The sequence below is a fragment of the Pseudomonas kitaguniensis genome, from assembly GCF_049199985.1.
GTDB lineage: Bacteria > Pseudomonadota > Gammaproteobacteria > Pseudomonadales > Pseudomonadaceae > Aquipseudomonas > Aquipseudomonas kitaguniensis.
The window spans coordinates 7,631-65,301 of the sequence record NZ_JBLZPT010000005.1 but is presented as its reverse complement, the minus strand read 5'-3'; the positions used below and the strand labels follow the sequence as shown (position 1 = coordinate 65,301).

The window sequence follows — 57,671 nt, the reverse complement described above, 5'->3', positions numbered from 1 at the left end:
GAACCGGGCAAGTCCAGCGTGCGTTTGGCGGTCAGCTCGTGCCAGGTGCGCACCGCGCCGAGGCGCAGGCCGAGTTGGCCCCACTTGGCGCCGCCATATACGCCCAGATGATAGTTATCGCTGTCGGTGGAACCGGGCGCATTACGCAGGTTGAAGCGGCTGTTGCTGTAGCCGGCCAGCGCGCCCAGGCGCCAGGTATCATTGAGCGGTACGTCGGCGCCGAACAGCATGCCGCTGGTATGCGTGTCCAGGCCCGACACGTCACCGGAGCTGTCGGTTTTGCCGGTCGCGCCGATGGCTTGAGTCCACACCACGCCACGCGAAGCATCGCCAGCTAGGGTTTGCGGGGTGCTGCCGAAGGTTTGTGCCGACTGCGATTGTTGCAAGCGCTCGTTCATGGCATTGCGCACCAGCCGGCTGTCTTCGATCAACGCGGACTGCGTTGAAGCCTGCAGCTCATTCGACAGCGCATTGAACGTGGCTTGTGCCGTCGGCGCGTCATCCTGTATCACCTGGCGCCACAGCGCATTGCCTGCGCCTGCGCTGTCCAGGCCTTGCGCGACGGCTGCGGCATTGCGGGTTGTCGCCAGGCTGGCGAAGGTTTGCGCGTTGCGATTAAGCGTCAGCCCCACATCGGTCGCCGTGTAGTTCAACGTCGGCGTGAGGAAGGCGAAATGGGTTTGCACAGTGGCGAACGCCCCGCTGACGCCGCCGGCTGCCGAGAGGATCGAATAGCGGCTCGCGGCCAGCCAGTTACCGCCTTCAACCAGCGACAGCGTGCTGTTGTTGATGCTTGCACGGCCGCTGGCGACGCTGCGGTCAGCGTTGCCGTTGGCGTCCGATTCCACCTGATAGACCGAACCTGGCGCAAGGTTGACGTCGCCGTTGACGTTCAGTTGGCCGACCGAATTACCCGGCGCAACCACACCGCCCGCAGCGACGTTGATGCCGCCAACGCTGCCGTTACCGCCCAGCGTTGCGCCTTGCTGCACGCTGACGATGGAGTTGCCGAGGTTGCCGTTGACTGCCAGGCGACCGGCTTGCACGGTCGTTGCGCCCGACAGGCTGCTGTTGCCGGTCAGGTTCAAAGACCCGACGCCGCGCTTGATCAGCGCACCGTTCCCGGCCAACGAGTTGGCAAGGGTCGCGTTGGTGGATTGATCCACCACCAGCGTGGCGTTGTCGGTGATGGCCCCGCTGCCGAAGGCTTGGGCGTGACCGGTCAGGGTGCCGCCGTTGATCACGGTGCCGCCCGAGTAGGTGTTATTGCCGGTGAGCATCAGGTTGCCACTGCCGTTCTTGATCAGTCCGCCGCTGCCGCTGATGTCGTTGCGCCAGGCGTCAATCGCGTTGTAGCCGCCGAGGCTGGCGTTCATGTTGACCGTGACATTGGCATTGAATGCCGCATAACCATCGCCCGCTGCGTACAGGTTCAAGCGGCCATAACCGCCGGACTGATCGATGACCGCATAGCCTGAGGAGATTTCAGTGGTCGTCAAAATCTCGCGGCGCTGGCTGGCATCCAGGTAGGGAAAGCGGGTTTCCAACAGCACTTCTGCGTTAACCGGCACGACCGCAGCCAGGTTGGTCGGGCCAACCGGGTTGAATCCGTAGGTCATGCGCGAGGTAAATAGCGCCTTGTCCTGGGCATGCTGGGACGTGCGGTCCGTCGCCGGGTCGATGGACGCCATGCAGTTGCTGACGTCGCCACCGCATTGCGCCGTGAAATAACTCAGTGCCTGCGCACGAGCATCGGCGCGCAGTTGCGCGTTGGCAGGGTTGGACAAGTTATCGATGGCGAAATAGGTGGCGGTAATGCGCCCGCCCATCACATCGAACGGCGAATGCATGCCGGCTTCAATGCGGTTGTCGCCAATGTCCGAGGCGCGCAGCATCAACTCGCTGAAACGTTCGGGGATCGCGTAGGCCAAGGCATAGGAAGACAAGTACGCAGCGTTGGTATGGCCGCTCGGAAATCCTGAGTCGCTGGCCGGCGTGGTGCTCTTGGCCGGGCGCAAGGAAGGCTGCACCACGAATTCCAGGCTCTGCCCGTCCAGGCTTTGGCGCCACGGGCGCGGGTACAAATAGTGCGACTTGGCGGGCGTGGTAGAGGCGTCGTTGCGCACCGCGCCGACCAGGTCGACCACTTTGCCCAGCGCCGAAGACGAACTGCCGGCGCCATTGCCTTTGTCGTCGTATCTGACGGTTTTGTTGCTGTCGTCAAATTGCGTGATGGTCGTGAAGGCACCCGCACCGGCCTTGTAGGCAGCGCTCAACGAGCCAAGGCCGCTGATGGCGCTGTAACTCTGGTCGCGGCGGTCGTCAAAGTAGGCGGCGGTTTCCTGCGCCAGCGTGCGGGAGTTGGCGCGGTCGACCACGATTTGCAGGTTGCGCCTCAGCAAACTCTGCCCCAGGGCGGTCGGCGTGCCGGTATCCCACGTCGCGCCGGTCGTCCACAAGGTATCGAACCCCGAGAGCAGATCGACCCCGTTGATTCTATCATCCCCTGCCCGGCCCGCTGCCTGAACCGATACGGCAAGCAGTGAAAGTATCAATGAAGACGCCATGACATGGGCAACCGGTGTGTTACATCGCATAGCGTACGCCTTCACTCTATTTAGATAAGGCGACGACCCTAGCAAGCAGGTTTTACACTCCGATGTATCTGCGGTGACACATTTGTGGCGGCGCAAGATGCAAATACAACACACTTTGCCCATTCCAACACACGCAGGAACAAGCGCTCGTTGCCGCTGATTCAAAACAGCCCCAAGTACTCAACTGCCTCTGCTCACCCTCTGAGCCCGCATCAAATCAGGCTCAATCACTTAACGAACGGTTGCTATCCAGCCGCCTTCATTACTCAGCATTGCCGCTTGGGACCCATAAAGTGCAGGCGGTGGCGGCTTGGGCAATCAGCCAATCATGCTCACGTTTTGCGAAAGGCCGAGGCATTCCGTCAGAGACTCGAAGCGCTAACTTATAGGCACCATTGACTTCGTTCGCAGTCGGTGTGGCTTCTTTCAACTTTGTGTTGGTTTTGAGGCCTTCTACCGCGCCATATAGCGCTAGGGCTTGTTTGGCGGTATCTGGACTTTCCTCGAGGATTTTTACCACGATAAAAGCGGCATTGGAGCACCGATCCATCTTTTCCCATTGCTTCATTTGTGTTTCGTCACCGAGCACTAAAGATGAGGCGAGCAACATCAACGGGCCAATTAAAAAACGCATTGTTTTTGATCCTTCAAATGGGTTAGTGAGATGGTTTTGAAGCTTCCGTACTTTCCTGTACCCAATAAAAAACCCCGTAGATCATTGATCTACGGGGTTTTAAGAGTGGAGGCCGAGGTCGGAATCGAACCGGCGTAGGCGGATTTGCAATCCGCTGCATAACCATTTTGCTACTCGGCCTCAAACGGTCAATGCCCTTGCTGCTGACATTCACCGCATACAAACTTGAGTGGGCTCTGTGAAGCGCGCCTCTACTCTAAATCATTGAATACATTGAAGTTTTTAATGCTTCGTTGCGTTCGATGGGCGCCATTATGTACTCATTTGCTTTTGCCTGCAACCCTTTGATTTCAAAAATATTTCGTAGTGACATCAAGGGGTTGCGCGCGCTCGTTACTCCTTGATCACTTGTTGCTGGTAGTGCGGGTCGGCTTTGATCTGGGCTTCAGTGAAGGGGATTGCGTGCAGTTTTTTTTCGGAGAACGCTTGGGTTTGGTCCTTTGAGTATTGGGACGCGGGGTCGCTGGATTCAGAGAACGCCAGCACGCCGAGGGCTTGCGGGCCTTGGGCGTCGAAGGTGACGATTTGCAGGTAACTGCTGCCGCTGACGACTTCGCGTTTGCCGTCGGCGCGTGGCACGGTTTGCATGGCGTTGTAGATGCCCAGCGATTGTGGGCCGCCGTGAATCGGGATTTGCCCGGAGACTTGCACGTCGCCCCAGCGGGTCAAGCCAAGTTTGGCGACGTCTGCGGCGGACGCCAGCATGGCTTCGCGCAGGGCGTTGGCCACAGGGGCGCGGTCGATGGCGAGGCCGCGTGGCGTGGTCAGCGGTTGCGCTGGGTCGAAGGCGACGCGCCAGGCGTCGGGGGTTTGTTCGAGGTGTTGCATCAGGTTGATGAAGTGCATCAGGCCAACGCCGCTGTCGAGGTTGGCGTGTTGGTCCCAGGTTTTCAGGCTGGTGCACAGCGGCTTGAGTGCTGCGGCATCGGCGCCGAGGTGTGTGGCGCAGAACGCGAGCAGGTCGGGCATGACTTGGCTGGCGAGGTAAACCTGGTTGTCCATCACCATGTTTTGCAGGTCGGCGACGCTGATCGGTTGTTTCTCCAGCGATTGCAGGCGTTGCACGGCGAATCGCGCGCGCGGGCCGAGGCTGATGTGGTCCTGGCTGATCAACGGCGAGAACCCGGTCAACGGCGCGTTGGGGTTGGCCAGCCAGGCCGAGTCATTGGCGTGTTGTACATAGTCGCTGCGCTGCAGTTGCGGCAGTTGCTCGGCGGCGAAGATGCCGGGCTGTGCCGCGCGCGGGTCGCTGTCCCAGGCGCAGGCGCTGTGGGCGCCGTCGAGCATGATCATTTGCACGCCGGCGCGCGGGTCGCTGCATTGCGCAAGTTTGGCGGCGCTGACGTTGGGCACTACCGACAGGTTCATGTACAGGCTTTGGCCCTGGTCATCGGCGGCCACTGTGTTGACCCACGGAATGCCTTGCAGGGTGTGCACCGAGTTTTGCAGTGCCTTGAGACTGCTGGCGCGGTTCATCGCGTCCCACTGTTGCAGCACGCGGTCGTTGCCCAGGTTGGCGTCGCGCAGGCTGAACGCGTAGTGGTTGTCCCAATCGAGTTTGCCGGGCCATTGCACCACCGGGCCGAATTGCGAACTGTAGACCGTGTGGGTCACGTCCTTGAGGCTGCCGTCCGGCTGTTTGGCCTTGACGGTGACGCGAGTTTGCTCAAGCGGCAGGGATTTACCGTCGAGCAGGTAGCGCGTGGCATCCTTGGGGTCCAACGTCAGTCGGTACAGGGTGAAATGCTTGGAGGTGTCGACCGTATGCGTCCAGGCCACGTGCTGGTTAAAGCCGATGTTGATGACGGGCAAGCCCGGCAGCGCGGCGCCCATCACGTCGAGTTGGCCGGGGATGGTCAGGTGCATCTGGTAAAAACGCATGCCGCCCACCCACGGAAAATGCGGGTTGGCCAACAGCATGCCACGGCCATTGAATGAGCGATCCCGGCCCACGGCGACAGCGTTGCTGCCACGGTCCAGGCTGAAGCGCTGTTGATTGGCGGCGGCCAGTTCAAAGGCCTTGGTGTTCGATGGCACAGCGGCAGTGGCTTGCGGCGGTGCCGCGCCGACCAGGGCTTCGGCGAATTGGCCTACACCGCCCTCAACCAGCAGCCTGCGCGTCAGCTTGACCACGTCTGCCACCACCAGCGGCCGAACCCACGCCGCCTGGCACGGCGCCGGCGCGCCCTGCTCTTTCAGGTAACGGTTGTAGCCCGCCACATAACCTTCAATACGCTGCTGCATCTGCGGGGTTTGCGCGTTCCAAAACGCGGCGCTGGCCTGCTCGGTATTCAGCCAGGTAAAAAATACGTCGCTGGCCAGGTTGTTGCGTTCCTCAAGGGTTGCCAGATCAGGGCCGAAATAGCGCGCGCGTTCGCCATTCACCGTCACCACTTCATTGGCCAGCAGGCACACGTTGTCTTGCGCATACGCGTAACCGATGCCGTAGCCGAGGCTGCGCTCGTCATTGGCGCGAATGTGCGGCACGCCGAACGTGGTGCGCCGAATATCCGCCGATGCCGATGCCGGCGTCGCCACCTGCTCGCGTGCCGCTGCGGCCATACTCAACCCCAGCAACACCCCTGCCACGCACACTCTGGACAACCTGTTGGAAATAATCACGCAAGCTCCGCAGTCAAATTAAACACCCACACAAGGGGCAGCTACCCCACCGTAAGGACGCAAATGAGCGGGAAGAATTTAGCCTTGGCGGAGGTTTAGCCGGGCGATTCGACGGCGACAAACGCGCGACCGACAAAATTTCTACATCCAGCACTTCATGATTTATGTCGCTCGTTCGTCTTATTACCTAAGAGCGCCATCATTTTCCTGATCAGGCTCTGATAAGGAGTTTTTCGCATGCACAACTCGCAACTGCCCACGGACGGACGTTCACCCGCTACCGATTGCACTTTCGGCAGCGCCGCACAAGCATTCGGCAAAACGCCGGAACAGCAAGGCAACCAGCGTATTCGCCAGTTGCTCAAGCGTTTCGGTTTGCGTACCAGCCTGATCCGGCTGAAGGTTATCGACGCCCTGCTCACTGCCGCCGACAACCAGCGCACGCTTGGGGTGCGCGGCGTGCACAGCCATTTGCTTGAGCTGGGCATTCCGTTGTCATTTCTTAGCGTGCGTGAGGTGCTCAAACGCCTGTGCAGCGAGGGCGTGATCACCCTCAATGCGGATAAAAGCTACAGCCTCCATGAAGAGGCTGCCAAGGTGCTCGACGGTGGCGCCGACATTACAGGTTAGGCTTGACCTTGCGGCGCATGACGCCGTTGATCACTACCACGGTCACCGCCACGGCGATGGCGATGTACTGGAACGTCTTCTCGCTGATGACCCCGGTGTTCTGCAGATAGGACAGGCCAAACATCGTCCCCAGCACTGCAAGGGAAATCAGAATCGAATATTTCAAACGCTGCTTCTGGGTCATGACGGGTTCCTGAACCGGATAAATGTATCTGTTTTGTATCGCAGGCCATGCCAAGCACATACCCGATAACGGGGATGGATGGGGGCCGGCAGGGTCGTATGTTACAGGCGATGAAAAACTTTGGCTCGCTCCACGACCAATGACCGCGCCTGATTGAACCTGTCGGTACCTTAGAGGATTTTGAAATGTTGCGTCGAATCACCCTGCTGATTCCAGTGCTGATCATGCTGAGCATGAGCGGCTGCTTCTTTTTCCCACACGGTGGCGGTGGTGGCGGCTGGCATGACCATCGCTATGAAGGCGGCCCTGGCTATGAGCACCGCTGATTAGAATGACGTCTGGCTTTCCAGGCCGGAAAGCCAGACGCTCGCGGCTTAGCCTGCATGCACCCAACGCTGGTGCAACCAGCGCGCAAACGCATCCAGCGCAAACCCCAATAGCCCGATCAGCAACACCATCGCCATCAGTTCCGAATAGGCCAGGCGGTCACGGGTGTCGAGGATGTAATAGCCGAGCCCGGCGCTGACCCCGAGCATCTCGCACGGCACCAACACGATCCACACAATGCCGATGGCCAGGCGCACGCCGGTCAACACATGCCCGACCACACCGGGGATGATTACCCGGCGCAAGGTTTCCCAACGCGTGGCACTCAAACTTTTACTCAACTGCAACCAACGCGGGTCGAGCTGACGCACGCCGGCTGCGGTGTTGAGCATAATCGGCCACACCGCGGCAAAGGCCAGCAGGAAGTAGATCGGTTGGTCGCCCACGCCCATCAACATCACCACGATGGGCATCCAGGAGAGTGGCGAAATCATCCGCAAAAATTGAAACGCCGGCGTGGTTGCCGCCTCCAGGTTGCGCCAACTGCCGACCAACAGCCCGAGTGGCACGCCCAGCAACAATGCGAAAAACAGACCGACAAAAATACGCTTCAGGCTGACCGCAATGTGCAGGTACAGCTCGCTGCGCCAGAGCAATTCCCACAAGCTGCTGAAAGTCGCGGCCAGCGAAAAGCGCGCCGATAAACCCTCGGCGTCGCCAAACACTTTCACCCCCAGCCACCACAGCACCAGCACGCTTGCGAGGCCGCTGACGCCGAGTAACCAGCCTGGGCATGCGAAGGTTTTGCCGGTATTCAAACGCCGATCTCCTCGTGCCGCTCGTAGCCATCGGGCAAGCCGAAGGTCTTCATGCCGCCCACCGCCTCAATCGCATTACGTACGAAGCGCTCGTCCACCAGGTCTTTGGCGACGAAGGCCGGGTCCAGGTCTGCGAGGAATTTTTTGTCGCCTTCGATCAAGGTGTCTTTCAAGCGCCGCACCAGTTCCTCGGTGTAGCTGGGGAATGGGTAAGGCTGGAAGTCGATGCGGTGTTCGTCCCAATGCGCATGCTGGATTGCGCCGTCGGCCAGGTACGCCGCGCGGTCGGCGGCGGCCGGGGCGAGTACTTTGCTCAGTACCGGCTGAGTGTGCGGGGTGTAACGGTTCGGGCCGTCCTTGGACAACAGCTTCACCGCCTCTTCACGATTGTCGCGGGTCCACACTTGGGCCTTGACGATGGCATTCACGACTTTCTGCGACCATTCCGGGCGATTGGTCAGGTCGTGTTCGTGCATGAACACCACGCAGCACGCATGGTTGCGCCACACATCGCCGGTAAAGCGTTGCACGCGGCCGACCTTGAAGTTTTCCGCCAGGGCGTTAAACGGCTCGGCGACGATGAAGCCGTCAATCCGTTTGCTGGCCAGGGCTGGCGGCATGTCGGAAGGCGGCAACACGATCAGGTTGACCTCGTTGGCGGCAATCGCACCGCCGGCTGCACGCGCCACGGGCGTGAGGCCGTTGTCGCGAAACAGTTGCTGCACCACCACGTTGTGGATCGAGTACCAGAACGGGATCGCCACCGACTTGCCGCCCAGTTGCTTCACCTCGGTAATGCCCGGCGACACAGTCAGGCCAGAGCCGCCGACATGGTTCCAGGCCACCACTTTGGCCGGCACCTTGCTGCCATAACGCGCCCACACGGTCATTGGCGACAGCAGGTGAATCACGTTGACCTGGCCGGAGATAAACGCCTCGATCACCTGCGCCCAACTGCGCAACAGCACCGGGCGTTCGGCCTTGATGCCTTCGGCCTCGAACAGGCCGTTGTTATGCGCAACCAGCAGCGGCGTGGCGTCGGTGATCGGCAAGTAACCGATGCGTACCGGCGCGTCCGGCTCATTGGCGGCGCGTGCTTGCAAACTGCTCAACAGCGGCAAGGCACCGGCGGCGCTGAGTACCGCCGAGAGTTTCAAAAAGTCACGGCGCGAGTGGGTCAGGTCATCCAGGCACATGGCTGGGCTCCAGCAATTCAAGGGAGTTGGGTTGAGGGCGGCTCGCCTGCCGTAAGGTTTTAAGCATCTCGATACGCAGCGCGCCAATGGCCTCGACCTGTTCTTCGCGCGGTTGCGGCAGGTCGATCTGCCATTCGCCCAACGTGCGTGCCGGGCGGTTGCCGAGTAGCAATACCCGGTCGGACAGCAGCAGCGCTTCATCAATGTCGTGGGTGATCAACACCGCCGCCGAACCTTGCTCGCGGTTGACCTTGAGCAACAGGTGCTGCATATCCGCGCGGGTCACCTCGTCCAGCGCACCGAACGGTTCATCCAACAATAAGACTTGTGGTTGCCGCGCCAGGCAGCGGGCCAACGCGGTGCGCTGAGCCATGCCGCCAGACAATTGCGCAGGAAATTGTTGACGCGCATGTTGCAAGCCGACCGCCGCAATGGCGTGGTCGACGCGGCGGCGCCGCTCTTCTGCGCTCACATTCGGCTGACGGGCGAAGTCCAGGCCAAACGCGACGTTTTTTTCAAGGTTTAGCCAAGGCAACAGGCTGGGGTCTTGAAACGCCACCGCCACGCGCGGATGGGGACCGTGCAACGGCTCGCCCAACACCCTGACGCTGCCGCCCTGCGGTGCTTGCAAGCCGGCGAGTACGCGCAACAGGCTGGACTTGCCGACGCCGCTGGGGCCAAGGATCGACACCACTTCGCCGGCCTGCAACTGCAAGTCAAACCCTTTCAGCAACGGGCCACTGGCATAGCCCAGGCAAATGTTTTCGGCGCTTAATACCGCCTGGCTCATAGCGCGGCCTGGCGATGCAACTCGGTGCGCAATTGCACCAGGCTTGGCGTGACGATGGGCACGAAGGCCGACTCACGCCAGCGCCGCGCAAAACCGCTGCCGTGCGCGGTAAGGTAAGCCTTGCCGCCACTCGCTTGCAGTTCAAGCTGCACCGCACCGGCGGCGGTTTCTGCGAGGGCAATGCGCAGTTTGAACAACGGCACCGGCTCTGCCACAAACCGTCCGGCCAACAGGCCTTTTTTCAAGTCGTTTACCAAGTGGTCGAGGGTCGCCCGCAGCGCCTCCAGCTCATCGCGCAATACCGTGCGGCTCGCGCCCAGATGGTTGGCGACTTCGGCCAGCGAACGACGCGCCAAGCCGATCGACATGCCGCACTGCAAGCCCAAAAACGCCGGGCGTACCGCAGGCAAAAATGTGCGCGCATCCTCGTGCAGCAACCAGTCCCGGCTCAATTCCACCCCTTCCAGGCCCAGCGCCGCCGTGTTGCTCGATTGCAGGCCCATCAGCTCCAGGTCACGTGAGCGTTGCAAGCCTGAAACAGAATCGGGGATCGCCAGAATAAACGGCGCACCGCCACCGGCATGTTCAATTGCCGCGGCCGCCACAAAGCCGTTTTTGCGCAGGTTGGTCACCCAGTGCAGGCGACCGTTGAGGGTCCAGCCATCGTCAGTCGGTTCGGCGCTGATTTGCAGCGCCTCGATGCCGGACAAAAACTTCATCGCATTCGACAGCCCCGTGGCGCCGGCCAGCTTGCCACTGAGCAAGTCCGGCAACAGTTGCTCACGCAGCCGCTCATTCGGGCTCTGCAACAAATACTCAATAAAAGACCGCTGGCCCCAGCACACAAACGCCGCCGCCAGCGAATGGCTGGCTACGTGGGCGATGGCTTCCACCGCACCGGTTACATCACCGCCCAGACCACCGAGCGCCTTCGGCACACCGGTGCGCAGCACGTTGGCCTCGGCCAGGCGCGGCAGTACTTCCTGGGGGTCGCAGCTGCCCACATCCAGGGCCTGCGCTTGAACATCGAGCCAGCGGCTCAAGATTGGGTCAAGCATTCATGTTTCTCCTTTTTAAAGCACAGGGCCCACTTAAAGCAGGGGGGCCAACAGCCACGCGTGCGCGCTTCAGCTTGCCGGTTTTTCCCAACGGTATTGCGCCAGTTCCGGGTTGAGCGGCGTACGCGCAAACACATTAGCGAAGTTGCACAGGGTGGCCAGGCTCACGCCCAAAATGACTTCGAGTGCCTGGCCGTCGGAGTAACCGGCGGCGCGGAATGCCTCAAAGCCTGCGTCGCTGACATCGCCCCGCGTGGCGATCACTTCGCGGGTGAACGCGGCGAGTGTCTCATAGCGGGCGTCGGGTAATTCGCCGCGTTGGCGCAGCGCCTCGATCACCGTTTCGGGCAGCTTGGCTTTGTTGCGTGCTACGGCGGTGTGGCCGGCCACGCAAAAATCGCAGCCGTGGGTGGTGGCGGCAACCAGTTGCACCACTTCACGCTCGGCCAGGCTCAGCTCAGCCTTGGCATTGATAGCCGAGACGGTGATGTAGGTTTCCAGCGCCGCCGGTGCATTGGCCAGTACGCCGAGCAGATTGGGGATGAAGCCCGAGCCTTTCAGGGCGTTCTCCAGGAAGGGTCTGGCCGCTTCAGGTGCGGTTTCAGGGGTCAGCAACGGTACACGGGACATGGAGTGGTCTCCTGATAGGTTCGTGTACTCAGTCTGTTGGTTATAAAAAAACCGCTCAATAGGCTAAAGTAGCGATTACTTGCTCTAGAGTCTTTTCGTTAGATGAATTCGTCCAGTGCACTTGTCGATTGGTTATTAGACAGCCTCGAACTCAACACGCGCTTATTCCACATCGGCCGCTATTGCGGCGACTGGCACGCGAGTACTCATGGGCTTGCCAGCGCGAGTTTTCACTTGGTTGTGCAAGGCCAGTGCTGGCTGCATTTGGACGGCGAGCCGACGCCGCAACACTTGAACAATGGCGATGCGGTGTTTCTGCTGCGCGACTTGGTGTATCGCTTGTCTGGCGAAGCAACGGCCGCTGCGGCGCAGGCATGCCCACGGCGCCCAATGCTGCCGCTGGACAGCACTGCCGGCGACGGCGTGGGGTTGGTCTGCGGCTTTTTTCACTTCCACTCCGGCCTGTCGGCGATGATCGTCGACAGCCTGCCGGCCTGGATCATCCTGCGCGCCGGCGACCCGTCACTGACCGCCGCACGCAGCTTGTTCGAACTGATCCTGCAAGAGTGCGAGCGCGCCCCGGCGCCCTCTTCCGCACTGCTCGAACGTCTGTGTCACCTGCTGTTTCTGTATGTGCTGCGCCAGCAAGTGCTCGACAATACCGAGCTTGGCGGGCTGGCGGCACTCGCCCGGCAACCGGCGTTCGCCAACCTGCTGGAGCAACTGATCGCGCGCCCAGCCGACGCCTGGAGCCTGGAAAGTATGGCGGCCTGCACCGGGCTCTCGCGCTCGGCGTTTTTCAAGCGGTTCAACGAGCTGTGCGGCCAATCGCCGGGGCACGTGCTGCTGATGATGCGCATGCGCCATGCGTGCGAGCTGTTCAAACAAGACCAGACCGTGGCGCAGGTGGCACTGGCGGCGGGTTATCAATCGGTGGCGGCGTTTACCCGGGCGTTTCACAAAGTCATCGGGCAACAACCCGGCGCCTATCGCAAGGCTCAAGCCTGACGGTGCAGCGCCTCAGGGTTATCCGCCTGCGACAGCGGTCGGGCAACCTCCTCAAGCGATTTGCGCTCGGCAGCCGTGCCCCAGCGCCATTGCACCAGCGCTGCAAACAACATCAGCCCTGCGCCGATCAAATAGCCGACCAACAACTGGCTGCGCTCACCGCTTTCGATCAGTTCACCAAACAGCGTTGGGCCGATGATGCCGCCCAGCCCCGTGCCGAATGCATAGAACAGCGCAATCGCCAGCGCACGAATTTCCAGCGGAAAGGTTTCGGCCACGGTCAGATAGGCGGAGCTCGCAGCCGCAGAGGCGAAGAAAAAGATCACCATCCAGGCGATTGCCTGTTGAGTTACATCCAGCAGCCCGCGTTGAAACAGATAACCGCTGATCGCCAGCAGGACCGCAGAAACGGCATAGGTCAGGCTGATCATCACCCGTCGCCCCACCACGTCGAACAACTTGCCCAAGAGCAGCGGCCCACAAAAATTGCCCAGCGCCAGCGGCAACACGTACCAGCCAACGCGCTCAGCAGGCACACCGTAAAAATCCGTGAGTACCAGCGCGTAGGTGAAGAAAATTGCGTTGTAGAAAAAAGCCTGCGCCGTCAGCAGGGTCAGGCCCACCAGCGAGCGCTGGCGAAACGTAACCAGCAGCGTTTTGGCGACTTCGCCAAGCGGCGTATTATCTCGAACATGCAGCCGCAATGGCCTGCCAGCGACGGCAGACAACACGTGCCCCTGGCGCTCAAGGCCGACTTCAATCTGCTCAACGATCTTTTGCGCTTCGTCCGAACGCCCGTGAATCAGCAACCAGCGCGGGCTTTCCGGCAGCCACAAGCGCATCAGCAAAATCAGCAAACCGAGTACCGCACCGATGCCGAAGCACAGGCGCCAGCCCAATTCGGCACCCACCCATTGCGGGTCGAGCAAAACAATCGAGCCGATGGCCCCCAACGCAGCGCCTAGCCGGAATGTGCCGTTGATCGTCAGATCAACCCAACCCCGGTAACGGGCTGGCGTGAACTCTTGAATAGTCGAGTTGATCGCCGCGTACTCGCCGCCGATGCCCATTCCGGTCAGCGCGCGGAACAGCATGAAGCTCCACACGCTGAACGAGAATGCCGTCGCGGCGGTAGCGCCGACGTATAGCAGCAAGGTGATGAAGAACAGCTTGCGGCGCCCGAAGCGGTCCGCCAGCCAGCCGAAGAACAGTGCGCCCAACACCGCACCGGCTATGTAGGCAGCGCCGGCCAGGCCGATGTCGCTGCGGCTGAGGTTAAGCACCGGGCTGGCCTGGAGGGCACCCGCTACCGAGCCTGCGAGGGTGACTTCCAGGCCGTCGAGCAACCAGGTAATGCCCAGCGCCATGACCAGCAAGGTATGAAAACGCCCCCACGGCAGGCGATCCAGCCGAGCAGGCAAATCAGTGTCGAACACCGCTCCAGTATTACAAGTCGTGTTCATCTGCGGGCTCCCCACGGCTGACGCTGGTGTCTGGTTTGAGAGTCGTTGAAATCGTCCGAGTTCAGTTGCCAGGAACACGGGGCACCGCGTTACCTCGACCGCCATAAACTTTGCACCCTCGTACCTAAAGCTCCGCCTTGCCAAGCCGATACCCCGACGAAGCTCTAACAAAGCCGCGCCAATAATAAACGCTTCGTAAGGACGATACCCATGCCCCCATTGCGCTCCATCCAAACCCGCTACACCGTGTTTCTGGTGCTATTCGTCTTGGTGTTATTTGTGTTGACCGTCGTGGGCATCGGCCAGTTGGTCGCGCCCAAGCTGCGACAGACCGAAGAACAGGTCGTGCTCAACCGCATCAACGAAGTGGCCGTACAAATCCAGGGCGAACTGAACAAGGTTCAGTCCCAGCAACGCAGCATCACCCAAACCATCCCGCTGCTCGACAGCGATGCCATCGACAAGGTGCTGCCTGGCCTGGTGGATCAGTACGGCGAGCTTAAAGTCTTTGGCGGTGGCATCTGGCCGCTGCCTAACCAGCGAACACCGGGGCGTAACAAGCACAGCACTTTCTGGCACCGCGATGCGTCGGGCAAGCTCGCCGTGAACACCTTCTGGAACAGTGACGCCGCACCTAATTACTACGACCAGAGTTGGTATAAAGGTGGTCTCGCCGCACCGCGCGGCCAGTGCGCCTGGGCGGCCGCCTACAAAGATGACGCCAGCCAGGAGCCACGCACCAACTGCGCCATGGCGATCCAGCGCGACGGCGCGGCTTATGGCATCGCCACCATCGACGTGACCCTGGGTTTTTTCAATGACCTGGTGGCCAGCAAGGAAAAAGACATCGGCGGGCAGATGCTGATCGTTGAGGCTGACGGCAAAATCATCAGCAACAGCACGCGCATCAGCGGCCCGGTGGTGTTGAAGAACATCAGCGAACTGGCCGGTTCTTCAGCCTTTGCCGCGCAGGTCAGCAAGGCGCTGGGCCAACGCGACCAAACGCTGCAACGCACCGAGTTCGACAACCAGGGCGTGGCCAGCACCTTCTATATGCGCCCGATTGAGGGCACGCCATGGTTGCTCGCCACCGCCCTGCCCACGTCGTTGATCACCGCCCAGCGCGATGACGTGCTCGGCAGCCTCAGCCTGATCCAGATTCCCATGGTGTTGCTGCTGGTGCTGTTGCAGGTCTACGCGATTCGCCAACTGGTGCAGCGCATGAAGTCGCTGAAGACCAATATCGACGCGCTGTCGGCCGGCGACGCCGACCTGACGCGGCGCATCACCATTCGTGCTGAAGACGAACTGGGCGCGATTGGGCACTCGGTGAATCACTTTATCGTGTACCTGCAAAACATGATCAGCGAAGTGACGCTGGCCACCGGCGCGATGTCGTCGGGCCTTGAGCAGTTGCAACAGACCTCGGCCCACACCAACCAGATTTTGGTGCGGCACGCCTCAGAGACCGATCAGACGGTCACCGCCATCACCGAAATGAGTTCCACCGCCGACACCGTCGCGCACAACGCCGCCGAAACCGCGTCGTTTACCCAGCGCGCGAATGAGCACGCCGACCGCTCGCGGGTGGTGGTGGGTGAAGCGTCCAACAGCGTCAGCGCCTTGATCGGCGAAGTGGCCAGCGCCACCCACACCGTTGAAAACATGCGCCAGGACGCCGCGCGCATCACCGAAACCCTCGGTGTGATCGGCGCGATTGCCGGGCAAACCAACTTGTTGGCACTGAACGCCGCGATCGAAGCGGCGCGGGCGGGCGAGCAAGGCCGTGGTTTTGCGGTGGTCGCCGACGAAGTGCGCGCGCTGGCTGCGCGCACCCAAGCCAGCACCTCGCAGATCAACGAGATGCTCGCGCGCCTGACCACCGGCGTGAGTTCGTCGGTGGCGGCCATGGAAAACACCCAAGCCAGTTGCCAATCGGCGGCGGATGCCACGGCACGGGTTAATACCGGCCTGGATGAAATGGCGGGCTCGGTCAGCCATATCAACAACCTCAGCACGCAGATCGCCACAGCCGCCGAGCAGCAAAGTGCGGTGACCGAGGAGATCAACCGCAGCATGGTGCAAATCCGACATATGGTCGACGAGCTGGTGCAAAGCGGCCACACCACCCAAACCAACACGCAAAGCCTGTTGGACGCGAACGGCCGCGTGATTGCCCTGATGAGTCGTTTCAAGGTGCGCTGATAAGTGGCTGTGGCACTTCCGTGCAATGCGCGGGAGTGGGACTATTCTGAAAGTTCCGAGCCACACAGGAGGTGGGTCATGCACGCTGTCGAGCATTCAAGCCGCTTGGAGCGGATCAGCCAGGAGCGCTTTATCGAAGCGCCCTTGGAGGTTGTTTATGACTATGTGAGCCAGCCTGATCGTTGGCACGAGTGGCACCCTACGGCGCTGAGTGCCGACACCGGCACCGGCGGGTCATTGCAGGCCGGTACACGTTTTAACGGGGTTATCGACTTGCTCGGTGTGCGTGTACCCATGAGTTATCGCGTGCAGGTGGCGTGTCGGCCTAGTGAATTCAAGAGCGTGTTTACTTCGTTGGTGGTGGATGGGTCGGTGCACTACTTTTTGCAAGCGCATCGCGGTGGCACGTTGTTTAAACGTGTATTGACGTATGAGACCGAGTTGCAACTTGCAACGCTTCATCAGCGCATGCTTGAGCTGTCCAATGTGGCGCTGGACCAGCTTAAGAAGCGGCTGGAAACGGGTCTTTAGAGTCGGTACACCGAGCCAAAATTGTGGGAGCGGGCTTGCTCGCGATGCAGGCACCTCGGACTATCAGTCACACTGAGTTGACTGCATCGCGAGCAAGCCCGCTCCCACACATGAAGTTTTGGACCCTTTCAAAAGTGACTCGCCATCAGTAACAACGCCAAAACTGAGACCCACAAAAGCGCGTAGATGCCTGTGCTACGATGCGGCCGTCACCATCCCCCCCTGCCTGATCGCGAGCCCCCATGAAAACCCCGTTGCGACTAGCCCTGCTGTTTGCCTTGCTCACCCCTGCCCTTGCGCTGATCGCCATGCCGGGCATGCACCCGGCGCATTGATTGATGCTCGCCGGTTACCTGGGGCTGTTTTTCGCCGCCTTCGGCGCCGCCACGTTGTTGCCGATGCAATCGGAAGCGGTGCTGGTGGGCTTGTTGATCAGCGGGCATTACAGCCTGTGGGCGTTGCTCGCAATCGCCACCGTCGGCAACGTGCTGGGCTCGGTGGTCAATTGGTGGCTGGGGCGCTCGGTTGAGCGCTTTAAAACGCGGCGCTGGTTTCCGGTCAGCCCCCGACACCTGGAAAAGGCCAGCCGCCACTACCAACGCTGGGGGCATTGGTCGCTGTTGCTCAGTTGGGTGCCGATTATCGGCGACCCGCTGACACTGGTGGCGGGCGTCATGCGCGAGCCGTTCTGGCGCTTCCTGCTCTTGGTCAGCGTTGCAAAAGGCGCCCGATACGCGGTGCTGGCGCTGTTGACGCTGGGCCAGCTCCCCCACGCCCTGCAGGAATAATCCTTGTTTTCGCCGAGTTCGGCGCGCGCTTCATTCGCTTAATCCTCGATTAATGCCTGGCCCGAAGACTCCGATTTTTCCCTGCAGAGCCCCGCCCCATGCAAGCCACATGCACGCGCTTTCTCACCCCTTTATTACTCGCAGCGGCCATCACCGGCTGCGCTACCGCCAAAGAAACCACCTACGGCCCGCAGTTACAGGGCTTCCAATACCCGTATCCGCTTGAGCAGTTCAAATTCTCGTCACAAGGCCAAGCGTTGCAAATGGGTTATATGGATGTGAAACCCAAGGGCACGCCGAATGGACGCAGTATCGTGCTGATGCACGGCAAAAATTTTTGCGGCGCCACCTGGGCAGGCTCGATCAAGGCCCTGAGCGACGCCGGTTACCGCGTGGTGGTGCCTGACCAAATCGGCTTCTGTACCTCCAGCAAGCCCGAAAGCTACCAGTACAGCTTCCAGCAACTGGCAATCAACACCCAGCAATTGGTGGAAAAACTCGGGATTAAAAAGGCCACGCTGCTGGGGCATTCCACCGGCGGCATGCTCGCCACCCGCTACGCCTTGATGTATCCGGCGCAGACCGAACAACTGGCGATGGTCAACCCCGTTGGTTTGGAAGACTGGAAAGCCATGGGCGTTCCTTACCGCACGGTCGACCAGTGGGCGCAAGCCGATAGCCAATTGACCTACCAAAGCGTGCGCGACTATCAACAAGCCAACTACTACCTTGGACGCTGGGAACCTGCGCACGATCGTTGGGTAGACATGCTGGTAGGGCTGCACAACGGGCCAGGCCGGAAGGAAGTCGTGCGCAACTCGGCGTTGATCTGGGACATGATATTCACCCAGCCGGTGTACTACGAGTTCAAGGACTTGAAAATGTCCACCCTGCTGCTTATTGGCACCTCCGACACCATCGCGCTTAACAGCGACCTGGCGTCACCGCAAGTCAGGGCGAAAATCGGCAATTACGCAGAACTCGGCAAGCACGTGGCCAAGCTGATTCCCAACGCAACCCTGGTGGAATTCGCCAACCGGGGCCACTCGCCACAGCTCGAAGACCCTGACCAGTTCCACACGGCGTTGCTGCAAGGCTTGAAAGCCCTCTAGCCCGGTGAGTTACGGGGTGCCAGTGGCGTGACTGCGCCGCCCCGTTAATCCTCACTTAATCGTTGCGCCACAGCATCCGGTCACTGCCTCCGGAGACTGACTCATGCCCCTGATCCGTTCACTGTGCGCCGCCAGCCTGCTGCTCGGCAGTGCCCTTCCCGCCTTCGCTGCCACCGAAAGCCCGGCCTACGGCCCTGAACTGCAAGGCTTTGAATACCCCTATCCGGTTGAGCACTTCAACTTCCAGTCGCAGGGCAAATCCCTGCAAATGGGTTACATGGACGTACCGGCCAAAGCCCCTGCCAACGGCCGCAGCGTGGTGCTGATGCACGGCAAAAACTTCTGCGGCGCGACCTGGGATCAATCGATAAAAGCCTTGAGCGACGCGGGTTACAGGGTGATCGCAGCCGACCAGATCGGCTTTTGCACCTCCAGCAAGCCGGACCATTACCAGTACAGCTTCCAGCAACTGGCGATTAACACCCACCAGTTGCTGGATAAACTCGGCATTCAAAAAGCCACCCTCGTCGGCCACTCTACCGGCGGCATGCTCGCCACCCGTTACGCGCTGCTGTACCCGGCGCAAACCGAGCAACTGGCGCTGGTCAACCCGATAGGCCTGGAAGACTGGAAAGCCTTGGGCGTGCCGTACCTCAGTGTCGACCAATGGTATGAACGCGAGCTGAAAGTGAGCGCCGACGGCATCCGCAAGTACGAACTGAATACTTACTACGTCGGACGCTGGAAGCCCGAGTATGAGCGCTGGGTCGACATGCTCGCGGGCCTGAATAAAGGCCCGGGGCATACTCAGGTCGCCTGGAACTCGGCGTTGATTTACGACATGATCTTCACCCAGCCGGTGTACTACGAGTTCAAGGACTTGCAAATGCCGACCCTGCTGCTGATCGGCACCGCCGATACCACCGCCATTGGCCGTGATGTGGCGCCGCCCGAGGTCAAGGCCAAGCTGGGTAATTATGCGGTGTTGGGCAAGCAAGTGGCCAAGCTGATCCCGCACGCTACGCTGGTGGAGTTCCCGGGCATGGGGCACGCGCCACAGATGGAAGATCCGGCCCAGTTTCATAAAGCGTTGTTGCAGGGTTTAAACGCCCTTTAAGTCAACTTTTATCGAGGCACTCGTGAATGTCGTTACAGATCGCAGTCATTGATGATTGGCAGAAGGTCGCCAGTGGCGTGGTGGACTGGTCGGCGCTGGCGTCGGTTGGCCAAGTGCATTTCCTGCACGATTACCCGGCGGACACGGCGTCAATGATCGAGCGTTTGCAGGCATTCACGGTTATTTGCCTGATGCGCGAACGCACCCTCTTCGACACAGCGCTGTTGCAGGGCTTGCCCAACCTCAAGCTGTTGGTGACCGGCGGCATGCGCAATGCCGCCATCGACATGACGGCCGCCAAGGCGCTGGGCATTCAGGTGTGCGGCACCGACAGTTACAAGCAGGCGGCGCCGGAACTGACCTGGGCGTTAATCATGGCATCCACGCGCAATTTGCTCGCCGAAGCCAACTCCCTGCGTGCCGGCAACTGGCAGGTTGGGCTGGGTGGCGACCTGTACGGCAAAACTCTGGGGGTGCTCGGCTTGGGCAGTATTGGCCAGAAGGTCGCGCAGTTCGCGCAGGTATTCGGCATGCGCGTGGTGGCCTGGAGCGAAAACCTCACGCCCGAACGTGCCGCCGCGTCGGGTGTGACTTGGGTCAGCAAGCGCGAGTTGTTCGAGCAGGCGGATATTCTAAGCGTGCACTTGGTACTCAGCGATCGCAGCCGTGGTTTGGTGGATGCCCAAGCGTTGAGCTGGATGAAGCCGACTGCGCGCTTGGTCAATACTGCGCGCGGGCCGATTGTGGATGAGCAGGCGTTGGTTCAGGCACTCGAAAACGGACGCCTGGCCGGGGCTGCGCTGGACGTGTATAGCGAAGAGCCACTGCCGGCAGATCATCCGTTTCGGCGCTTGCCCAACGTGTTGGCCACCCCGCACGTGGGGTATGTCAGCGAACAGAATTACCGGCAGTTCTACCAGCAAATGATCGAAGATATTCAGGCATGGGCCAACGGTATGCCCATGCGCGTGCTTGGCTGATGCACCCATTCAGTGCATATGCACCACCTGCTGGCGGTTGCATCGCCCCGCTTTGAGTACTTTGCCGGCAAGCCCGGCTGCAGATTTTAAATTTGCATATGGTTACAAGTTTATTGTCCTACAAACCCCGGCAAAAACCCTACAGGTGCTGAGATCTGTCCTAGACTCATGAACCATGGGTCCGTTCCAAAACAAAAACCCCGCAAAAAATCTAAACTTTCCAACTCTGCCATAGGTCCAGTTTTAAGGGAGGCGAGCACGCGCGTTTAGCGAAATGCCCGTCCATCCAATCTATTTCTGCTTGCCGTGCAACTGGCATAAGCCTTGCCAGATCTGTACAGCGCTTGCGCGCCTGGCCGCAGGATGCGGTCATCGGAGCTAGTGGCAGCGGGCCATTAGCCCACCAAAACGTGGGAGAGCATTATGATCAGTGCCGCAGTAGATACTCAGGGAGAGCGTTTTAGTCAGCCGGTAGGGGGGCCTACGTCATTGGCCGACCTGCCCAACACTGTGCGGCCGATCGTGAGTCAGAATCCTAATCGCAAGAAAGTGCTGTTTGTTACCTCCGAATTCGCCGATCTGGTGAAAACCGGTGGCTTGGGCGACGTCTCCGCTGCCCTGCCCCGCGCCATGGCTCACCTGCACGATGTGCGGGTGCTGATCCCTGGCTATCCGCAGGTGATGGAAAGCGACAACCCGATTCATATCATCGGCGAGTTGGGCGGCCATGCCGCACTGCCGCCATGCAAGATCGGGCGCATGGACCTCAAGGACGGCCTGGTTATCTATGTGCTGATCTGCCCTGAGCTCTACGAGCGCGAAGGCACTCCTTATGGTGCCAACAACGGCCGCGACTGGCCGGACAATCATATTCGCTTCGCCCGCCTGGGCCTTGCCGCCGCCGACATGGCCGCCAACCTCGCCCAGATCCACTGGTGCCCGGACCTGGTGCACGCGCATGACTGGCCTGCTGGCCTGGCACCTGCTTATATGCACTGGCGTGGCTCACGCACTCCCACGCTGTTCACCATTCATAACCTCGCCTATCAGGGTGTGGTGAGTTTGGCGTCGACCCCTGAGCTGGGCATCCCGCCGCATGCCTTGCAACAAGAAGGTATGGAGTTCTACGGCAAGATGTCGTTCCTCAAGGCCGGCATGGCGTACTCCAGCCACATCACCACCGTGAGCGCGACCTATGCGCAGGAAATCACCACGCCGGAATTCGGCTGCGGCCTTGATGGCTTTTTGGCCAGCAAGACCCAGCAAGGCCTGCTCAGTGGCATTCCCAACGGTATCGATGAAAGTTGGGAAACGTCTACCGACACGCACCTGACCCATAACTTCAATATCGGTGACTGGGAAGGCAAAGCCGTTAACGCCGCGCACGTTCGCGAGCTGTTCGGCCTGCATGACTCCAGCGGCCCTTTGTTTGCTGTGGTCTCGCGCCTGGTGTATCAAAAAGGCCTGGACCTGACTGAAGCCGTGGCCAGTTTTATTGTCGAGAACGGCGGCCAGATCGCCATTATCGGCCGTGGCGAACCGGAAGAAGAACACGCCATGCGTGAACTGGCGCTGCGGTTTCCCGGCCAGGTTGGCGTACGCATTGGCTTCAATGAGACCGATGCGCGGCGCATGTTCGCCGGCAGCGACTTCCTGCTGATGCCATCGCGCTATGAGCCTTGCGGCTTGAGCCAAATGTACGCGCAACGCTTCGGTTCGTTACCGATAGCGCGCAACACCGGGGGCCTGGCCGACACCATCGAGAATGGCGTGACCGGGTTCCTGTTCAATGAATCCACGGTGCAAAGCTACGAAGAAGCGCTGAGCCGCGCCTTCAGGGTGTTCGCCAACACCGGCCTGCTCAACGCCATGCGCTGCCGCGCCATGACCCAGCCTTTCAACTGGAGCCAAGCGGTGGAACCCTACGCTGAACTGTACGAACAGCTTGTGGCTAAAGCACTGGGGAAATCGGCTAAATAATCAAGGGAGGTCTTCATAGATGCCGTTACGGACTTTGGAAACCTGGCCCCACGGCGCAATCATGCTGGACGCGCAACACACGCGTTTTGCCTTGTGGGCGCCAGACGCGTTTTATGTCAGCGTTGAATTGGAAAACGGCAAGTCGATCGCCATGCTGCCTCAGGCAGATGGCTGGTTCGAGACCGAAATACAGTGCCCGGCGGGCACTCTTTACCGCTACAACATCGACGGCGAAATGGACGTTCCCGACCCGGCCTCCAGGGCTCAGGCTGCGGACGTGCACGGTTGGAGCGTCGTCGTCGACCCCCTCGCCTACCAATGGCGACACAGCAACTGGCAAGGCCGCCCTTGGCACGAAGCGGTGATTTACGAGGTGCATGTCGGCGCGCTGGGCGGCTACGCAGGCGTTGAACAGCACCTGCCACGCCTGGCCGAATTGGGCGTTACCGCGATTGAATTGATGCCGTTGGCGCAATTCCCCGGTGAACGTAATTGGGGTTACGACGGTGTTCTGCCCTACGCGCCCCAAGCCTCCTACGGCACCCCCGAACAGCTCAAGCAATTGGTCGACAGTGCCCATGAACACGGCCTGGCGGTGATTCTTGACGTGGTCTACAACCACTTCGGCCCCGACGGCAATTACCTCGGCCAATACGCCAAAGGCTTCTTTCAAGAAGACGTGCACACGCCATGGGGCGCGGGCATTGATTTTGATCGGCGCGAAGTGCGCGACTTCTTCCTCGATAACGCGCTGATGTGGCTGCTGGAATACCGCTTCGACGGCTTGCGCCTGGACGCGGTGCACGCCATCGACAACCCCGGCTTTTTAGAGGAGCTGGCACAGCGCGTGCGCCAGCAAACAGATACCGGGCGCCATGTGTGGCTGGTGCTGGAAAACGAATTCAACCAGGCCAGCCTGCTTGAGCACTCGTTTGATGCGCAGTGGAATGACGACGGCCACAACGCCTTGCACGTGTTGTTGACTGGCGAAACCGACGCCTACTACAGCGATTTTGCCAAAGACACCACCGCCAAACTGGCGCGCTGCCTGAGCGAAGGTTTTATCTATCAGGGCCACACCACTCGCCATGGCCATACGCGCGGCGAGCCCAGCGGGCACTTGCCGCCGAGCGCGTTCGTGCTGTTTTTGCAGAACCATGACCAGATCGGCAATCGTGCCTTTGGCGAGCGCCTGCACCAACTCTGCTCGCCGCAGGCGCTGAAAGCTGCGACCGCCTTGTTACTGCTGTCGCCGATGATTCCGTTGATGTTCATGGGCGATGAAGTCAACGCCAGCGAACCGTTCCTGTTTTTCACCGACCACCATGGTGAACTGGCCGAGGCCGTGCGCGAAGGCCGACGCAGCGAGTTTGCGGACTTTGCGGCGTTCCAGGACCCGGAGCGGCGTGAGCGCATTCCTGATCCAAACGCCTTGACCACGTTTCTGCAGTCGGCGCCCACGCTGACCGAGAACGAACACGCCCAGTTTTATCGCCACCTGCTGAGCCTGCGTCACCAGCACATCGTGCCGCACTTGCCGGGCACTGTGGCGTTGGGTGCGCAGGTGCTGGCAGACGGCGCCGTCACTGCACGCTGGCGCCTGGGCAACGGCAGCGTATTGCAGATTGACCTTAACTTGAGCGCAACGCCGCTCAGTCACCCCGTGCCGCAACACCTGCTATTCGAAACGCCTGCCACGGGTGGCGCGCAACTCGCGCCGTTCAGTGCACGCGTGGCCTTATTCCCTGTTGGAGAGCACTCTTGAGCGAAGCGAACCTGGAAATACTCGCCAGTCGCGCGGGCCTGGCCGTCGATTGGATCGACGCAAACGGCCGCCCGCAACATGTAAAACCCGAGGCTCTGCGCGCCGTGCTCAAAGGCCTCGGCCACCCGGCGGATACCGATGCCGAAATCGACGCCAGCTTGCTGGAAATGGAGCAGGCGCAACAAGACAAACACCTTCCGCCACTGATGACCGTCGACAGCGGCGAAGGCCTTGACCTGGCGCGCTACTTCGAACCCGACACGCTGTGCCGGGTCAATTTGGAAGGGGGCGAAAGCCTCGAATTACGCCTCGACGGCGACGCTGTGCTGCCAGGCGTCATCGCCCTTGGCTACCATGAGGTACACATTGCCGAGCAGACCTTTACCCTCGCCGTCGCGCCCACCCATTGCTACAGCGTGGGCGAAGCGGCTGACAGCCAACCTGCGCGGGCGTGGGGGTTAAGTGCTCAACTGTACGCGCTGCGCCGCTTGGGCGATGGCGGGTTCGGCGACACCCTGGCGCTGGAACATCTGGTGCGTGCCGCCGCCGAGCGCGGTGCCGACGCCCTGGCTATCAGCCCGATGCACGCGATGTTCAGCGCCGATACCTCGCGCTACAGCCCGTATTCGCCCTCCAGCCGGCTGTTTCTAAACAGCTTGTACGCGTCACCTGCGTGCATCCTCGGTGAGCGCGAAGTGCGCAACGCGATCGAAACCCTCGGCTTGACCGAAGAGCTGCACAGCCTTGAACAACACAGCCTGATCGACTGGCCCGCCGCCGCCAACGCCAAGCAACGCCTGTTGCGCGCGCTGTATGAAGACTTCCGCCATGGCCAGCACCCGCAACAGGCCGACTTCCTGAGCTTCCGCCAGGCCGGTGGCGAAGCGCTGGAAAACCATTGCCGCTTCGAAGCGGTACAAGCCGTTCGCGCCGCCGCCGGTGAAGACCTCGATTGGCGCCTTTGGCCAGAGGCTTGGCGCCACCCGCAGAGCCCGGCACTGGCAGAGTTCGCCGAGAACAATCGTGAAGACATCGGCTACTTCGCCTTCTGCCAATGGCTGATTGCGCGTTGCCTGGAGCGCGCGCAACAAGCTGCGCGGGGCAGCGGCATGGGCGTCGGACTGATCGCCGACCTGGCCGTGGGCGCCGACGGCGGTGGCAGCCAGGCCTGGAGCCGGCAAGATGAGTTGCTCGCGAACCTGACTGTCGGCGCGCCGCCCGACATTCTCAACCGCGCGGGCCAGGGCTGGGGCATCTCGGCGTTTTCGCCTGAGGGCCTCAAGCGCAACGGCTTTCGCGCGTTTATCGAAATGCTGCGCGCCAACTTCGCCCACGCCGGCGGCTTGCGCATCGACCATGTGATGGGCCTGCAGCGCCTGTGGGTGATCCCCATGGACGCCTCGCCGCGTGAAGGCGCCTACCTGTATTACCCAGTGGACGACATGTTGCGGCTGTTGGCGCTGGAATCGCATCGCCACCAAGCCATCGTGCTCGGTGAAGACCTCGGCACCGTGCCCGATGGCCTGCGCGAAAAACTCAGCGGCCGCTCGATTCTGGGCATGCGCGTGTTGCTCTTCGAACAAGGCCACGATGGCCAGTTCACGCCGATCCTCGACTGGCCGGACAATGCCCTGGCGACCACCAGCACGCACGACTTGCCAACCCTCAATGGCTGGTGGCACAGCCGCGACATCGAGTGGAATATCCAACTCGGCCTGATCGATGCGCCCACCGTGGAGCAATGGAGCGAACACCGCTTGCGCGAGCGTCAGGCGCTGCGCCAGGCCTTGAGCGAAGACCCACAGAACTTCGTCGATGAAATCCGCAACGACACCGACCACGTGATCGATGCCAGCGTGCGCTACCTGGGCCACACCCGTGCACCGCTGGTATTGCTGCCGCTGGAAGATGCGCTGGGCGTTGAAGAACAAGCCAACCTGCCCGGCACCACCGACACCCACCCTAACTGGCGCCGCCGCCTGCCGGGCGAGGCTGCCAGCCTGCTCGACAATGCCGGCGCCGCTCGCCGCCTCGAACTGTTGGCCGTCGCGCGCAACCAAGCCTATGAGCGTGACCGATGAAAGCACTGCCCCTGCGCGCTACCCAGCGCCTGCAATTTCACAAAGGTTTCACCCTGGATGACGCGGTGCCGTTGGTGCCGTACTTTGCCCAACTGGGCATCAGCCACGTGTATGCCTCACCACTGCTCAGCGCCCGCGCAGGCTCCATGCACGGCTACGACGTGGTCGACCCGACCAGCGTCAACCCCGAACTGGGCGGCGAACCTGCGCTGCGCCGCTTGGTGGCGGCGCTGCGTGAACACAACATGGGGCTGATCCTCGATATTGTCTCCAACCATATGGCGGTCGGCGGCGCGGATAACCCGTGGTGGCTGGACCTGCTGGAATGGGGCCGCTTAAGCCTCTACAGCGAGTTCTTCGACATTCAATGGCATTCGCCCGACCCGTTGCTCAAGGGCCAACTGCTGATGCCGTTCCTCGGCAGCGATTATGGCGAAGCCTTGCAAAGCGGCACGTTAGTGCTGCACTTCGACGCTGCGCACGGGGCGTTTTACGTCGAGCATTACGAACACCGCTTCCCGATCTGCCCGCGTGATTACGCCTCTATTCTGGGCAGTGATGACTTGCTCAAACCGTTGGCTGAGCGCTTCAGCGCCCTCGCCTACCAGGACGACGCTTATCACGAAGCGGCGTGGCTCAAGCAGGCCTTGGCCGAACGCGCCACCGAAGCCGAGGTGCTGCGCGCCATTGAACAGCGCTTGGCTGAGTTTGACGCGCGCCAAGCCGACGGTTTCACGCGCCTGCACGCGCTGCTTGAGCAACAGGCCTACCGCCTGGCGAGCTGGCGCACGGCGGCGGACGACATTAACTGGCGGCGCTTTTTCGACGTGAATGAACTAGGCGGCTTGCGCGTAGAGCGCAGCGCCGTATTTGAAGCCACTCACGGCAAGATTTTCGAACTGATCAGCCAGGGCCTGATAGATGGTCTGCGTATCGACCACATCGACGGGCTCGCCGACCCACGCGGTTATTGCCGCAAGTTGCGCCGTCGCGTCGATTCACTCTCACCAGAACGGCATTTGCCGATCTTCGTTGAAAAAATCCTCGGCGAAGGCGAAACCCTGCGTGAAGACTGGCAGGTGGACGGCACCACCGGTTACGAGTTCATGAATCAGCTGTCGCTGCTGCAACACCATCCCGATGGCTTTGAGCCGCTGGCCGAACTGTGGACCCGCCACAGCGAGCGGCCTTCGGCGTTTATCGAAGAGGCGTGGCTGGCACGCCAGCAGATCCTCAACGGTTCGCTGGCCGGGGACTTCGAAAGCGTGGCCCAAGCCCTGTTGCAAGTGGCCCGCGATGACGTGATGACCCGCGACCTGACGCTGGGCGCGATACGTCGCGCCTTGCAGGAACTGATCGTGCACTTTCCGGTGTACCGCACCTACATCAGCGCCTTGGGCCGCAGCGAGCGCGACGATGTGTTTTTCCTGCAGGCCCTGGCCGGTGCCCGCAGCACCTTGAGCGAAGGCGACTGGCCAGTGCTCGACCACCTGGAAAAATGGCTGGGCGGCCAGCCGTGGCGCAATCGCCCGGTGGGCCGTGAACGCAAGATGCTCAAGCATGCGTGTGTGCGCTTCCAGCAACTGACCTCGCCGGCAGCCGCCAAGGCCGTGGAAGACACCGCGTTTTACCGCTCGGCCGTGCTGCTGTCGCGCAACGACGTAGGCTTCAGCACCGAGCAATTCAGTGCGCCTGTGGAGGCGTTTCACGCCGTCAACCAACAGCGCCTGGAGACGTTTCCTGACAACCTGCTGGCCACCGCCACCCACGACCACAAACGCGGCGAAGACACCCGCGCACGCCTGGCCGTGCTCAGCGAATGCGCGCCGTGGTACGCCGTACAGGTTGAAGACTGGCGCAGGCTGGCCGCGCCGTTGCGCAACGACGCCAGCACCCCCTCGGCAGGCGATGAGTTGATCCTTTACCAAGTGCTGCTGGGTAGCTGGCCGCTGGACCAGGGCGATGATTTTGACGGCTATCAACAGCGGCTGTGGCAGTGGCAACAAAAAGCCCTGCGCGAAGCCAAGTTGCAGAGCAGTTGGAGCGCGCCCAATGAGGCGTATGAACAAGGCGTCGAAGCCTTCCTGTCACGCGTGTTGCTCAGCGATGAGGGGCAACCGCTGCGCAGCGCCATCAACAACGCCGCGCAGGCCATCGCGCCTGCGGGCGCTGTTAACGGGCTGGCGCAATCCTTGCTTCGCCTCACGGTGCCGGGTGTGCCGGATTTGTACCAGGGCGATGAGTTCTGGGACTTCAGCTTGGTCGACCCGGACAACCGTCGCCCGGTGGATTTCAACGCGCGGCAACAGGCGTTGGATACGCCACCGGAGGTGGGTGAGCTGTTGTTCAACTGGCGTGACGGGCGAGTCAAACAAGCGCTGATTGCCCAAGTGCTGGCCTTGCGCAAGGCCCAGCCCGAGCTGTTCCAGCGTGGCAGCTACACGCCACTTGAAGTGGTCGGCCAACACGCCGAACACGTGGTCGCTTTCTGCCGCGAGCACCAGGGCACACGCGTGCTGGTGGTGGTGCCACGCTGGTCACATGAGCTGCTTGAAAACGGGGTGCACCCTCAGATCAATGCGCAGGTTTGGGGCGATACCCGGGTGAAATTACCGTTCGCCGCCACAACACAAAACTGGAAGGGACTTTTTCACACAGGCGCAGTCACACCAGAGAAGGAGCTGTTGATCAGCGCTGCGCTGGGGGATTTCCCGGTCAATGTCTTTATCAATCCTGATGATCAAAAAAGCTGAACATTTTCTGCGAGGAGCATTTTGATGAGTACTGAAGACAAACGCGTTCGCGAATTAGCGCATCAGATCTGGGAATCTGAAGGCAAGCCCCACGGTGAAGATGCACGTCACTGGGAAATGGCGCGCAAGCTGGCAGAAGCCGAAGCGCTTACGCCGAGTAAACCCAAGGCAGCCGCCAAGCCGAAAACCGCGCCCAAACCTGCGGCAAAGGCCAAGCCGCCCGCGCCTGGCGCGAGTAAACCGGTGCCCCCCGCCGCTAAAAAACCAGCAGCTCCAAAAAAGCCCAAGCCTTAACACTCGCAACCTTTTTACCGCCTCCTTCCGCGGTTGTCGGCAGGAGGCCATTCCACTACCCATTGCGTCAGCTGAAAGATCGTCGGCACGGTCCCGTTCGGCCCGAATAAATACCTCTGCAGGAGCAATTTGATGAGCAAACCAGAAAAAAGCCAAACGACGCCGGAAAACGAGCCGTCGCGGATTCGTGAAGGTTTGCCCTTCCCGCTTGGCGCCACTTGGGATGGCCTTGGCGTTAACTTTGCGCTGTTCTCAGCCAACGCGACCAAGGTTGAGCTGTGCCTGTTCGACGACACCGGCGAAGTTGAGCTGGAGCGTATCGAACTGCCCGAATACACCGATGAAACCTTCCATGGCTACCTGCCCGACGCCCACCCCGGGCTGATCTACGGCTACCGCGTGTACGGTGCGTATGACCCGGCCAACGGCCATCGCTTCAACCACAATAAATTGCTCATCGACCCCTACGCCAAGCAGTTGGTCGGCGAGCTCAAGTGGTCTGAAGCGCTGTTTGGCTACACCATCGGACACCCCGATGATGACCTCAGTTTTGACGAACGCGACAGCGCGCCCTTCGTGCCCAAGTGCAAGGTCATCGACCCGGCGCACACCTGGGGCAACGATCAGCCGGTGCGCGTGCCGTGGGATCGCACGATCATTTACGAAACCCACTTGCGCGGCATCAGCATGCGCCACCCTTCGGTGGGCGAATCGGTGCGTGGCACCTGCGCCGGCTTGATGGAAGCAGACGTGCTCAAGCACATCCGCCAGTTGGGCATTTCGTCTGTCGAACTGTTGCCGGTGCATGCGTTCGTCAATGACCAGCACTTGCTCGAAAAAGGCATGACCAACTACTGGGGCTATAACAGCATCGCGTTTTTTGCCCCCGACCCGCGCTATTTGGCGAGTGGCAAGATCGCCGAATTCAAGGAGATGGTTGCGCACCTGCACGACGCCAAGCTGGAAGTGATTTTGGACGTGGTCTACAACCACACGGCCGAAGGCAACGAGCGCGGCCCTACCCTGTCGATGCGCGGTATCGACAACGCCTCGTACTACCGCTTGATGCCCGACGACAAGCGCTTTTACATCAACGATTCCGGCACCGGCAACACCCTCGACCTGAGCCACCCGTGCGTGCTGCAAATGGTCACCGACTCGCTGCGTTACTGGGCCACGGAAATGCACGTGGACGGCTTCCGCTTCGACTTGGCAACCATCCTTGGCCGCTACCGCGAAGGCTTCGATGAGCGTCACAGTTTCCTCGTCGCCTGCCGCCAAGACCCGGTGCTGCGCCAGCTTAAATTGATCGCCGAGCCGTGGGACTGCGGCCCTGGTGGTTACCAAGTGGGTAACTTTCCGCCGGGTTGGGTGGAATGGAACGACCGTTTCCGCGACACCGTGCGCGCCTTCTGGAAAGGCGACGACGGCCAACTCGCAGACTTTGCCGCGCGCATGACGGCTTCCGGCGAAATGTTCAACCACCGTGGCCGCAGGCCTTACAGCTCGGTGAACTTCATCACCGCCCACGACGGTTTCACCCTGCACGACCTGGTGTCGTACAACGACAAGCACAACGAAGCCAACGACGAGAACAACCAGGACGGCAGCAACAACAACCTGTCGTGGAACCACGGCGTCGAAGGCCCGACCGACGACCCGGAAATCAACGCGCTGCGCCTGCGTCAGATGCGCAACTTCTTCGCCACCCTGCTGCTGGCCCAAGGCACGCCGATGCTGGTGGCCGGTGACGAGTTCGCGCGCACCCAGCACGGTAATAACAACGCGTATTGCCAGGACAGTGAGATTGGTTGGGTCAACTGGGAACTCGACGACGACGGCAAGGCGTTGCTCAAATTTGTAAAACGCCTGATCAAGCTGCGCATGGCTTACCCGATTCTGCGCCGCGGTCGGTTCCTGGTAGGGGATTACAACGAAGACATCGGCGTAAAAGACGTTACTTGGCTGGCGCCGAGTGGCGATGAGATGAGCACCGAACAATGGGAAGACAGCCACGGCCGCTGCCTGGGCATGCTGATGGATGGTCGCGCGCAGGAAACCGGTATTCGTCGAGCGGGCGGTGACGCCACCTTGTTGCTGGTGGTGAACGCACACCACGACATGGTCAATTTCCGCCTGCCGCCAGTGCCCGAGGGTGAGTTCTGGACCTGCATGCTCGACACCAACGACCCGGCCGTGCTGGGCCAGGAACGCTTCGAGTTCGAGCACGAGTACGCTGTCACCGGCCGCTCACTGCTGTTGTTTGAACTGCAGCGCGACGAGGTGTGAAATGGCCTTGCACGGATTCCTTCAAGGCACACCCGGCTATGCTGACACGCAAGCGCTGGGTCATGCCCTGAAGGCCCTTCAGGAAGAAGGCCTGGACCAGCTGCCGTTACCCGGCAGCGGTCAAACGCTGCAGCGTTTCAGGGTGTTGGCGCAAGTGGCAGCGCATGACTTGCGCCTGTGCAAGCTGTTCGAAGGGCACACCGATGCCTTGGCGATCATGGCTGAACTCGACAGCCCCCTGCCGCCCCTGGGCAGCGTGTGGGGCACGTGGGCCGCCGAACCGCCGAGCGCAAAAGTGCGTGTGCGGCGTAACGGCCACAGCATGATCATCGACGGTCGCAAGGCTTGGTGTTCCGGTGCTGCGGTGGTCAGTCACGGCTTGTTGACCGCGTGGGATGAGGAGGACCGCCAGCAGTTGGTGGCGGTCGATATGCAGCAGCCCGGCGTGAGCGTGACAGATGATGGCTGGAGCGCCGTGGGCATGGCGGCCACCGGCAGCGTCGAGGTTGTATTCAGTGGCGCCAAAGGTGTTGCCGTCGGCGGGCCGGGTGATTACCTCGCCCGCCCCGGCTTCTGGCAAGGCGGCATCGGCATTGCGGCGTGTTGGTATGGCGCCGCGCAACGCTTGGCAGAAGTGCTGCGTGAGCAGTGCGCCAAGCGCCCCGAACCCCATGCGCTCGCGCATTTGGGCGCGGTCGACAGTGTGCTGAACAGCGCGGCCTGTGTGTTGCGCGACTGCGCAGCGCAGGTTGACCGTGCGCCCCAGGCGGATGCTCGCCGATGGGCTCAGCGCGCCCGCGCGTGCGTCGAAGACAGTGTTGAACAGGTAATGCGCCATGTTGGTCGCGCAGTCGGTGCCGGGCCTTATTGCAAAGACCCGCATTTTGCTCAACTGATGGCGGACTTGCCGGTGTATGTGCGCCAAAGCCACGCCGAACGTGACCTGGCCGCCTTGGGCGAGCAGGTTGCCGAAGACGGCGCAGGGAGGTGGCAGTTATGAAACCCAATCCAATCGTCGGCCAAGGCACGCCACTGCATCAATGGCAGGCCTCGGCGCACATGGCCGAGTTACCGCACGTCAGCGTTGAACAGTTGGTGCCCGAGGGGCATCGCGCGGTGATCATCGCGCCCCACCCGGACGATGAAGTACTCGGGTGTGGCGGCCTGTTGCAAGGCTTGGCCCTGCTCGACCGGCCAATTCAGTTGATCTCGGTGACTGACGGCAGCGCCAGTCACCCAGGCTCGACACATTGGCCGGTGGAGCGCTTGAGTGTGGTCCGCCCGCAGGAATCGGCGCAAGCCCTGCACCGCCTCGGTGTGCCGCTGCACAGTTTGAAATGGTTGCGTGCAGGGTTCAGCGACAGCCAGGTAGCGGCACGCGAAGAGCAGTTGGTCGCGTTTATCCAGCGCCACCTCAAACCCAACGACGTGGTGTTTACCACGTGGCGTGAAGACGGCCACTGCGACCACGAAGCCGTCGGCCGCGCGAGCGCAAAAGCCGCAGAGTCGGTGGGCGCCACGGTCTACGAATTACCGGTATGGACCTGGCACTGGGCAACCCCCGAAGACAGCAAAGTACCCTGGCACCGGGCGCGTAAAATCCCGCTGGCACCCGAGGCGGTGGCGCGTAAACGCCATGCCATTCACGCGTTCGCCAGCCAGTTGGAGGGCGACCCGCAGATCGGCCTGCCGCCGGTACTCGCGCCCTATGTGGTGGAGCGCCTGCTGCAACCCTTTGAAGTGGTGTTTGTATGAGCGTGGCCACGCCGTATTTCGACCAGTTGTTTGCCGGTAATGATGACCCTTGGGCCTTTCGCCAACGCTGGTATGAGCAGCGTAAACGCGCGCTGACCCTGGCGGCGCTGACCCGGCCACATTACGCGTCTATATTCGAGCCCGGTTGCGCGAACGGCGAGCTGAGTGCGCAATTGGCGCCGCGCTGTGACCGCCTCGTGTGTTGTGACACGGCCAGCGCCGCCGTAGCCCTGGCGAAAACCCGCCTGGCGGGGTTTAGCCACGCTCAGGTTGAGCAAAGTCGTTTACCCGAACAATGGCCAGCGGGCTCGTTCGAGCTGATCGTGTTGAGCGAGCTGTGTTATTACCTCGACGCCAAGGACCTGCACGGTCTGATTGATCGTGCCCTCGCCGCCCTGACCGACAACGGGCAATTGCTCGCCTGCCACTGGCGCCCGACCATTGAGGGCTGCCCACAAACCGCCGAACAGGTGCATGCCTTGCTGCAACAGCGGTTGGGCATACCGCCGGTGGTGCAGCATCACGAAAGTGATTTTCTGCTCGACCTGTGGAGCCGTGACGGCACGTCGGTGGCAATTTTTGAGGGCTTGCGATGATCGGCATTTTGATCCCGGTGCATAACGAAGAAGCACTGGTGGCCGAATGCCTAAGAGCCGCAACGATTGCAATGGGTGCGTAACCTGGAGGGTTGCGGCGCGACCATCGCCTGGCGCCACTCCCCGCACGTCATCATCAGCGCCCGCCTGGACTGCCGCGCCCAAGGCGGTTTTGGCGATTACCTGAGGAGACTGACTCAGCGCCCTGAAAATCGGCGCTACAAAATGTAAGAGTGTCCAATCCTTGGCTATGCTGTACAGGCCTTGCGCGCAATCCATGGTTGGACTGCCGCTAATCACCGCAGCGGAGCCTGCAGTGACCAAATGAGGGTCGTGCCGCACACGGAGCACGGCCCCGCATCACTCTACAAGGATGTGACACCCATGAAACCTGCCGCCGAAAGCGATGGTCGACGCGCCCCCGCGCAAATCTGGAACAGCGCGCCGCAGTTGGCGCAAATCCCCACCATTGCCCCTTCCACCCTGGTGCCGCCAGGCGCACGCGTAGTGATCATTGCGCCCCACCCGGGCGATGAAGTGGTGGCGTGCGGGGGTTTGCTGCAAGTGCTCAGCACCCTGGAACACCCGCTGCTGTTGATTTCGCTGACCGATGGCAGCGCCAGCCATCCGGGTTCGCGCACGTGGCCTGCCAGCCGCCTGAGCGTGATTCGCCCGCAAGAAAGTGCCGAGGCGCTGCGCCGCTTGGGCATGCCGTTGCACAGCCTGAAGTGGATTCGGGGCGGTTTTCGCGACGATGCGCTGGCCGCCTGTGAGCAGCCGATGAGCCAATTTATTGCGCGCTACCTGCACACCGGTGACGTGGTGTTCACCACCTGGCGCAACGACGGTACAGCCGACCACGAGGCCGTCGGCCGCGCCAGCGCCAAAGCCTGCAGCCTGCTGGGCGCGCGGCTGTATGAATTACCGGTGTGGGCCTGGCACCGGCCGGTGCGCGAAGGCGCGGTGATCCCCTGGCAACGCGCGCGCAAAATCCGCCTGGACAGCTGGGGCGTCGCGCGCAAACTTCACGCCACCCACGCGTACGCCAGCCAATTGGCCGGCGACCCGCACATCGGCCTGGCACCGATGCTCGCCCAAGAGCTGCTGGAGCGCATACGCGAACCGTATGAAATCGTGTTTGCCTAGCGCGTGGCGTATTACCGCGTGTAAAAGCCTGCAGCGGCAACGCTCAAGTCGCCATCGGGCAGGCCGATAAGCTGGTGCGATCGAAGCACCTGCGGGCCATGGTGGCACGCCGCATGCTTTGTTGATGGCTCGACCACACGGAGTATGAGTGAATGCCTGTCCACACGCGTTTTTTGGCGCATTACCGCAAGGCCGATCGCATCATGCTGGCGTTGATCTGGCTGATGTTCGGGTTTTCACTGGGGCTGGCGTTCTGGCACGACACATTGATCCAGGCCGTGATCGTCGGCGGTGGCACCAGCGTGGTGCTGACGGCGCTGTACCGCGCGCTCAGCGGCACTCGCTTGATGCGCTGCTTGCTCGGCGCCGGCTTGATGGTGATGGCCGCCCTGCACATCAACCAATCCTGGGGCATGATCGAATCGCACTTCGGGATTTTCGCGTTGCTCGCGGTGCTGACGTTTTACCGCGACTGGCTGCCGATACTGGTGGCTGCGGCGACCATCGCCGTGCACCACGTGGTTTTTCACGTCCTGCAACACCAAGGCTTCCCGGTGTTTGTGATGGAACATCACGGCGGCTGGAGCATGGTGTTCCTCCACGCGTTCTACGTGGTGATGGAGAGCGTCGCCCTGCTCTACCTCGCCATTCATAGCCACGCCGAAGCCGTCGAGAGCCAGGAGATGCTCGAGAAGATGCTCGCTGTGACCTCCCAACTCACCGTCGAAAATGCCGAGGGTGAAGGCAAGGTGCATGTGTCCCTTGCCAAACGTTTCGACCATTTCCTGCAACAAATCACCCACCTGATCGACGGCGTTACCCGCGACTCCCAAGGCCTTGGCCAACTCGGCCAGGAACTCGCCAGCGCCAGCGGCACCCTGGAAAAAGGCGCGCGGCATCAATTGGCGGAAATCACTCAGATGAGCGATTCGATGCAGCGCATGGAAGACGCGATGGGCCACATCACCGTACACGTCGAGCATGCGGTGGAACACGCAGGCCAAGCCAGCAAGCAAATTATCCGCGGGCAGGAAAGTGTCGGCCGAGCGCAGCAAGAAATCACCCAGTTGGCGGCGCGCATCAACGTTACTAACCAAACCGTACAGGGCTTGGCGATCCAGGCAGAGCAAATCGGCTCTGTACTCGAAGTGATCAGCAGCATCGCCAACCAAACCAACCTGCTCGCACTCAACGCCGCCATCGAAGCCGCGCGCGCCGGTGAACAAGGCCGTGGCTTCGCCGTGGTGGCTGATGAGGTGCGCAGCCTGGCCCAGCGCACGGCGGTGTCCACTCAGGAAATCAAACAGATTATCGAGGGTTTGCAGCAAGGCAGCCGCGACGCAGTACAGGCCATGCACGACAGCCAGCAAGGCGTGGAGCGCTGCGTGCAAGACAGCCAATTGGCGGTTCAGATGCTGCAAGCGGTGGGAAGCGACATTGCGCATATCGATCAATTGAACGGGCAGATTGTGACCACTACGCGCGAGCAATCAATGGCGAACCAAGAGATCGTGGGCCGTTTGCAGTCCGTGCAAAGCGTTGCGCAGAGCACCGCGGACGACGTGGAAACACTGGCGCGCAGCAGTGAACGGCTGCCGCCGATTGCGATGCGCCTGGATGCGCTGGGGCGCAGGTTTCATCAGTAACCGCTAAAACGCTGCGAGGTTCATCACACATCCCGATAAACCTTGACCGGCCCCTCCATAAAGGCGCTCACCGCGGCCCGACATCTGAGGCCGGTTTTGCTTGGCGGGCTTTTTCGCGGTAACAAATCCTGACATACTTGTTGGTAATGATTCTTATAATTATTATCAATACAGAGCCCCGTCATGTCGATTTGCACCACCCCGCCACGTACCTTCCGCCCCGCTCGCGATTTGTTGGCGATGGCTATATGCATGGCCAGCCTGGCGCCGGCCTTCGCCGAAGAAATCAGTAGCCCACCGGAAAACGCCAAAGCGGCCACGCTGGAACTGGGCGCCACCGAGATCACCAGCAGCCAACTCGGCAGCATTACTGAAGGCTCCGAGTCCTACACCACTGGCGCGATGTCGACTGCGACCAAACTCCCGCTGACCCAGCGTGAAACCCCGCAATCGGTCACGGTGATCACGCGTCAGCGCATGGATGACCAGGCGATGACCAGCATCAATGATGTGGTCAAAGCGACGCCCGGTTTATTCCTGAATTTTTCCAACGGGCCAGGACGGCAGTCGTACACGGCGCGCGGTTTCGACATCGACAACCTGATGTATGACGGCATTCCGAGCGGCTACAGCGGCGCCACAATCGGCGCACAGCCGAACCTGGCGATGTTTGATCGCGTCGAGGTCGTACGCGGCGCCACCGGCCTGGTGACGGGTGCGGGCAACCCTTCGGCCGCCATCAACATGATCCGCAAGCGGCCACTCGACGAGCAGAAAGTCACCCTCACCGGCGCCGCCGGCAGTTGGGACGACTACCGTGGCGAGGTCGATGCCTCCAGCCCGCTTAACGACAGCGGCACACTGCGTGGCCGGGTGGTGACCTCCTACCGCGACGCCAACAGCTTTATCGATAACGTGACCGAAGATCACGGCCTGTTCTATGCGGTGACAGAAGCCGACTTGAGCGACGACACCACGCTGACCCTCGGTTTCTCGCACCAAAAAGACAAGACCAATTACTTCTGGGGCTCGTCGATGATCGGCGAGGACGGCCATCACCTGAACCTGTCGCGTGCCTACAACCCAGGCACCGACTGGGAGAATAAAGACCAGGAGATCAACACCGTCTTCGCCGAGCTCCGTCAGCGCCTGGCGAATGACTGGAACCTTCAGGTCAACGCCAACTACGCCGAACAAAACGGCTTGTTCTCTGGCTCCTATCAATCGCGCTGGGTTAACAACACACTGGCCCGCACCGTCTACCAGGCGGCGTTCGATGAAAACCAGACCGGTGTGGATGCCTTTGCCAGCGGCCCGTTCCAGGCATTCGGGCGCACCCATGAACTGGTCGTGGGTGCGAGCAAACGCATCTACGACATGACCACGCACAACTACAGCCCCTACGACACCAACTGGCCGCTGACGGCGGGCAAACCCGACTTCGTGCGCACCGACAACCCGCGCGAAGTCACCACCCAGGACGGCGTTTACGTCACCACGCGCCTCAGCCTGGCCGACCCGCTGAAACTGATACTCGGCGCACGCCTGGACTGGTACGACTACGACAACCGTGATGGCGACGGCGACTACAAGGTCACACGCAACCTCACGCGTTACGCAGGCTTGATCTACGACCTGGACGAACACCATTCGGTCTACGCCAGCTACAGCGACATCTTCACCCCGCAGACCGAAAAGAGTACCTCCGCCACACCGGTTAAACCCATCGTCGGCAAAAACTACGAAGTCGGCATCAAAGGCGAATACCTCGACGGCGCCTTGAACGCCAGCCTCGCGCTGTTCCGCGTCGACCAGGAAAACCGCGCCGTACAAGTGTTCGTCGAAAACTGCCCGCAGACCGCCTGCTACCAACCCTCCGGCGAAATCCGCAGCCAAGGCATCGACCTCGAGTTGCAAGGCGCGCTGACGCAAAACTGGCAGGTGGGCGGTGGCTACACCTACGCGCGCACCCACACCATCAAGGACGCCGCCAACCCGCAGAACGTCAACCAACAGTTCGACACAGACACCCCCGAGCACCTGTTCAAACTCACCACCCGCTACCACTTCCAGGGCCCGCTGGAAAAACTCCGCGTAGGCGGCAACGTCTCCTGGCAAAGCCGCATGTACAACGACATCGCACTGGCCGATGGCAGCCAATACCGGCTCAAGCAAGGCGGCTACGCCGTTACCGACGTGATGGCTGGCTACAAGGTCAACCAGCATTTGGACGTGCAACTTAACGCCAATAACATTTTCGACCGCCGCTATTACCAGGCCATCTCGAATTCTGTGAGCTATGGCGGTGATTCCTACGGCAGCCCGCGCAATATGATGTTGAGTGCCAAGTACAGTTTTTAACCTCCCCTGTGGCCCTGTGGCGAGCAAGCCCGCTCGCCACAACGGTTGCAAAAAAGGCGCCATTTCGGCGCCTTCATTCGTATCAACCGACCTTGATAACCACCTTCCCAAACGCCCCCTTCGCCAAATGCTCGTAAGCCTCACGAGCCTGTTCAAACGGATACACCTGATCAATAACAGGGCGAATAGCGTGTTGGTCAAGGAACACATTCATCCGGTCAAACGATGAGCGTGGCGCCACCGCGATACCGCGAATGGTCGTCTGGCGGAATATAAGTGGCATCAGGTTGAGCTCGACCGTCTGCCCCGTCAGAAAACCGATCTGTGCAATACGCCCGGATGCCTTGGTCGCGGCAACCGATTGGTTGATACCGCTGCCGCCAGCCACATCAAGCAAGAGGTCGACGCCCTTGCCTTCGGTGAGTTTCAGCACTTCGTCCGCCCAGTTCGGCGTGGTCCTGTAATTGATGCCCGCCACTGCACCCAAACGCTTAACCGCGTGCAGATTCTCATCACTGCTCGACGTTGCAATCACCTTCGCGCCAAGCGCGGTAGCAATCTGCACGGCGAATATCGACACACCGCCAGTGCCCTGAACCAACACGGTTTGCCCCGGTTGAATCTGCCCGAAATCAACCAGTGAATACCACGCGGTGAGTGCCGCGATCGGCAATGTAGCCGCCTCCTCGTCACTCATGTTCGCGGGTGCGCCGACTGCGCTGTCTTCGTGGATGATCATGTATTCGGCCAAACCGCCCGGCAACGGCGAGCCAAAGCAGTAATCCGGCTCGTTCGGGCCAGGCTCGCCTTCCAGCCAGCGCGAGTAAAGGTGCGAATTGACCCGATCACCGACCTCAAAGCGCGTAACGCCCTCGCCCACCGCAACCACCGTGCCAGCGGCGTCGCTGACCGGAATCAACGGCTTGGGCACCGTGTGCGGCTCATAGATGCCGTCAACGATGGCCTTGTCGCGAAAATTAAGCGAGACGGCGCCGACCTTGACCAAAAGCTCGCCAGCCTTGGGTTGTGGGGTCGCTGTCTCGCCCAGTTGCAAATTGTCGAGTCCGAAATCTTTCAATAACCAGGCTTTCATGGTGAATCTCCACATGCACATCAATGATCGCAAACCGACACCGGCCCGCTTTGAGCGCATCTTTCACCTTTGCAAGCGCGCAATAAATGCGCGCAAAAAGACATGATTGTTCTATTCTGAAACAACAATCAGCGTCAGCCATGGCTGAGTCAGCCAGGCGCAAAGGAACACACCATGGAATTGCTGCAATCGATGCGACTGTTCGCACGGCTGGCCGAGCTCGGCAGCTTCACCAAAGCCGCTGAGTCGCTGGACATCGGGCGGCCACAAGTCACCCGCTACATCCAGGAGCTGGAAACCTCATTGGGCGTGCGCCTGTTTCAGCGCACCACGCGAAAAGTCGCACTCACCGCCGAGGGCGAGCGATTCTATGAGCGCGTACAAGAAATTCTTACCGACATAGCCGCCGCCACCACCATGTTCGACCGCACCGGCGCAACGCTCGGCGGCCGCCTGCGCATCGACATCCCAACCGCCTTCGCACAAATCGAACTCATAAGAAGCCTTAAACAATTCGCCGCTGCCTTCCCAGGCATCAACTTGGTACTCGGCGTGACCGACCGCGCCGTTGACCTGGTCGGTGAAGGCATCGACTGCGCGCTGCGCATCGGCGATTTACCCGACTCCAGCCTGATCGCGCGCCCAGTCGCGATGGCCACGATGGTCACCTGCGCTGCGCCCGAGTATTTGCACCAGCACGGCCAACCGCAAACGCTCGACGAACTCACAGGCCATCGAGGCGTTAACTTCCTGTCTGGTCAGAACAACCGCACGCGGCCCTGGCACTTCACGAACAAGGGGCAAGACCACACGTTTGTGAGTAACGCCGGCATAACCGTCACCGAATCGAATGCCTACGTTCAATGTGGCGTGTCAGGCTTCGGCATCATTCAGGCGCCCGGCATCACCGTGGCGGAGCATCTGAACAGCGGCGCACTGGTGGAGATTCTGCGGCCCTATCGCCCAGCGCCACGGCCGGTATGGGTGGTGTACCCGAGCAGGACGCATCTGGCGCCTCAGGTGCAGGTTTTTATTGAATGGCTACAGGAGCGGTTTGTGCACTTGCAGGGTGCGTGGTTGCAGGAAGCCTCGGTGTAATTATGTGGTGGGGGTTTTGCGGCTGGCAGGTCGCTTGAAGCAAAAGCGGGCGACATGTGGTTGAGGGTAAAGGTGGGCGTCGGTGAGCCTGAGGATGGGCAACATGAAATTCAGCTATTGGCCACTTTCGGCCAAAAGGTGTCATTCCGCGATGTTTATGGAATCGTGAGGCAATTCAATGAGCGTTTTTTTGGCTTCAACAATAGTGATTCGAATGGGCTGTTTCGCGCTCGCACTTTATTTTCCCTGATGGCATATTGCTTACCTATCGAAAAAAGGACGCAACATGACGTATAACTTGAAGCACCTATCGCCAATTGAAATTCGCAGGATCGCGGATCTCGCGCGAGCAATGCTTGAAGATGGTCCAGAAACGGTGCGCATCGCCGATATAGATTTAGAGCGAGTTTTCCATCGAACCCCGGAAGAGCTCGAACTAGTTGCGGGCATTGTGCCATTGAGCCGAGAAAAGAAGCTCGAGTTAATTGCCCTAGCATACTTTGGTAGGGGGGATGCCAGCGATGAGACGCCAGAAGCTGGTATTGCTCGTTTGCGATCGATTTTTGAGCGCGATGAAGACGACGAAATTGCCGATAAAATCACGGGCAAGAGTCCAGCCCTTGCTCAGTATTTGGATAATGCGCTGAGGAAAATTGAAGCCTAAAGTGTTGTTGAGATTGCCTTGGATTTGAAGGCTTTAAATGGCTGCTCTTGGCCGTTAATGGCCGTTCTCAGCCAAACACTTAGATCCACGCCCCTTTTTTCGTGCTTTTTCAGTAGGTCGATCTTACCTGCTGGGTTCGCGCGGTCGAAGCTCTTGGCCAAGACCGCAAAAAAGCCATAGAAAAATCACCGATTCGTCATAACGGCGTTACGACGAGTCGGCAATCTCTCGACTTACCCAATTTAAAACTCAGCTACCCGCTACACCCGCCTCCCGCTCCATCAACCTATCGATCAACAAAACCCCCAGCTCACTCAGTTGGTGAATCGCCAGCGCCACATCCCGTTGTTTCCCGGTCAAATCCTCCGACAGGTCGAGCAACAACGCGCTAACCGAGGAAAAGGTTTCATAACTGTTGGTGATCAAGGTTTCATTGCTGGCGTCAGCGGCAACGCTGAACAAACCCGGTGATGGCGAGGGCGGGGCAGTTTCTGGATTGAGGTATCGGTCTATCGCTCGATGCGCGGCCTGATTGAGTTTCAGGTCTGGCTCGCTCGGAGGGTTAGGCGTGATTTTGAACATGTGTGTTGTACCTGATCAGGGCCAACACCTCTTCGCTACTAAACGAGGGGGTGGCAGCTGTGCGCAGGTTAGTAGACCGGGGAAACACACAAAGCCGGCGCGCCCGAGGGCGCCCTGCGCACAGCCACCATCAAGCACAGACAAGAGCATCTGGGAGATGAGGCTTATGCACTTTATGTTGTCACTCAGGCTACTAAACCCGATCACTGAGTTTTCAGCGACTGAGCAACCTTAGAGACGCCCACTCAAGCGCACAAGCCGGCCGATTCTGACGCAAGCGTAGGCAATGGAGCAAGGCGCTGTCGCCTATAACATGACGTTTCACGGCCTGCTGTAGGAAATGTGCTGATCCTGCAACACACAAAAGCAGTGGCTAGCCCGCGCGCGCCACTCAAAGCGGGTGAAACGTTTCGTTCGTTCAACCCGCGCACAACACCCACAGCGCCCATCAGCCAATGCCCGAGGTTCTCTGATAGCATCCAGCAGCATTGAACCTATTTGAAGGTATGCAGGCGATGGCCATTCTCTGCCCTCCCATTGCGTGATGGCTGTGACTTGCTGGAGGTAATCGGTCGACGCTTACGTGCGCAGGTCTCGGATACCGAAGAAACACCCGTAACACCGGTTAGCTAGCTTTAAACGCTCCACGCGCGTTGGCGTCAATACGACTTCAGCGCGCGGATTGTCCAACCGCCACCACAGGCCTTATTCTCGACGCACAGTCCAACCGAACCCGGAGCCGCCATGGACCTTGCCACCCTCGCTGTTTTCGTCCCGGCATGTTTTGCTTTGAACATGGCCCCAGGCCCGAACAATTTGCTGTCCGTCAGCAACGCCACCCGTTACGGCTACCGCACGTCGTGTCTCGCAGGCGTCGGCCGCCTGCTCGCTTTCGCGGGCATGATAGCCTTCGCCTCTGCCGGTTTGGCGGTGGTGCTGCAAACGTCAGAGTTGTTGTTCTACGCGATCAAAATTCTGGGGGCCGCGTATCTGTTTTACCTGGCATTTTCGCTGTGGCGCGCAGATTCACAGCCGCAGGCTGAATCTGCTGCGGCCGGAATGGGGGTATGGGCATTGGCGCGCCAAGAGTTCCTGGTGGCCGCAGGCAACCCAAAAGCCATCTTGATTTTCACCGCATTCTTTCCGCAATTTGTGACGCAAGACCAACCGGTCACGCCGCAATTTGCGCTGTTGGGTGCAATGTTCCTGATGTTGGAATGGATCGCCATCAGCGCTTACGCCTATATGGGCCTACACATGCGCCGCTGGTTCGCCGAGCCGCGTGGCAAGCGGATGTTCAATCGATGCTGCGCGGGTTTGTTGTCAGCGGCGGCGACGGTGTTATTGCTGGCGCGGCGGGCTTGAGCGATTAGGCGAAGCTTGCTCTGGCGGTAACGCAGTTGGCGATACGGTTTGGCGACCTGACTATCGGATGCAAAAGCACTGCGTTTTTTGCAGTGGCTACCGAGTCGTCAGGTTACCCAATTTAAAACTCAGCCACCCGCTACACCCGCCTCCCGCTCCATCAACCTATCGATCAACAAAACCCCCAGCTCACTCAGTTGATGGATCGCCAGCGCCACATCGCGCTGTTTCCCGGTCAAATCCTCCGACAGGTCGAGCAACAACGCGCTAACCGAGGAAAAGGTTTCATAACTGTTGGTGATCAAGGTTTCATTGCTGGCGTCAGCGGCAACGCTGAACAAACCCGGTGCTGGCGAAGGTGGGGCAGTTTCTGGATTGAGGTAGCGGTCTATCGTTCGATGCGCGGCCTGGTTGAGTTTCAGGTCTGGCTCGCTCGGAGGGTTAGGCGTGATTTTGAACATACTTGGAATTCCCTCTAGGGGGCGCCACCTCTGAGCTACTAAACAAAGGGGTGGCAGCCGTGCGCAGGTTAGTAGACCGGGGAATTCCAAGAAAGCCGGCGCGCCCGTGGACGCCCTGCACACAGCCACCATCAAGCACGGACGAGGCCGTCCGATAGATGACGCTTATGCACTGACTGGAATAACCCCAGGCTACTAAACCCGATCACTGAGTTTTCAGCGACCGAACAACCTTAGAGACGCCCACTCAAGCGCACAAGCCGGCCGATTCTGACGCAAGCGTAGGCAATGCAGCAAGGCGCTGTCGCCTATAACCTCGACGTTTCACGGCTTGCTGTAGGAAATGTGCTGACTCAGCAAAACACAAACGCAGTCGGTAGCCCGCTAGCCGCTCACGAAGCGAGTCGAACCTTTCATTCGAGCAACCCGTGCACAGCGCCCATCCGAGCGGCCGGGATTACCGCACGCAAGCCCTGCGCAATTGGCTGGCAGCAGCGAGCCGGTGCTGCAGGGGTTGCGCTCAACCGGGGCGAAACACCTGCTGCCGATGCCTGAGTCATAAAGGTGACTTCCACCGCCGAGTACACTAATTTATCCGATAGATGGACCGCCGACGCCCCGTTCCCTGCCTGTTATGAACCCGTAACAGGCCGAGTGAATCTGACTAACTTACACCCAGTTGGAGGAAAACCATGACCACTGACCGCGTGCTTGACTGTGTCCTGTTAAAACCCGCTGAGTCTTATCAGGGCAAACAAGGGCTGGATTATCAGGTTGGCATTTCTGCTGAAAGCGCCGGTGCGCAACATATCCATATGCAGGTGTTGAACATTGCGCCTGGCGGGAAAGGTAAGGCACATAAACATCAGCAGCATGAAACCGCTATTTATGCGCTAAGTGGCACCACCGGTTGTTGGTACGGCGAGGCGCTTGAAAAGCATGCCATCGTGGAAGAAGGTAACTTTTTTTATATCCCTGCGGGAATGCCGCATGTGCCGTATAACCGCAGCAACGAGCAAGTAGCCACTGTGTTAGTTGCTCGCACCGACCCGAATGAGCAAGAAAGTGTAACGCTGTTGCCGGAGCTTGATGAATTGATGGCTTCAAAGCAGGGCTAGAACAGGCCTTTCGCTGTGCGCGGGCCAGATTAAAAAAAGGCGCTCCGAAGAGCGCCTTTTATCACGTTATTGCAGGCTGACCTGGCGCAAGTCTGGCTTGCCGCCAGTACCGATTTCGATACGTTTTGGCTTGGCTTCTTCGGGTACGACGCGAAGCAACTCGATTGCCAGCAAACCGTTGGTGAGTGATGCGCCTTGCACCTCGATATGGTCAGCCAGTCGGAACGACAAACGGAAGGCCCGTTGCGCGATTCCCTGGTGCAGGTACGTGACCTTCTCATCGCTTTCACGTTTCCCACCAGAAACGCTTAAAACGCCATTCTCGACCTGAATGTCTATGTCGTCCCCTACGAGGCCCGCCACTGCAATCACGATGCGGTACTGGTCATCACCGTGCTTTTCGACGTTGTGAGGTGGATAGGTATTGCCCGCCTCATTGCGCAGCGTCGATTCAAACAGGTCGTTGAAGCGATCAAAGCCCACAGACTGACGGAACAGTGGGGCCAACGAGAGAGTAGTAGCCATAACAAAATCTCCTGAGTTTTATCCAAGTGATTTAATACGCGACCCGCTTTCGGCATCGCGTAAGGCCAAAATAGGGACTACCCAACGGTTTTCAAGGGCGCCTCAAAAAAATTTTAACGCCCCGTTTACCTACCCCAATTGCGTCGCAAACCTGCCTACTGCGTCGACGACGCGCTTGGCGCCATCCTGAATCTCGACAATCACCTGGCCCGCCTGCGTAGCCAGGTCAAGGCCCTGCTCTGCCTGGGATTTACTGTTCGCCATCTCCGCGACGGTTTCGCCCACCAGCTTCTGGTTTTGCGCAACCACCGAGGCAATTTCCTCTGTGGCGGTGCTGGTGCGCCCAGCCAATTGACGAACTTCATCCGCGACGACCGCAAAGCCACGCCCCTGTTCACCGGCGCGGGCGGCTTCAATCGCAGCGTTCAAGGCGAGCAAGTTGGTTTGCTGGGCAATACTGCTGATGGTTTGAACAATCGAGCTGATCAACAGGGATTGCTTGCCGAGTGCCTCTACTCCGCCGGAGGCCGCCTGTATATCCACCGCGATCTTGCGCATGGTGTGCATGGTGTCGTTAACCACCACAGCGCCGCGCTGGGCACTCACATCGGTGTGTTGGGAGATTTCAAAGGCGGTTTGCGCGGCGGTGCTGACGTCTTGTTCACGGGCAACTTGATCGGTCACCACCGTAGCGAACTTGACCACTTTGCAGAGTGTGCCTTCGGCGTCGTACACCGGGTTGTAAGTCGCCTCTAACCACACGGTTTGACCGCGACTGTCGACACGTTCAAATCGACCGGCAACAAACTCGCCCTTGTTCAGCGTTAACCAAAAATCCTTGTACTTCTGCGACGAGGTTTCTTCCGGCGTACAGAATATGCGGTGATGGCTGCCTTTGGCGTCGCTGAGGCTGTAACCCATGGCTTTCAAGAATTGGTCATTGGCTTTGAGTACGTGCCCGGAGAGGTCGAACTCGATCACTGCAGTTGAACGCAGCAGTGCCTCGATAAACGAGGTGTTTTCCGAAGCCTGTTCAACGCGGGAAGTAATGTCGGTTGCATAGCAGGTGACATGGCTCAGGTTGCCGGCAATGTCGGCGACGGGTTGCCAGTGCGCATGAATCCATACCAGCGAGCCATTCGCATGCAAATACCGGTACTCGTCAGTGATTGATCGGCCTGCCGCGACGGCCGCCTGAAAGTTAAGAAAGCACGGAAGTTTGGAGACGTACTTGGGGACGATATTCGCCATCTCGCGCCCCAGCAGTTGGTCCGGGGTGTAGCCCAAAGCCTCGGCAAAGTTTGCGTTACAGCCGATGATTTTAAACGTTGGATCGATGCTCAACGTCAGCATTTCACGGTTGAGGCCATCGCGCAGTTGGCGCAGCTCCGACAATTCGGCCGCCTGAGCGTTAACCTGGTTCTTGAGTTTTTTATTAAACATCAGCTACGGCCTCCTTGGTCATAACAATGCTATCGGCATAGTCTTAAGCAAATTGAGGCCACTCAGCGGGCGAGTGCCCCCAGGCTGCAGCCTTGCAGCAAAGCGTAGGCGCTGAAACCACCTCATGCGTCAAAAAAATACATCCTGCGGACCGCTCGGTGGCGAGCGGTGCAATCGCGGCCTATGTTCAAAGGCATGTTTGCATTTTGCTGCTTCACTCAAGCCCTTTCGTCACCAGGTGAAATCATGCCCAGCCTCCCACGCCCCGCCGTCCTTGAATTGATCGGCAACACCCCGCTGGTGCGGGTCAGCCGCTTCGATACCGGCCTGTGCACGCTGTTTTTGAAGCTTGAATCGCAAAACCCCGGAGGTTCGATCAAGGACCGCATCGGGCTGGCGATGATCGACGCCGCCGAGCGCGACGGCCGCCTGCGCCCCGGCGGCACCATCATCGAAGCCACCGCCGGCAATACCGGTCTGGGCCTGGCGCTGGTTGGCCGGGCCAAAGGCTACCGCGTGGTGCTGGTGGTGCCCGACAAAATGTCCACCGAAAAGGTGCTGCACCTCAAGGCCATGGGCGCCGAGGTGCACATCACCCGCTCCGACGTCGGCAAGGGCCACCCCGAGTATTACCAGGACGTGGCGGCGCGGCTGGCCAAGGATATTCCGGGCTCGTTTTTCGCCGACCAATTCAACAACCCGGCCAACCCGCTGGCGCATGAAACCAGCACCGCCCCGGAAATATGGGCGCAAACCCAGCATGACCTGGACGCGATTGTGGTGGGCGTCGGTTCTGCCGGCACGCTCACCGGCCTGACGCGCTTTTTCAAGCAGGTACAGCCGGCGTTGGCCATGGTATTGGCAGACCCGGTGGGTTCGGTGATGGCTGAATACAGCCGCAGCGGCAAAATTGGAACGCCGGGCTCGTGGGCCGTGGAAGGTATCGGCGAGGACTTTATCCCCTCGATTGCCGACCTCTCCAGCGTGCGCCACGCCTATTCCATCAGCGATGAAGAAAGCTTCGACCACGCCCGCCAACTGCTCAAGGCCGAAGGCATTCTGGGTGGCTCGTCCACCGGCACCCTGCTCGCCGCCGCCCTGCGCTACTGCCGCGAGCAAACCGAGCCGAAACGCGTGGTCACCTTCGTCTGCGACACCGGCACACGCTACCTGTCTAAGGTTTACAACGACCAGTGGATGAACGACGCTGGCCTGCTGCACTACAAGCATTACGGCGACCTGCGCGACTTGATCGCCCGCCGCTTCGAAGACGGCCGCGTGATCAGCGTGAGCCCCGATGACACCTTGCTCATGGCCTTCCAGCGCATGCGCCTGGCCGATGTTTCGCAACTGCCGGTGTTGGCGGATGGCCAGACACTGGTCGGCGTGATCGACGAATCCGACATTTTGCTGGGGTTGCACACCGACGCCGAGCACTTTTCCATGACCGTCGCGAGTGCCATGACCGACACCGTGCACACCCTGGCCCCCAGCGCCAGCCTCGGCCAATTGCAGGCAGAACTGGATCGCGGCCTGGTCGCGATCATCGCCGACGCGTCCGGCTTTCATGGCCTGATCACGCGTGTCGACCTGCTCAACCACCTACGGAGATCCCTTGCATGAGTCAGCCCGATAAAACTGCGTTTGCCACCCGCGTGATTCACGCCGGGCAGTCACCCGACCCGACCACGGGCGCCTTGATGCCGCCGATCTACGCCAACTCCACCTACCTGCAAGAAAGCCCCGGCGTGCACAAGGGCTTCGACTATGGGCGCTCGCATAACCCAACGCGTTTTGCCCTGGAGCGCTGCGTCGCCGACCTTGAAGGTGGCAGCCAGGCGTTTGCCTTCGCCTCCGGGTTGGCGGCGATTTCCACAGTGCTGGAACTGCTCGATGCCGGCGCGCACATCGTCTCCGGCAACGACCTGTACGGCGGCACCTTCCGCCTGTTCGACAAGGTGCGCCAACGCAGTGCCGGGCACCGCTTCAGCTTTGTCGACCTCAGCGACGTGTCGGCGTTTGAAGCGTCATTGCAGGCCGATACGCGCATGGTCTGGGTCGAAACCCCGAGCAACCCGCTGCTGAGCCTGACCGACCTCAGCGCCATTGCGCGCATCTGCCGCGACCGCGGCATCATCTGCGTGGCCGACAACACCTTCGCCAGCCCATGGATTCAGCGCCCGCTGGAGCTGGGCTTCGACATCGTGGTGCACTCCACGACCAAATACCTTAATGGCCACTCCGATGTGATCGGCGGCATCGCCATCGTCGGCCACAACCCGGAATTGGCCGAGCGGTTGGGCTTTCTGCAAAATTCGGTGGGTGCCATCGCCGGCCCGTTCGATGCTTTCCTGACCCTGCGCGGCGTGAAAACCCTGGCGCTGCGCATGGAACGCCATTGCAGCAATGCGCTGGATTTGGCCACCTGGCTGGAACAACAGCCGCAAGTATCGCGCGTTTACTACCCTGGCTTGGCATCGCACCCTCAACACGAACTCGCACGTCGGCAGATGCATGGGTTCGGCGGGATGATTTCGGTGGATTTGAACAGCGACCTCGCGGGCGCTACGCGCTTTTTGGAAAACGTGAAGGTTTTTGCCCTTGCCGAAAGCCTTGGCGGTGTAGAAAGCCTGATCGAACACCCGGCGATCATGACCCATGCGAGCATCCCGGCGGCGACCCGCGCGCAGTTAGGCATTGGCGATGGATTGGTGCGGTTGTCGGTGGGGGTTGAAGATGTGGAAGACCTGAGGGCCGATCTGGCCCAGGCGCTGGCGAGGATTTAACGTACCTTCGCTGAGGCTACTGTGGCGAGCGGGCTTTAGGTAGCAAGCCCGCTTGCCACACCAAGCGTGTCAGCCAGTCTTCACATTCGCACGTGCCGCGTGCAGCTTTTTATAGCTGTCGATCAAGCGCAAATGCCGGTCCAGCCCTTCCAGCTGGGTGCTGGTCGGCGTCAGCCCGTAAAACCGCACGCTGCCGTTGACCGAACCGATCACCGCATCCATGCGCTCATCACCAAACATCCGGCGGAAGTTGGCCTCGTAATCAGCCAACTCCAGGTCCTCGTCCAACTGCATCTCCAACACCGCGTTAACCGCCTGGTAAAACAGGCCGCGCTCGGCGGTGTTGTCGTTGTACTGCAGGAACATTTCCACACATTCCTTGGCTTCTTCGTACTGCTGCAACGCGAGGTAGATCAGTAGCTTCAACTCCAGGATGGTCAGTTGACCCCACGCGGTGTTGTCGTCGAACTCGATGCCGATCAAGGTGGTGATGTCGGTGTAGTCGTCCAGCTCGCTTTCTACCAGGCGTTCAGCCAAGGCTTTAAGGTCGTCGGCGCTGAGGCTGTGCAGGTTGAGAATGTCGGCGCGGAAGAACAAGGCCTTGTTGGTGTTATCCCAGATCAGGTCGTCCACCGGATAGATTTCCGAATAATCCGGCACCAGAATGCGGCAGGCGGTTGCGCCGAGGTGTTCGTACACCGCCATGTAGGACTCTTTGCCCATGCCTTCGAGAATACCAAACAGCGTCGCGGCTTCTTGGGCGTTGGAGTCTTCACCCTCGCCGGAGAAGTCCCACTCGACGAATTCGTACTCCGACTGGGCGCTGAAGAAGCGCCACGACACCACGCCGCTGGAATCGATAAAGTGTTCGACAAAGTTATTCGGCTCCGTCACCGCGTGGCCTTCAAAGGTCGGTTGCGGCAAATCGTTCAAACCTTCAAAGCTGCGGCCCTGCAGCAATTCAGTCAGGCTGCGTTCCAGCGCGACTTCCAGGCTTGGGTGCGCGCCGAACGAGGCAAATACGCCGCCGGTGCGCGGGTTCATCAAGGTCACGCACATCACCGGGAATTCCCCCCCCAACGACGCATCCTTGACCAGCACCGGGAACCCTTGGGCTTCCAGGCCTTGAATGCCGGCAAGAATGCCCGGGTACTTGGCCAGCACCTCGGCGGGAACGTCCGGCAGCGCAAATTCGCCTTCGATGATCTCGCGTTTAACCGCGCGCTCGAAAATCTCCGACAGGCACTGCACTTGCGCTTCGGCCAGGGTGTTACCGGCGCTCATGCCGTTGCTGAGGTAAAGGTTTTCGATCAGGTTTGACGGAAAGTACACCACCTCGCCGTCGGACTGGCGCACAAACGGCAACGACACAATGCCACGCGCTTCATTGCCGGAGTTGGTGTCGTACAGGTGCGAGCCACGCAGCTCGCCGTCGCGGTTGTAGATTTTCAGGCAATAGGCGTCGAGGATTTCCGTCGGCAGCGCATCGTTGCGGCCCGGCTGAAACCAGCGCTCATCCGGGTAGTGCACGAAAGGCGCATTGGCCAGTTCTTCACCCCAGAACTGATCGTTGTAGAAGAAGTTGCAGTTAAGCCGCTCGATAAACTCGCCCAAGGCCGACGCCAGCGCGCCTTCCTTGGTCGCGCCCTTGCCGTTGGTAAAACACATCGGCGAGTGCGCATCGCGAATATGCAGCGACCACACGTTGGGCACGATATTGCGCCACGAGGCGATTTCAATCTTCATGCCCAGGCCGGCGAGGATGCCGGACATGTTGGCGATGGTCTGCTCCAGCGGCAGGTCCTTGCCCGCAATGTAGGTGCCCGCCTCGGTGCTGGCGCTTGGCATCAACAGCGCCTGGGCATCGGCATCGAGGTTGTCGACTTGCTCAATCACAAACTCAGGCCCGGCCTGCACCACTTTTTTCACAGTGCAACGGTCGATGGAACGCAGGATGCCTTGGCGGTCCTTGTCGGAAATATCCGCCGGCAACTCGACCTGAATCTTGAAGATCTGGTTGTATCGGTTTTCCGGGTCGACAATATTGTTCTGCGACAGGCGAATATTCTCGGTGGGAATATTGCGCGTCGCGCAGTACAACTTCACAAAGTACGCCGCGCACAACGCCGACGAAGCCAGGAAGTAATCGAATGGCCCCGGTGCCGAACCATCGCCCTTGTAGCGAATCGGTTGGTCGGCAATTACCGTGAAGTCATCGAACTTGGCTTCAAGCCGAAGGTTGTCGAGAAAGTTGACCTTAATTTCCATGCGGGCACACCAGAATAACGAGCTAAACAAAAATGGCCGTCATTATGAGGTTTTTCAGCGGGAAGTTTCAGGGTTTTCCAGAGGAACCGCCGATCGGTGCCGCTGTTGACAGGCGTAACCCGGCCACTGCAACGCTTTAACAGGCTTCAATCGAGTCGCTCTCGCATCCAGGGTGAAATGCTCGCGCGCCACTGCTATGTTTGCGGCTTCGTCAGCAAAGGGAGGCGCTATGCAACCGCTGGATACGAACGCCGCATTGGTGATCATCGACATGCAACAGGGCATGCACCACCCAAAACTCGGGCGACGCAACAACCCCAACGCGGAGTCGCAAATACAGGCTCTTTTGAGCGCGTGGCGGCACGCCAAGCGCCCGGTTATCCATGTGCGACATATGTCGCGCTCGCCCGATTCGGTGTTCTGGCCTGGCCAACCTGGCTGCGAGTTTCAGGCGGAGTTACAGCCCCTGAAACACGAGCATGTGCTGGAAAAAAACGTTCCGGACGCATTCACGGCCACGGGCCTGGAGCGTTGGCTGCACGCGCGCTCGATCAAGCAGTTGGTGATCGTTGGGGTGATCACCAACAACTCGGTTGAGGCCACGGCGCGCTCAGGCGGCAACCTCGGTTTTGATGTAATAGTGGCGGCGGATGCTTGTTATACGTTTGATCAAACCGATCTGTCGGGGCGTGTCTGGCCGGCGGAGGATGTGCACGCGCTGTCGCTGAGTAACCTGGCGATGGACTACGCCAGCGTGATTGATACAGCCCACATCCTGGCCGGTAGCTAAGCCGCGGGTTCAAACACGTTCGCAGATTCCCGGCACCTCATCGGTGGGTCATTTGCGTGAAAATCTCGCGGTGGGCGAACTGCAATTGACCGACGAGGTAATGGTTGAGTTAAACGCAATCGCGGGTTAAATCGCTGAGCCCTGCAGTAATTGTGCAATGGCTTTACGCAGATCTCCGTGTACGTTTTCTGCGTAAGGCGTTGCGGTTTTCCAGTCGTAAAACCACGCTGGCATCTTGCGTTTGTCATCCGGCTCGCAGGCGTAGCGCGGGAAGATATGGCAGTGCAACTCCGGTTCCGAATTGCCCAGAATCTCGTAGTTCATGCGCAACGCGCCGGTGGCTTGCAGCACCGCATCGCCGATGCGCGCCATGTCGAGCAGGTAAAGGCTACGTGCAGCGGTATCCAGGTCGTTCAGGCTTGCGACCACCGGGTCGGGCAGTAGCAAGCAGTAACCGGGCAAAAACTGCACGTCTCCCATCACCGCCCAGCCTGAGGCCATGCGGCAGATAACCTTATCGTTGGCACCTTCGCGGGCCAGCGCCACGCGTTCTGTTATCAACGCCATATCGTGTCCTTGATTAAGGTAAGGGTCGTGGCTGGAGTTTTCAAAGCCGACCCTATTTCCCAAGCACAATACAGTCAACTGTGGGAGCGGGCTTGAGCTAACCAATCATGGGGCTGCCACACTCAGTCCACGCCCAACTCCACCAGCCCGGCGTTCAACCGCACCGGCCACACGCGCAGGCGCTGATCCGGCGCCTCGAGGCATTGGCCATCGTGCAAGCGATAATGCTGCTTGTAGATCGGCGCCGCCACCACCAGGTCACCCTTGATGCTGCCGACCAGCCCGCGACCGATCACGTTCGCCCCGGACTCCGGGTCATGGTTGTCGATGGCGTACAGGCGCTGTTCTTGCGCGCCCGGCAGGTAAAACAGCGCCACCTGCGCGCCGTCGAGCCACACCACTACGCCGGAGTTGCTCACCAGGTCTTGCTCGGTGCACACGCTTTTCCACGTGGCCAGGTTGGGCTGAATGTTGGATGAACTCATCAGGCAATCTCCTCGATGACGGGAATCAGGTTCAGTTCGCTCGCCATAATCGGGCGGCGCTGGCCACGCTCCTGAACAAAGTGGATGTCCGGGTCGGGGCGTTTGTCGTTGACGAAGGTGCGGAAGCGCTTGAGTTTTTCCGGGTCTTTGAGGGCGTTGGCCCACTCGCATTCATAGCGGTCGACCACAAGTTGCATCTGCGCTTCAAGCTCGGCGCCCAGCCCGAGGCTGTCGTGCAATATCACATCTTTGAGGAAGTCGAGGCCGCCGTCGAGGCTTTCGCGCCATACCGAGGTGCGCTGCAATTTGTCGGCGGTGCGGATGTAGAACATCAGAAAACGGTCGATGTACTGGATCAGCGTGGCGTCGTCGAGGTCGGTGGCGAACAGCTCGGCATGGCGTGGGCGCATGCCGCCGTTGCCCGCAATGTAAAGGTTCCAGCCCTTCTCGGTGGCGATCACGCCGACGTCTTTGCTCTGCGCTTCGGCGCATTCGCGGGTGCAGCCGGATACCGCGAACTTGAGTTTGTGCGGCGAGCGCAGGCCCTTGTAACGGTCCTCGATGAGCAAGGCCATTTTCACGCTGTCCTGCACGCCGTAGCGGCACCAGGTGCTGCCGACGCACGACTTTACCGTACGCGTGGACTTGCCATAGGCATGCCCGGTCTCAAACCCGGCGGCGATCAGCTCGGCCCAGATCTCCGGCAGTTCATGCAGTTGCGCGCCGAACAGGTCGATGCGCTGGCCGCCGGTGATCTTGGTGTAAAGGTCGTATTTTTTTGCGACTTCGCCGATTGCGATGAGTTTATCCGCAGTGATTTCACCGCCTGGAATACGCGGCACCACCGAATAGGTGCCGTTCTTCTGCATATTCGCCATGAAGGTGTCGTTGGTGTCCTGCAACGGCACGAGGGAAGCGTCCATGATCGGCTGGTTCCAGCACGAGGCCAAAATCGAGCCCACCGCCGGCTTGCACACGTCACAACCGGTGTGGCCACGGCCGTGTTTGGCCAGCAGTTCTTCGAAGGTGATCACGCCTTCCACGCGCACCAGCGCATACAGTTCCTGACGCGTATAGGCGAAGTGTTCGCACAGGCTTTTGTCGACGCTGACGCCGCGCGCAATCAGCTCATGCTCGAACACCTGCTTGAGCAACCCGGCGCAGCCGCCGCAACCGGTGCCGGCCTTGGTCTGCGACTTGAGCAGGCCGAGGTCGCTGCACCCGCCGTCAATCGCCGAGCAAATCGAACCCTTGGTCACGTTGTGGCACGAGCACACGGTGGCTGCTTGCGGCAAGGCGCCCGGGCCGAGGGTCGGCGCGCCAGTGGAGGATGGCAATATCAGGCTGGCCGGTTCGGCCGGCAACGCGATACGGTTTTGCATGTATTGCAGCAAGGTGTCGTAGTAGCTGTTGTCGCCGACCAGCACCGCGCCGATCACATGCTTGCCGCTCGCGTCCACCACCAGGCGTCGATAGCTGGCGCTGGCTTCGTCGATGAATTGGTAGCTGCGCGCACCCGGCGTGTTTGCATGCGCATCGCCGATCGAGCCGACGTCGACGCCGAGCAGTTTGAGTTTGGTCGACATGTCAGCGCCCACAAACGGCTCGGTGGCCTGCTCGCACAACAGCGCGGCAACCCCGCGGGCCATCTGGTAACCCGGCGCGACCAGGCCGAACAAACTGCCATTCCACGAGGCGCATTCGCCAATCGCGTAGATGTTCGGGTCGCAGCTTTGGCATTCATCGTTGATCACCACGCCGCCGCGCGGGCCAATCTCCAGCGCGGCCTGACGCGCCAAGGCATCTTGGGCGCGGATACCGGCTGAGAACACGATCAGGTCGGTTTCAAGGAATTCGTCATTCGCAAAGTTCATGCGGTAGCGATACGCCTCGCCCGCGCTGATCGACTGGGTGGCGCGGGACAAGTGCACACCGACGCCCAGCCGCTCGATCTGAGCCTTGAGCGCCAGCCCGCCAAAATCATCCAGTTGCACCGGCATCAAGCGCGGCGCGAACTCCACCACATGCGCTTCCAGGCCAAGGCTTTTCAGGGCGTTGGCGGCTTCCAGACCGAGCAGCCCGCCACCCACCACCACGCCGCGCCGCGCATTGGCGGCCGCCGCACGAATCGCGTCGAGGTCTTCGAGGGTGCGGTACACCAGCCGCGAGTCGCCTTCGGCGCCTTCAATCGGCGGCACAAACGGGTAAGAACCGGTGGCCAGCACCAACTTGTCGTAGGCCACGCACCCTTGGGCGGTAATCACCTCGCAACGGGCGCGGTCGATTTCCAGCACCGGCACGCCCAAGTGCAAGGTCACACCCGGCGTGTGGTACAGCGACGCGTCGGACAGCGCCAGCGACTCGGCATCGCGGCCGGTGAAGTATTCGGAAAGATGCACGCGGTCATAGGCGCGCATCGGCTCCTCGCTGAACACGTGCAAGCGGTAGTGGTCCAGCGCGCCGCGCTCGATCAGTTGCGCCACACAATGATGGCCGACCATGCCATTGCCGACGACAATCAGGGTTTTCAGCGGTTTCAGACTGGCGATAGTGGAATTCATGGAAAGCACCCGACAAAGCTCATCACGGTTTAAAAAAGCAAAAAAAAACGCCTGAAACCTTACGGTTCCAGGCGTCTTTGCCTGTTCTTATACGGGTTCGGATCGGGCGACTTCGCCGGTCCTTCCGTTATTGCCCATGACCTGTATGGCCTGTCGATCATCGTTGACCGAGGTGGGTTGAAGCTGAGCTTGCAGGCGCCGTGCCAATCCGCCGCGGGCGCCTGTGGCACGGGCTGCAAGCCGGCCTGCAAGCAGCGGACGAGTATTTTTGCGCCTCCAACTGGTGCGCCTCGCGTCATAAAAGTGCATTTTCAACGCTGACTTTATAACGCGGGGGGGGGGGGGGGGGGGGGGGGGGGGGGGGCCCCCCCCCCCCGGGTATAAAAGGGGGGGGGGGGGGGGGGTGAAAACAACAACACCGAGAAACCGGAGTAAGAGAAAAACACAAA

The 57,671-nt window shown here is 60.3% G+C and carries 46 protein-coding genes, 1 tRNA gene and 4 pseudogenes (1 of these 51 cut by a window edge); 30 read left to right on the top strand and 21 right to left on the bottom strand.

Annotated features, from left to right (window positions below):
- The 4 genes from ACOZK9_RS09100 to pvdQ all read right to left on the bottom strand — a co-directional run.
- Positions 1 to 2,597, bottom strand: partial view of an autotransporter domain-containing protein gene (locus ACOZK9_RS09100; protein ID WP_421555659.1) — the 5' portion only. The gene continues 502 nt to the left of window position 1, outside the view; the window shows 2,597 of its 3,099 coding nt (coding positions 1–2,597); it begins with the start codon at positions 2,595 to 2,597; the stop codon falls past the left edge of the window.
- Between the two features lie 262 nt (positions 2,598 to 2,859).
- Entirely contained in the window at positions 2,860 to 3,231 is a 372-nt protein-coding gene (locus tag ACOZK9_RS09095; protein WP_421555658.1) for a hypothetical protein, read from the bottom strand.
- A 106-nt stretch (positions 3,232 to 3,337) separates the two neighbouring features.
- A tRNA-Cys gene (locus ACOZK9_RS09090) sits at positions 3,338 to 3,411 on the bottom strand.
- 213 nt (positions 3,412 to 3,624) lie between these two features.
- On the bottom strand, positions 3,625 to 5,913 hold the full coding sequence (gene pvdQ / locus ACOZK9_RS09085) for a bifunctional acylase PvdQ (RefSeq protein WP_421555657.1): 2,289 nt from the start codon (positions 5,911 to 5,913) through the stop codon (positions 3,625 to 3,627).
- Between the two features lie 237 nt (positions 5,914 to 6,150).
- Between pvdQ and ACOZK9_RS09080 the strand changes: the two genes are divergently transcribed.
- A complete protein-coding gene (locus ACOZK9_RS09080) occupies positions 6,151 to 6,543 on the top strand; it encodes a fe2+ zn2+ uptake regulation protein (protein WP_152746123.1) in 393 nt (130 codons plus the stop codon).
- On the opposite strand, the gene ACOZK9_RS09075 is transcribed toward ACOZK9_RS09080, so the two are convergent.
- Positions 6,533 to 6,727 carry a hypothetical protein gene (locus ACOZK9_RS09075; protein WP_152746122.1) on the bottom strand — a complete coding sequence of 65 codons (195 nt, stop codon included), beginning with the start codon at positions 6,725 to 6,727 and terminating at the stop codon, positions 6,533 to 6,535. The two genes, ACOZK9_RS09080 and ACOZK9_RS09075, sit on opposite strands and share 11 nt — an antisense overlap.
- Before the next feature lie 185 nt (positions 6,728 to 6,912).
- Here ACOZK9_RS09075 and ACOZK9_RS09070 point away from each other — a divergent pair, with 185 nt between their 5' ends.
- The gene (locus ACOZK9_RS09070; RefSeq protein ID WP_162839865.1) at positions 6,913 to 7,053 is read left to right on the top strand and encodes a hypothetical protein; all 141 of its coding nucleotides are present in this window, start codon (positions 6,913 to 6,915) and stop codon (positions 7,051 to 7,053) included.
- A 48-nt stretch (positions 7,054 to 7,101) separates the two neighbouring features.
- On the opposite strand, the gene ACOZK9_RS09065 is transcribed toward ACOZK9_RS09070, so the two are convergent.
- The 5 genes from ACOZK9_RS09065 to ACOZK9_RS09045 all read right to left on the bottom strand — a co-directional run bounded on the left by ACOZK9_RS09065 (position 7,102) and on the right by ACOZK9_RS09045 (position 11,546).
- Positions 7,102 to 7,872 carry an ABC transporter permease gene (locus tag ACOZK9_RS09065; RefSeq protein ID WP_152748676.1) on the bottom strand — a complete coding sequence of 257 codons (771 nt, stop codon included), beginning with the start codon at positions 7,870 to 7,872 and terminating at the stop codon, positions 7,102 to 7,104.
- A complete protein-coding gene (locus tag ACOZK9_RS09060) occupies positions 7,869 to 9,068 on the bottom strand; it encodes an ABC transporter substrate-binding protein (protein WP_421555656.1) in 1,200 nt (399 codons plus the stop codon). The genes ACOZK9_RS09065 and ACOZK9_RS09060 overlap by 4 nt, the downstream gene beginning before the upstream one ends.
- Complete coding sequence (locus ACOZK9_RS09055) at positions 9,055 to 9,858, bottom strand: ABC transporter ATP-binding protein (RefSeq protein WP_421555655.1); 804 nt, start codon at positions 9,856 to 9,858, stop codon at positions 9,055 to 9,057. The genes ACOZK9_RS09060 and ACOZK9_RS09055 overlap by 14 nt, the downstream gene beginning before the upstream one ends.
- Positions 9,855 to 10,916 (bottom strand): acyl-CoA dehydrogenase family protein, encoded by a 1,062-nt coding sequence (locus ACOZK9_RS09050; protein WP_122250543.1) that lies wholly within the window; start codon positions 10,914 to 10,916, stop codon positions 9,855 to 9,857. The genes ACOZK9_RS09055 and ACOZK9_RS09050 overlap by 4 nt, the downstream gene beginning before the upstream one ends.
- Before the next feature lie 69 nt (positions 10,917 to 10,985).
- Positions 10,986 to 11,546 carry a carboxymuconolactone decarboxylase family protein gene (locus tag ACOZK9_RS09045; protein WP_421555654.1) on the bottom strand — a complete coding sequence of 187 codons (561 nt, stop codon included), beginning with the start codon at positions 11,544 to 11,546 and terminating at the stop codon, positions 10,986 to 10,988.
- 102 nt (positions 11,547 to 11,648) lie between these two features.
- On the opposite strand from ACOZK9_RS09045, the gene ACOZK9_RS09040 reads away from it, so the two are divergent.
- Positions 11,649 to 12,554 carry an AraC family transcriptional regulator gene (locus ACOZK9_RS09040; protein ID WP_058411135.1) on the top strand — a complete coding sequence of 302 codons (906 nt, stop codon included), beginning with the start codon at positions 11,649 to 11,651 and terminating at the stop codon, positions 12,552 to 12,554.
- Here the strand turns inward: ACOZK9_RS09040 and ACOZK9_RS09035 are convergent.
- Positions 12,545 to 14,017: an MFS transporter gene (locus tag ACOZK9_RS09035; RefSeq protein WP_421555653.1), complete on the bottom strand. Its 1,473-nt coding sequence runs from the start codon at positions 14,015 to 14,017 to the stop codon at positions 12,545 to 12,547. The genes ACOZK9_RS09040 and ACOZK9_RS09035 overlap by 10 nt on opposite strands.
- A gap of 210 nt (positions 14,018 to 14,227) precedes the next feature.
- Between ACOZK9_RS09035 and ACOZK9_RS09030 the strand changes: the two are divergent.
- The 20 genes and pseudogenes from ACOZK9_RS09030 to ACOZK9_RS08935 form a co-directional block, all read left to right on the top strand.
- Positions 14,228 to 15,361: pseudogene (locus ACOZK9_RS09030) on the top strand (HAMP domain-containing protein); the annotation flags it as partial.
- A 15-nt stretch (positions 15,362 to 15,376) separates the two neighbouring features.
- On the top strand, positions 15,377 to 16,222 hold the full coding sequence (locus tag ACOZK9_RS09025) for a methyl-accepting chemotaxis protein (RefSeq protein WP_421555771.1): 846 nt from the start codon (positions 15,377 to 15,379) through the stop codon (positions 16,220 to 16,222).
- 78 nt (positions 16,223 to 16,300) lie between these two features.
- Positions 16,301 to 16,753 (top strand): SRPBCC family protein, encoded by a 453-nt coding sequence (locus ACOZK9_RS09020; RefSeq protein WP_152748673.1) that lies wholly within the window; start codon positions 16,301 to 16,303, stop codon positions 16,751 to 16,753.
- A gap of 338 nt (positions 16,754 to 17,091) precedes the next feature.
- Positions 17,092 to 17,541, top strand: coding sequence for a YqaA family protein (locus tag ACOZK9_RS09015; RefSeq protein WP_152748672.1), 450 nt, complete (start codon positions 17,092 to 17,094; stop codon positions 17,539 to 17,541).
- Between the two features lie 98 nt (positions 17,542 to 17,639).
- On the top strand, positions 17,640 to 18,653 hold the full coding sequence (locus tag ACOZK9_RS09010) for an alpha/beta fold hydrolase (RefSeq protein ID WP_152748671.1): 1,014 nt from the start codon (positions 17,640 to 17,642) through the stop codon (positions 18,651 to 18,653).
- Positions 18,654 to 18,756: 103 nt separating this feature from the next.
- Complete coding sequence (locus ACOZK9_RS09005; protein ID WP_152748670.1) at positions 18,757 to 19,770, top strand: alpha/beta fold hydrolase; 1,014 nt, start codon at positions 18,757 to 18,759, stop codon at positions 19,768 to 19,770.
- A 26-nt stretch (positions 19,771 to 19,796) separates the two neighbouring features.
- Positions 19,797 to 20,750 carry a D-2-hydroxyacid dehydrogenase family protein gene (locus ACOZK9_RS09000; RefSeq protein WP_421555652.1) on the top strand — a complete coding sequence of 318 codons (954 nt, stop codon included), beginning with the start codon at positions 19,797 to 19,799 and terminating at the stop codon, positions 20,748 to 20,750.
- A 423-nt stretch (positions 20,751 to 21,173) separates the two neighbouring features.
- Positions 21,174 to 22,730, top strand: a complete 1,557-nt coding sequence (gene glgA, locus ACOZK9_RS08995; protein ID WP_152746307.1) for a glycogen synthase GlgA — start codon at positions 21,174 to 21,176, stop codon at positions 22,728 to 22,730.
- 19 nt (positions 22,731 to 22,749) lie between these two features.
- Entirely contained in the window at positions 22,750 to 24,495 is a 1,746-nt protein-coding gene (gene treZ / locus ACOZK9_RS08990; protein ID WP_421555651.1) for a malto-oligosyltrehalose trehalohydrolase, read from the top strand.
- Positions 24,492 to 26,576 (top strand): 4-alpha-glucanotransferase, encoded by a 2,085-nt coding sequence (gene malQ, locus ACOZK9_RS08985; RefSeq protein WP_421555650.1) that lies wholly within the window; start codon positions 24,492 to 24,494, stop codon positions 26,574 to 26,576. Before treZ ends, malQ begins: the two co-directional genes overlap by 4 nt.
- Positions 26,573 to 29,329 carry a malto-oligosyltrehalose synthase gene (locus tag ACOZK9_RS08980; RefSeq protein WP_421555649.1) on the top strand — a complete coding sequence of 919 codons (2,757 nt, stop codon included), beginning with the start codon at positions 26,573 to 26,575 and terminating at the stop codon, positions 29,327 to 29,329. Before malQ ends, ACOZK9_RS08980 begins: the two co-directional genes overlap by 4 nt.
- Before the next feature lie 24 nt (positions 29,330 to 29,353).
- Positions 29,354 to 29,623, top strand: a complete 270-nt coding sequence (locus ACOZK9_RS08975) for a DUF2934 domain-containing protein (protein ID WP_058411146.1) — start codon at positions 29,354 to 29,356, stop codon at positions 29,621 to 29,623.
- Positions 29,624 to 29,755: 132 nt separating this feature from the next.
- A complete protein-coding gene (glgX, locus tag ACOZK9_RS08970; RefSeq protein WP_058411147.1) occupies positions 29,756 to 31,912 on the top strand; it encodes a glycogen debranching protein GlgX in 2,157 nt (718 codons plus the stop codon).
- Between the two features lies 1 nt (position 31,913).
- The gene (locus ACOZK9_RS08965; RefSeq protein ID WP_421555648.1) at positions 31,914 to 32,912 is read left to right on the top strand and encodes an acyl-CoA dehydrogenase family protein; all 999 of its coding nucleotides are present in this window, start codon (positions 31,914 to 31,916) and stop codon (positions 32,910 to 32,912) included.
- Positions 32,909 to 33,667 (top strand): PIG-L deacetylase family protein, encoded by a 759-nt coding sequence (locus tag ACOZK9_RS08960; RefSeq protein ID WP_099236317.1) that lies wholly within the window; start codon positions 32,909 to 32,911, stop codon positions 33,665 to 33,667. Before ACOZK9_RS08965 ends, ACOZK9_RS08960 begins: the two co-directional genes overlap by 4 nt.
- Positions 33,664 to 34,263 carry an SAM-dependent methyltransferase gene (locus ACOZK9_RS08955; RefSeq protein WP_058411150.1) on the top strand — a complete coding sequence of 200 codons (600 nt, stop codon included), beginning with the start codon at positions 33,664 to 33,666 and terminating at the stop codon, positions 34,261 to 34,263. The genes ACOZK9_RS08960 and ACOZK9_RS08955 overlap by 4 nt, the downstream gene beginning before the upstream one ends.
- 66 nt (positions 34,264 to 34,329) lie before the next feature.
- A pseudogene (locus tag ACOZK9_RS08950) lies at positions 34,330 to 34,494 on the top strand (glycosyltransferase); the annotation flags it as partial.
- 153 nt (positions 34,495 to 34,647) lie between these two features.
- The gene (locus tag ACOZK9_RS08945; RefSeq protein ID WP_058411151.1) at positions 34,648 to 35,409 is read left to right on the top strand and encodes a PIG-L deacetylase family protein; all 762 of its coding nucleotides are present in this window, start codon (positions 34,648 to 34,650) and stop codon (positions 35,407 to 35,409) included.
- A gap of 152 nt (positions 35,410 to 35,561) precedes the next feature.
- A complete protein-coding gene (locus tag ACOZK9_RS08940) occupies positions 35,562 to 37,055 on the top strand; it encodes a methyl-accepting chemotaxis protein (RefSeq protein ID WP_421555647.1) in 1,494 nt (497 codons plus the stop codon).
- A 183-nt stretch (positions 37,056 to 37,238) separates the two neighbouring features.
- Positions 37,239 to 39,416, top strand: coding sequence for a TonB-dependent siderophore receptor (locus tag ACOZK9_RS08935; protein ID WP_421555646.1), 2,178 nt, complete (start codon positions 37,239 to 37,241; stop codon positions 39,414 to 39,416).
- A gap of 82 nt (positions 39,417 to 39,498) precedes the next feature.
- Here the strand turns inward: ACOZK9_RS08935 and ACOZK9_RS08930 are convergent, their stop codons facing one another.
- A complete protein-coding gene (locus ACOZK9_RS08930) occupies positions 39,499 to 40,509 on the bottom strand; it encodes a zinc-dependent alcohol dehydrogenase family protein (protein ID WP_421555645.1) in 1,011 nt (336 codons plus the stop codon).
- A gap of 174 nt (positions 40,510 to 40,683) precedes the next feature.
- Here ACOZK9_RS08930 and ACOZK9_RS08925 point away from each other — a divergent pair, with 174 nt between their 5' ends.
- Positions 40,684 to 41,607: a LysR family transcriptional regulator gene (locus ACOZK9_RS08925; RefSeq protein WP_421555644.1), complete on the top strand. Its 924-nt coding sequence runs from the start codon at positions 40,684 to 40,686 to the stop codon at positions 41,605 to 41,607.
- A 286-nt stretch (positions 41,608 to 41,893) separates the two neighbouring features.
- Positions 41,894 to 42,271, top strand: coding sequence for a DUF3775 domain-containing protein (locus tag ACOZK9_RS08920; RefSeq protein ID WP_421555643.1), 378 nt, complete (start codon positions 41,894 to 41,896; stop codon positions 42,269 to 42,271).
- A 249-nt stretch (positions 42,272 to 42,520) separates the two neighbouring features.
- Here the strand turns inward: ACOZK9_RS08920 and ACOZK9_RS08915 are convergent, their stop codons facing one another.
- On the bottom strand, positions 42,521 to 42,853 hold the full coding sequence (locus ACOZK9_RS08915; RefSeq protein WP_152751036.1) for a DUF6124 family protein: 333 nt from the start codon (positions 42,851 to 42,853) through the stop codon (positions 42,521 to 42,523).
- Positions 42,854 to 43,597: 744 nt separating this feature from the next.
- On the opposite strand from ACOZK9_RS08915, the gene ACOZK9_RS08910 reads away from it, so the two are divergent.
- Entirely contained in the window at positions 43,598 to 44,218 is a 621-nt protein-coding gene (locus ACOZK9_RS08910; protein ID WP_421555642.1) for a LysE family translocator, read from the top strand.
- Positions 44,219 to 44,346: 128 nt separating this feature from the next.
- Here ACOZK9_RS08910 and ACOZK9_RS08905 read toward each other — a convergent pair whose 3' ends face one another.
- Positions 44,347 to 44,679: a DUF6124 family protein gene (locus ACOZK9_RS08905; RefSeq protein ID WP_421555641.1), complete on the bottom strand. Its 333-nt coding sequence runs from the start codon at positions 44,677 to 44,679 to the stop codon at positions 44,347 to 44,349.
- Positions 44,680 to 45,371: 692 nt separating this feature from the next.
- On the opposite strand from ACOZK9_RS08905, the gene ACOZK9_RS08900 reads away from it, so the two are divergent.
- On the top strand, positions 45,372 to 45,797 hold the full coding sequence (locus tag ACOZK9_RS08900; RefSeq protein WP_421555640.1) for a cupin domain-containing protein: 426 nt from the start codon (positions 45,372 to 45,374) through the stop codon (positions 45,795 to 45,797).
- Positions 45,798 to 45,863: 66 nt separating this feature from the next.
- Here the strand turns inward: ACOZK9_RS08900 and ACOZK9_RS08895 are convergent, their stop codons facing one another.
- The 3 genes and pseudogenes from ACOZK9_RS08895 to ACOZK9_RS08885 all read right to left on the bottom strand — a co-directional run.
- Positions 45,864 to 46,322, bottom strand: coding sequence for an Hsp20 family protein (locus ACOZK9_RS08895; protein ID WP_421555639.1), 459 nt, complete (start codon positions 46,320 to 46,322; stop codon positions 45,864 to 45,866).
- Positions 46,323 to 46,451: 129 nt separating this feature from the next.
- Positions 46,452 to 46,886: pseudogene (locus ACOZK9_RS08890) on the bottom strand (methyl-accepting chemotaxis protein); the annotation flags it as partial.
- A gap of 105 nt (positions 46,887 to 46,991) precedes the next feature.
- Positions 46,992 to 47,675: pseudogene (locus ACOZK9_RS08885) on the bottom strand (PAS domain-containing protein); the annotation flags it as partial.
- A 336-nt stretch (positions 47,676 to 48,011) separates the two neighbouring features.
- Here ACOZK9_RS08885 and ACOZK9_RS08880 point away from each other — a divergent pair.
- Together ACOZK9_RS08880 and ACOZK9_RS08875 are read left to right on the top strand one after the other, a co-directional pair.
- Positions 48,012 to 49,388, top strand: a complete 1,377-nt coding sequence (locus ACOZK9_RS08880) for a pyridoxal-phosphate dependent enzyme (protein WP_421555638.1) — start codon at positions 48,012 to 48,014, stop codon at positions 49,386 to 49,388.
- A complete protein-coding gene (locus ACOZK9_RS08875) occupies positions 49,385 to 50,551 on the top strand; it encodes a cystathionine gamma-synthase (RefSeq protein WP_421555637.1) in 1,167 nt (388 codons plus the stop codon). Before ACOZK9_RS08880 ends, ACOZK9_RS08875 begins: the two co-directional genes overlap by 4 nt.
- A 69-nt stretch (positions 50,552 to 50,620) precedes the next feature.
- On the opposite strand, the gene ACOZK9_RS08870 is transcribed toward ACOZK9_RS08875, so the two are convergent.
- Entirely contained in the window at positions 50,621 to 52,819 is a 2,199-nt protein-coding gene (locus ACOZK9_RS08870; RefSeq protein WP_421555636.1) for an OsmC domain/YcaO domain-containing protein, read from the bottom strand.
- Between the two features lie 229 nt (positions 52,820 to 53,048).
- On the opposite strand from ACOZK9_RS08870, the gene ACOZK9_RS08865 reads away from it, so the two are divergent.
- Entirely contained in the window at positions 53,049 to 53,609 is a 561-nt protein-coding gene (locus ACOZK9_RS08865) for a cysteine hydrolase family protein (protein WP_421555635.1), read from the top strand.
- A gap of 126 nt (positions 53,610 to 53,735) precedes the next feature.
- Here ACOZK9_RS08865 and ACOZK9_RS08860 read toward each other — a convergent pair whose 3' ends face one another.
- The 3 genes from ACOZK9_RS08860 to nirB form a co-directional block, all read right to left on the bottom strand.
- Positions 53,736 to 54,176 carry an HIT family protein gene (locus tag ACOZK9_RS08860; RefSeq protein WP_421555634.1) on the bottom strand — a complete coding sequence of 147 codons (441 nt, stop codon included), beginning with the start codon at positions 54,174 to 54,176 and terminating at the stop codon, positions 53,736 to 53,738.
- Positions 54,177 to 54,298: 122 nt separating this feature from the next.
- The gene (gene nirD / locus ACOZK9_RS08855) at positions 54,299 to 54,661 is read right to left on the bottom strand and encodes a nitrite reductase small subunit NirD (protein WP_122250131.1); all 363 of its coding nucleotides are present in this window, start codon (positions 54,659 to 54,661) and stop codon (positions 54,299 to 54,301) included.
- Positions 54,661 to 57,222, bottom strand: a complete 2,562-nt coding sequence (gene nirB, locus ACOZK9_RS08850; protein ID WP_122250130.1) for a nitrite reductase large subunit NirB — start codon at positions 57,220 to 57,222, stop codon at positions 54,661 to 54,663. The genes nirD and nirB overlap by 1 nt, the downstream gene beginning before the upstream one ends.
- Positions 57,223 to 57,671 lie beyond the last annotated feature (449 nt).

Bases quoted from the DNA above. Each gene is read 5' to 3' on its own strand.
- ACOZK9_RS08960 (WP_099236317.1), top strand. From the start codon at position 32,909: ATGAAACCCAATCCAATCGTCGGCCAAGGCACGCCACTGCATCAATGG.
- ACOZK9_RS08860 (WP_421555634.1), bottom strand. From the start codon at position 54,176: ATGGCGTTGATAACAGAACGCGTGGCGCTGGCCCGCGAAGGTGCCAAC.
- glgX (WP_058411147.1), top strand. From the start codon at position 29,756: ATGAGCAAACCAGAAAAAAGCCAAACGACGCCGGAAAACGAGCCGTCG.
- ACOZK9_RS08945 (WP_058411151.1), top strand. From the start codon at position 34,648: ATGAAACCTGCCGCCGAAAGCGATGGTCGACGCGCCCCCGCGCAAATC.
- ACOZK9_RS08865 (WP_421555635.1), top strand. From the start codon at position 53,049: ATGCAACCGCTGGATACGAACGCCGCATTGGTGATCATCGACATGCAA.
- ACOZK9_RS08920 (WP_421555643.1), top strand. From the start codon at position 41,894: ATGACGTATAACTTGAAGCACCTATCGCCAATTGAAATTCGCAGGATC.
- ACOZK9_RS08905 (WP_421555641.1), bottom strand. From the start codon at position 44,679: ATGTTCAAAATCACGCCTAACCCTCCGAGCGAGCCAGACCTGAAACTC.
- ACOZK9_RS09005 (WP_152748670.1), top strand. From the start codon at position 18,757: ATGCCCCTGATCCGTTCACTGTGCGCCGCCAGCCTGCTGCTCGGCAGT.
- ACOZK9_RS08880 (WP_421555638.1), top strand. From the start codon at position 48,012: ATGCCCAGCCTCCCACGCCCCGCCGTCCTTGAATTGATCGGCAACACC.
- nirB (WP_122250130.1), bottom strand. From the start codon at position 57,222: ATGAATTCCACTATCGCCAGTCTGAAACCGCTGAAAACCCTGATTGTC.
- ACOZK9_RS08935 (WP_421555646.1), top strand. From the start codon at position 37,239: ATGTCGATTTGCACCACCCCGCCACGTACCTTCCGCCCCGCTCGCGAT.
- ACOZK9_RS09070 (WP_162839865.1), top strand. From the start codon at position 6,913: ATGTTGCGTCGAATCACCCTGCTGATTCCAGTGCTGATCATGCTGAGC.
- ACOZK9_RS09080 (WP_152746123.1), top strand. From the start codon at position 6,151: ATGCACAACTCGCAACTGCCCACGGACGGACGTTCACCCGCTACCGAT.
- ACOZK9_RS09000 (WP_421555652.1), top strand. From the start codon at position 19,797: ATGTCGTTACAGATCGCAGTCATTGATGATTGGCAGAAGGTCGCCAGT.
- ACOZK9_RS08915 (WP_152751036.1), bottom strand. From the start codon at position 42,853: ATGTTCAAAATCACGCCTAACCCTCCGAGCGAGCCAGACCTGAAACTC.
- ACOZK9_RS08870 (WP_421555636.1), bottom strand. From the start codon at position 52,819: ATGGAAATTAAGGTCAACTTTCTCGACAACCTTCGGCTTGAAGCCAAG.
- glgA (WP_152746307.1), top strand. From the start codon at position 21,174: ATGATCAGTGCCGCAGTAGATACTCAGGGAGAGCGTTTTAGTCAGCCG.
- ACOZK9_RS08975 (WP_058411146.1), top strand. From the start codon at position 29,354: ATGAGTACTGAAGACAAACGCGTTCGCGAATTAGCGCATCAGATCTGG.
- ACOZK9_RS09050 (WP_122250543.1), bottom strand. From the start codon at position 10,916: ATGCTTGACCCAATCTTGAGCCGCTGGCTCGATGTTCAAGCGCAGGCC.
- ACOZK9_RS08925 (WP_421555644.1), top strand. From the start codon at position 40,684: ATGGAATTGCTGCAATCGATGCGACTGTTCGCACGGCTGGCCGAGCTC.
- ACOZK9_RS08910 (WP_421555642.1), top strand. From the start codon at position 43,598: ATGGACCTTGCCACCCTCGCTGTTTTCGTCCCGGCATGTTTTGCTTTG.
- ACOZK9_RS09035 (WP_421555653.1), bottom strand. From the start codon at position 14,017: ATGAACACGACTTGTAATACTGGAGCGGTGTTCGACACTGATTTGCCT.
- ACOZK9_RS08930 (WP_421555645.1), bottom strand. From the start codon at position 40,509: ATGAAAGCCTGGTTATTGAAAGATTTCGGACTCGACAATTTGCAACTG.
- treZ (WP_421555651.1), top strand. From the start codon at position 22,750: ATGCCGTTACGGACTTTGGAAACCTGGCCCCACGGCGCAATCATGCTG.
- ACOZK9_RS09055 (WP_421555655.1), bottom strand. From the start codon at position 9,858: ATGAGCCAGGCGGTATTAAGCGCCGAAAACATTTGCCTGGGCTATGCC.
- ACOZK9_RS09020 (WP_152748673.1), top strand. From the start codon at position 16,301: ATGCACGCTGTCGAGCATTCAAGCCGCTTGGAGCGGATCAGCCAGGAG.
- ACOZK9_RS09010 (WP_152748671.1), top strand. From the start codon at position 17,640: ATGCAAGCCACATGCACGCGCTTTCTCACCCCTTTATTACTCGCAGCG.
- ACOZK9_RS09095 (WP_421555658.1), bottom strand. From the start codon at position 3,231: ATGCGTTTTTTAATTGGCCCGTTGATGTTGCTCGCCTCATCTTTAGTG.
- ACOZK9_RS08940 (WP_421555647.1), top strand. From the start codon at position 35,562: ATGCCTGTCCACACGCGTTTTTTGGCGCATTACCGCAAGGCCGATCGC.
- ACOZK9_RS09075 (WP_152746122.1), bottom strand. From the start codon at position 6,727: ATGACCCAGAAGCAGCGTTTGAAATATTCGATTCTGATTTCCCTTGCA.
- ACOZK9_RS09025 (WP_421555771.1), top strand. From the start codon at position 15,377: ATGATCAGCGAAGTGACGCTGGCCACCGGCGCGATGTCGTCGGGCCTT.
- ACOZK9_RS08895 (WP_421555639.1), bottom strand. From the start codon at position 46,322: ATGGCTACTACTCTCTCGTTGGCCCCACTGTTCCGTCAGTCTGTGGGC.
- nirD (WP_122250131.1), bottom strand. From the start codon at position 54,661: ATGAGTTCATCCAACATTCAGCCCAACCTGGCCACGTGGAAAAGCGTG.
- ACOZK9_RS08980 (WP_421555649.1), top strand. From the start codon at position 26,573: ATGAAAGCACTGCCCCTGCGCGCTACCCAGCGCCTGCAATTTCACAAA.
- ACOZK9_RS09060 (WP_421555656.1), bottom strand. From the start codon at position 9,068: ATGTGCCTGGATGACCTGACCCACTCGCGCCGTGACTTTTTGAAACTC.
- ACOZK9_RS08875 (WP_421555637.1), top strand. From the start codon at position 49,385: ATGAGTCAGCCCGATAAAACTGCGTTTGCCACCCGCGTGATTCACGCC.
- ACOZK9_RS09040 (WP_058411135.1), top strand. From the start codon at position 11,649: ATGAATTCGTCCAGTGCACTTGTCGATTGGTTATTAGACAGCCTCGAA.
- ACOZK9_RS08900 (WP_421555640.1), top strand. From the start codon at position 45,372: ATGACCACTGACCGCGTGCTTGACTGTGTCCTGTTAAAACCCGCTGAG.
- ACOZK9_RS09045 (WP_421555654.1), bottom strand. From the start codon at position 11,546: ATGTCCCGTGTACCGTTGCTGACCCCTGAAACCGCACCTGAAGCGGCC.
- ACOZK9_RS09015 (WP_152748672.1), top strand. From the start codon at position 17,092: ATGCTCGCCGGTTACCTGGGGCTGTTTTTCGCCGCCTTCGGCGCCGCC.
- ACOZK9_RS08965 (WP_421555648.1), top strand. From the start codon at position 31,914: ATGGCCTTGCACGGATTCCTTCAAGGCACACCCGGCTATGCTGACACG.
- ACOZK9_RS08955 (WP_058411150.1), top strand. From the start codon at position 33,664: ATGAGCGTGGCCACGCCGTATTTCGACCAGTTGTTTGCCGGTAATGAT.